Origin of the sequence: Actinoplanes sp. NPDC049316, assembly GCF_040677315.1 — a bacterium.
Taxonomy (GTDB): domain Bacteria; phylum Actinomycetota; class Actinomycetes; order Mycobacteriales; family Micromonosporaceae; genus Actinoplanes.
In genome coordinates this window covers 48,816-106,486 of sequence record NZ_JBFAQM010000015.1, presented here as the reverse complement: position 1 = coordinate 106,486, position 57,671 = coordinate 48,816, and the positions used below count along the sequence as shown (strand labels likewise).

Annotated in this window: 42 protein-coding genes and 1 pseudogene (1 of these 43 only partly in view); 22 read left to right on the top strand and 21 right to left on the bottom strand. The window is 72.6% G+C overall.

Features of this window, described 5'->3' with window-relative positions:
• Positions 1–1,989, top strand: partial view of an amino acid adenylation domain-containing protein gene (locus AB0K03_RS22935; RefSeq protein ID WP_364687977.1) — the 3' portion only. The gene continues 1,854 nt to the left of window position 1, outside the view; only the last 1,989 of its 3,843 coding nucleotides appear in the window; the start codon falls outside the window, past its left edge; its stop codon occupies positions 1,987–1,989.
• A gap of 70 nt (positions 1,990–2,059) precedes the next feature.
• On the opposite strand, the gene AB0K03_RS22930 is transcribed toward AB0K03_RS22935, so the two are convergent.
• From AB0K03_RS22930 to AB0K03_RS22920, 3 genes are all read right to left on the bottom strand, one after another.
• Complete coding sequence (locus tag AB0K03_RS22930) at positions 2,060–3,196, bottom strand: fatty acid desaturase (RefSeq protein ID WP_364687975.1); 1,137 nt, start codon at positions 3,194–3,196, stop codon at positions 2,060–2,062.
• 5 nt (positions 3,197–3,201) lie between these two features.
• Positions 3,202–3,891 carry an iron-containing redox enzyme family protein gene (locus tag AB0K03_RS22925; RefSeq protein WP_364687973.1) on the bottom strand — a complete coding sequence of 230 codons (690 nt, stop codon included), beginning with the start codon at positions 3,889–3,891 and terminating at the stop codon, positions 3,202–3,204.
• A gap of 69 nt (positions 3,892–3,960) precedes the next feature.
• Positions 3,961–4,800, bottom strand: a complete 840-nt coding sequence (locus AB0K03_RS22920) for an IucA/IucC family C-terminal-domain containing protein (protein WP_364687971.1) — start codon at positions 4,798–4,800, stop codon at positions 3,961–3,963.
• A gap of 215 nt (positions 4,801–5,015) precedes the next feature.
• Between AB0K03_RS22920 and AB0K03_RS22915 the strand changes: the two genes are divergently transcribed.
• From AB0K03_RS22915 to AB0K03_RS22905, 3 genes are read left to right on the top strand one after another with little or no spacing between them, the layout of a single operon-like run.
• A complete protein-coding gene (locus tag AB0K03_RS22915) occupies positions 5,016–7,982 on the top strand; it encodes an amino acid adenylation domain-containing protein (RefSeq protein WP_364687969.1) in 2,967 nt (988 codons plus the stop codon).
• Positions 7,979–9,250, top strand: coding sequence for a cytochrome P450 (locus AB0K03_RS22910; protein ID WP_364687967.1), 1,272 nt, complete (start codon positions 7,979–7,981; stop codon positions 9,248–9,250). Before AB0K03_RS22915 ends, AB0K03_RS22910 begins: the two co-directional genes overlap by 4 nt.
• 37 nt (positions 9,251–9,287) lie before the next feature.
• Positions 9,288–12,572, top strand: coding sequence for a condensation domain-containing protein (locus AB0K03_RS22905; protein ID WP_364687965.1), 3,285 nt, complete (start codon positions 9,288–9,290; stop codon positions 12,570–12,572).
• A gap of 3 nt (positions 12,573–12,575) precedes the next feature.
• On the opposite strand, the gene AB0K03_RS22900 is transcribed toward AB0K03_RS22905, so the two are convergent.
• Genes AB0K03_RS22900 through AB0K03_RS22885 form a run of 4 tightly spaced genes read right to left on the bottom strand, consistent with a single transcriptional unit; the run spans position 12,576 to position 21,020 of the window.
• Positions 12,576–13,706, bottom strand: a complete 1,131-nt coding sequence (locus tag AB0K03_RS22900) for an alpha/beta hydrolase (protein ID WP_364687963.1) — start codon at positions 13,704–13,706, stop codon at positions 12,576–12,578.
• A gap of 8 nt (positions 13,707–13,714) precedes the next feature.
• On the bottom strand, positions 13,715–13,951 hold the full coding sequence (locus AB0K03_RS22895) for an acyl carrier protein (protein ID WP_364687962.1): 237 nt from the start codon (positions 13,949–13,951) through the stop codon (positions 13,715–13,717).
• On the bottom strand, positions 13,948–19,092 hold the full coding sequence (locus AB0K03_RS22890; RefSeq protein WP_364687960.1) for an amino acid adenylation domain-containing protein: 5,145 nt from the start codon (positions 19,090–19,092) through the stop codon (positions 13,948–13,950). Before AB0K03_RS22890 ends, AB0K03_RS22895 begins: the two co-directional genes overlap by 4 nt.
• Positions 19,092–21,020 carry a non-ribosomal peptide synthetase gene (locus AB0K03_RS22885; protein WP_364687958.1) on the bottom strand — a complete coding sequence of 643 codons (1,929 nt, stop codon included), beginning with the start codon at positions 21,018–21,020 and terminating at the stop codon, positions 19,092–19,094. Before AB0K03_RS22885 ends, AB0K03_RS22890 begins: the two co-directional genes overlap by 1 nt.
• 141 nt (positions 21,021–21,161) lie before the next feature.
• On the opposite strand from AB0K03_RS22885, the gene AB0K03_RS22880 reads away from it, so the two are divergent.
• The 5 genes from AB0K03_RS22880 (at position 21,162) to AB0K03_RS22860 (ending at position 25,950) form a co-directional block, all read left to right on the top strand.
• Positions 21,162–22,661, top strand: coding sequence for an amino acid adenylation domain-containing protein (locus AB0K03_RS22880; protein ID WP_364687956.1), 1,500 nt, complete (start codon positions 21,162–21,164; stop codon positions 22,659–22,661).
• 18 nt (positions 22,662–22,679) lie between these two features.
• Positions 22,680–22,952: an acyl carrier protein gene (locus AB0K03_RS22875; RefSeq protein WP_364687954.1), complete on the top strand. Its 273-nt coding sequence runs from the start codon at positions 22,680–22,682 to the stop codon at positions 22,950–22,952.
• A gap of 1 nt (position 22,953) precedes the next feature.
• Positions 22,954–23,904 (top strand): chlorinating enzyme, encoded by a 951-nt coding sequence (locus AB0K03_RS22870; RefSeq protein WP_364687952.1) that lies wholly within the window; start codon positions 22,954–22,956, stop codon positions 23,902–23,904.
• A 71-nt stretch (positions 23,905–23,975) separates the two neighbouring features.
• The gene (locus tag AB0K03_RS22865; RefSeq protein WP_364687950.1) at positions 23,976–25,139 is read left to right on the top strand and encodes an alpha/beta hydrolase; all 1,164 of its coding nucleotides are present in this window, start codon (positions 23,976–23,978) and stop codon (positions 25,137–25,139) included.
• A 55-nt stretch (positions 25,140–25,194) separates the two neighbouring features.
• Positions 25,195–25,950 carry a thioesterase domain-containing protein gene (locus AB0K03_RS22860; RefSeq protein ID WP_364688121.1) on the top strand — a complete coding sequence of 252 codons (756 nt, stop codon included), beginning with the start codon at positions 25,195–25,197 and terminating at the stop codon, positions 25,948–25,950.
• 31 nt (positions 25,951–25,981) lie between these two features.
• Here AB0K03_RS22860 and AB0K03_RS22855 read toward each other — a convergent pair.
• The 5 genes and pseudogenes from AB0K03_RS22855 to AB0K03_RS22835 form a co-directional block, all read right to left on the bottom strand.
• Positions 25,982–26,182, bottom strand: a pseudogene (locus AB0K03_RS22855) (penicillin acylase family protein); the annotation flags it as partial.
• A gap of 353 nt (positions 26,183–26,535) precedes the next feature.
• Positions 26,536–27,771 (bottom strand): trypsin-like serine protease, encoded by a 1,236-nt coding sequence (locus AB0K03_RS22850; protein WP_364687948.1) that lies wholly within the window; start codon positions 27,769–27,771, stop codon positions 26,536–26,538.
• A 98-nt stretch (positions 27,772–27,869) separates the two neighbouring features.
• Positions 27,870–30,425: a tetratricopeptide repeat protein gene (locus tag AB0K03_RS22845; RefSeq protein ID WP_364687946.1), complete on the bottom strand. Its 2,556-nt coding sequence runs from the start codon at positions 30,423–30,425 to the stop codon at positions 27,870–27,872.
• Positions 30,426–30,664: 239 nt separating this feature from the next.
• Positions 30,665–31,303, bottom strand: a complete 639-nt coding sequence (locus AB0K03_RS22840) for a hypothetical protein (protein ID WP_364687944.1) — start codon at positions 31,301–31,303, stop codon at positions 30,665–30,667.
• 16 nt (positions 31,304–31,319) lie between these two features.
• Positions 31,320–32,531 (bottom strand): S1 family peptidase, encoded by a 1,212-nt coding sequence (locus AB0K03_RS22835; protein WP_364687942.1) that lies wholly within the window; start codon positions 32,529–32,531, stop codon positions 31,320–31,322.
• Positions 32,532–32,951: 420 nt separating this feature from the next.
• Between AB0K03_RS22835 and AB0K03_RS22830 the strand changes: the two genes are divergently transcribed.
• Positions 32,952–35,369, top strand: a complete 2,418-nt coding sequence (locus AB0K03_RS22830) for a tetratricopeptide repeat protein (protein WP_364687940.1) — start codon at positions 32,952–32,954, stop codon at positions 35,367–35,369.
• Between the two features lie 46 nt (positions 35,370–35,415).
• Here AB0K03_RS22830 and AB0K03_RS22825 read toward each other — a convergent pair whose 3' ends face one another.
• The 5 genes from AB0K03_RS22825 to AB0K03_RS22805 are packed head-to-tail and all read right to left on the bottom strand — an operon-like array spanning position 35,416 to position 39,451.
• Entirely contained in the window at positions 35,416–36,174 is a 759-nt protein-coding gene (locus AB0K03_RS22825) for an SDR family oxidoreductase (protein ID WP_364687938.1), read from the bottom strand.
• Positions 36,171–36,941 carry an aldolase/citrate lyase family protein gene (locus AB0K03_RS22820; protein WP_364687936.1) on the bottom strand — a complete coding sequence of 257 codons (771 nt, stop codon included), beginning with the start codon at positions 36,939–36,941 and terminating at the stop codon, positions 36,171–36,173. The genes AB0K03_RS22825 and AB0K03_RS22820 overlap by 4 nt, the downstream gene beginning before the upstream one ends.
• Before the next feature lie 3 nt (positions 36,942–36,944).
• Complete coding sequence (locus AB0K03_RS22815; RefSeq protein ID WP_364687934.1) at positions 36,945–37,838, bottom strand: ABC transporter permease; 894 nt, start codon at positions 37,836–37,838, stop codon at positions 36,945–36,947.
• Between the two features lie 8 nt (positions 37,839–37,846).
• A complete protein-coding gene (locus AB0K03_RS22810) occupies positions 37,847–38,635 on the bottom strand; it encodes an ABC transporter ATP-binding protein (protein ID WP_364687932.1) in 789 nt (262 codons plus the stop codon).
• 36 nt (positions 38,636–38,671) lie between these two features.
• The gene (locus AB0K03_RS22805) at positions 38,672–39,451 is read right to left on the bottom strand and encodes a helix-turn-helix domain-containing protein (protein WP_364687930.1); all 780 of its coding nucleotides are present in this window, start codon (positions 39,449–39,451) and stop codon (positions 38,672–38,674) included.
• A 199-nt stretch (positions 39,452–39,650) separates the two neighbouring features.
• Between AB0K03_RS22805 and AB0K03_RS22800 the strand changes: the two genes are divergently transcribed.
• From AB0K03_RS22800 to AB0K03_RS22760, 9 genes are all read left to right on the top strand, one after another.
• Positions 39,651–40,541, top strand: coding sequence for a DUF6282 family protein (locus tag AB0K03_RS22800; protein WP_364687928.1), 891 nt, complete (start codon positions 39,651–39,653; stop codon positions 40,539–40,541).
• Between the two features lie 35 nt (positions 40,542–40,576).
• A complete protein-coding gene (locus AB0K03_RS22795) occupies positions 40,577–41,443 on the top strand; it encodes a hypothetical protein (RefSeq protein ID WP_364687926.1) in 867 nt (288 codons plus the stop codon).
• A 15-nt stretch (positions 41,444–41,458) separates the two neighbouring features.
• Positions 41,459–42,550 (top strand): ABC transporter substrate-binding protein, encoded by a 1,092-nt coding sequence (locus tag AB0K03_RS22790; protein ID WP_364687924.1) that lies wholly within the window; start codon positions 41,459–41,461, stop codon positions 42,548–42,550.
• Positions 42,551–43,540, top strand: a complete 990-nt coding sequence (locus AB0K03_RS22785; protein ID WP_364687922.1) for an LLM class flavin-dependent oxidoreductase — start codon at positions 42,551–42,553, stop codon at positions 43,538–43,540.
• 154 nt (positions 43,541–43,694) lie between these two features.
• Positions 43,695–44,888 (top strand): thiolase family protein, encoded by a 1,194-nt coding sequence (locus AB0K03_RS22780; RefSeq protein ID WP_364687921.1) that lies wholly within the window; start codon positions 43,695–43,697, stop codon positions 44,886–44,888.
• Positions 44,885–45,547: a 3-oxoacid CoA-transferase subunit A gene (locus AB0K03_RS22775; protein ID WP_364687919.1), complete on the top strand. Its 663-nt coding sequence runs from the start codon at positions 44,885–44,887 to the stop codon at positions 45,545–45,547. Before AB0K03_RS22780 ends, AB0K03_RS22775 begins: the two co-directional genes overlap by 4 nt.
• Positions 45,544–46,227, top strand: coding sequence for a 3-oxoacid CoA-transferase subunit B (locus tag AB0K03_RS22770; protein ID WP_364687917.1), 684 nt, complete (start codon positions 45,544–45,546; stop codon positions 46,225–46,227). The genes AB0K03_RS22775 and AB0K03_RS22770 overlap by 4 nt, the downstream gene beginning before the upstream one ends.
• Positions 46,228–46,256: 29 nt before the next feature.
• The gene (locus tag AB0K03_RS22765) at positions 46,257–47,702 is read left to right on the top strand and encodes an aldehyde dehydrogenase family protein (RefSeq protein ID WP_364687915.1); all 1,446 of its coding nucleotides are present in this window, start codon (positions 46,257–46,259) and stop codon (positions 47,700–47,702) included.
• Positions 47,696–48,322, top strand: a complete 627-nt coding sequence (locus tag AB0K03_RS22760) for a nuclear transport factor 2 family protein (RefSeq protein ID WP_364687913.1) — start codon at positions 47,696–47,698, stop codon at positions 48,320–48,322. Before AB0K03_RS22765 ends, AB0K03_RS22760 begins: the two co-directional genes overlap by 7 nt.
• A gap of 265 nt (positions 48,323–48,587) precedes the next feature.
• Here the strand turns inward: AB0K03_RS22760 and AB0K03_RS22755 are convergent, their stop codons facing one another.
• Positions 48,588–48,806: a hypothetical protein gene (locus tag AB0K03_RS22755; RefSeq protein ID WP_364688119.1), complete on the bottom strand. Its 219-nt coding sequence runs from the start codon at positions 48,804–48,806 to the stop codon at positions 48,588–48,590.
• Positions 48,807–48,962: 156 nt separating this feature from the next.
• Positions 48,963–49,178 carry a hypothetical protein gene (locus AB0K03_RS22750; RefSeq protein WP_364687911.1) on the bottom strand — a complete coding sequence of 72 codons (216 nt, stop codon included), beginning with the start codon at positions 49,176–49,178 and terminating at the stop codon, positions 48,963–48,965.
• Between the two features lie 1,353 nt (positions 49,179–50,531).
• Between AB0K03_RS22750 and AB0K03_RS22745 the strand changes: the two genes are divergently transcribed.
• Positions 50,532–52,676, top strand: coding sequence for a hypothetical protein (locus tag AB0K03_RS22745; protein ID WP_364687909.1), 2,145 nt, complete (start codon positions 50,532–50,534; stop codon positions 52,674–52,676).
• A gap of 17 nt (positions 52,677–52,693) precedes the next feature.
• Here the strand turns inward: AB0K03_RS22745 and AB0K03_RS22740 are convergent, their stop codons facing one another.
• Both AB0K03_RS22740 and AB0K03_RS22735 read right to left on the bottom strand, forming a co-directional pair.
• Positions 52,694–53,122 carry a hypothetical protein gene (locus tag AB0K03_RS22740; RefSeq protein ID WP_364687907.1) on the bottom strand — a complete coding sequence of 143 codons (429 nt, stop codon included), beginning with the start codon at positions 53,120–53,122 and terminating at the stop codon, positions 52,694–52,696.
• 268 nt (positions 53,123–53,390) lie between these two features.
• Positions 53,391–53,594, bottom strand: a complete 204-nt coding sequence (locus AB0K03_RS22735; protein WP_364687906.1) for a hypothetical protein — start codon at positions 53,592–53,594, stop codon at positions 53,391–53,393.
• A gap of 187 nt (positions 53,595–53,781) precedes the next feature.
• Here AB0K03_RS22735 and AB0K03_RS22730 point away from each other — a divergent pair, with 187 nt between their 5' ends.
• Both AB0K03_RS22730 and AB0K03_RS22725 read left to right on the top strand, forming a co-directional pair.
• Entirely contained in the window at positions 53,782–57,372 is a 3,591-nt protein-coding gene (locus AB0K03_RS22730; RefSeq protein WP_364687904.1) for a hypothetical protein, read from the top strand.
• Positions 57,373–57,435: 63 nt separating this feature from the next.
• Positions 57,436–57,671, top strand: a 236-nt coding sequence (locus tag AB0K03_RS22725) for a hypothetical protein (RefSeq protein ID WP_364687902.1), incomplete at its 3' end; no start/stop codon positions are given.

The window sequence follows — 57,671 nt, the reverse complement described above, 5'->3', positions numbered from 1 at the left end:
GACCACGAGGCGCTGGAGGCGGCGCTGCTCGCGCTGGTGCGGCGGCACGAGGCCCTGCGGACCCGGTTCGTCGAGGTGGACGGCGGGCCCCGGCAGGTCGTCGACCCGGCACCGGAGACCCTGCGCGTGCCGGTCGGCGCGATCGCCCTCGGGGAGGTCGAGCGCTGGGCCGCAGGTCAGGTGAGCCGGCCGATGGACCTGGCCGCCGGGCCGCTGTTTCGCGCCGCCCTGGCCCGGGTCGCGCCCGGCGAGCACGTGCTGGTGCTGGTCGTGCACCACATCGTCGCCGACGGCTGGTCGGTCGGCATCCTCGCCGCCGAGCTGTCCCGGCTCTACGGTGCCACCGGGCCGGGCCCGGCGCCGCTGCCCCTGCAGCCCGCGGACCACGCGGCCTGGCAACGGGCGCGGCTCGCCGGCCCCGAGGGGGAACGGCAGCTGGCCTACTGGCGTGAGCACCTCGCCGGGCTGGCGACGGTCGACCTCCCCGCCGACCGACGCCGGCCCGCCGAGCCCACCGGGGCCGGGGCCGTGTTCGCCCGGCGGATGCCCGACGAACTGGTGGAGGCGGCGCGCAGCTTCGCGCGTACGCATCATGTCTCGTTCCTGGCGGTCTTCCAGGCCGCGCTGCTCACCGTGCTGCACCGCTACACCGGCCAGACCGACCTGCCGATCGGGTCGGTGTTCTCCGGGCGCACCCGCACCGAGCTGGAACCGCTGGTCGGCTTCTTCACCAACACGGTGGTCCTGCGCACCGACGCCGGCGGCGATCCCACCTTCGCGGAGCTGGTCCGCCGGTGCCACGAGACGGTCCTCGACGCGACCGTCCACCAGGATCTGCCGTTCGGCGTGATCGTGGACGCGCTGCAACCCGAGCGGGTCAGCGGGCGCAATCCGCTGTTCCAGATCAGCCTGACGCTGCAGCCGGGCCGCGGCGGGGGCGGAGCCGCCGGCCTCACCCTGGGCGGCCTGCGCGCCGACGAGGTCCGGTTCGGTACCCGCTTCGCGCGCTTCGACCTCGGCATCGAGCTGGCCGAGTCCCCCGACGGCCGGATCGGGCTGTCGATGGAGTACTCGACCGAACTGTTCGACGCCGACCGCATCGAGCGGCTCAGCGAGCATTTCCTGACCGTCCTCGGCGGCGGCCTCGCCACGCCGGACACCCCGGCCGCGGGGCTCGAGGTGATGCCGGCCGCCGAACGGTACGCGGTCCTGCACGGCTGGAACCCGCCGCCCGAGCCACGGGCCCGCGAGCTGCTGCACGAGGTCACCGCCGGGCACAGTCCGGACGCGGTCGCGATCGGCCACGGCGACGAGCGGCTCACCTACGCCGAGCTGGAGCAGCGGTCGAACCGGCTGGCGCACGCGCTCACCGGGGCGGGGATCGGCACCGGCGACGTCGTGGGCCTGCGCCTCGGACCCGGCCCCGGCCTTCTCGTGGCGCAGTTCGCGGTGCTGAAGGCGGGCGCCGCCTGGACACCGTCCGCCGACGCTGCGCCCGGCGGCGCGACGCCCGCACTGGTGCTGACCACGACGGCTCTCGCCCCGGCCGGCGTCCGGCACTGGTGCCTGGACGAGGGGGAGCTCACCGGTCCGGACACCGCGCCGGCGGTCCGCGTCGATCCGGCGGATCCGGCGTGTCTGCTCCCCGGCGGGTTGCTGACGCACGGGGCCGCGTACGCCCGCTGCGGGCGGGCCGTCGCCCGCTTCGGCCTCGGCCCGGCCGACCGGGTCGAGGTCGACGGGCCCGCCGCGGCGGACAGCGCGCTCGACTGCTTCGCGGCACTGCTGGCCGGCGCGACCGTCGTGGTACCGCCGCGGGGCGGCACCGGCACGGACGCACCGGCGGGCCGGGTCCTGCGCGGGCCGCTCGTCGACCCCGAGCCGGCGCCGCTCGTCGACCCCGAGCCGGCGCCGCTCGCCGAGCCCGAGCCGGCGCCGCTCGCCGAGCCCGAGCCGGCGCCGCTCGCCGACCCCGAGCCGGCGCGGTGAGCACGGCGGGGCCCGGCCGTGACGGCCGGGCCCCGCTGTCCGTTGCGTGGTCAGTGCTCGGGTCGCGTGGTCAGTGCTCGGCGAGCGCCTCCGACGGCTGCTGCCCCCGGTCCGTCTCCCAGCTGCGGAAGACCCGGTCGATCGCGGCGCCCATCCCCCACGTCTCCTGGTACGGCGGGCCCTCCGGCCCGGCGTCGATGTCGGCCTGGCGCGCGTACGCGGCCGTCGTCCACTCGGTCGTCGACGGGTAGCGGTGGTGGTAGTCGTGGTTGGGCAGGTCGCCGACCACGACGAGCAGCCGCGACGGCAGGTGGTAGCCGAGCGTCAGCGCCGTCCACCGGACCCAGGCCAGCGTCCGGCGGCCGGCGGGCACGGACCGCGCCGGCACGGGGGCCCCGCAGAAGCGCGCCGCCGTGTTCGCCGCGGTGTAGAACCGGTGGCCGTACGCCGGCACCCGCGGGGCCAGCCACTCGTGCTCGCCGAGCCGGTCGAGCAGGGCGCTGAGCTGCGCGAAGAGGATCACCGGCAGGACGAACGCGAGCACCAGCACCAGCGTGCCGTGCGGGAACCAGAACGGCAGCGACAGCCACCAGCCGAGCCAGACGGCGAAACCGATCCGCCGCCGGGCACCGACGCCGGGCTTGAGCGTGCTGCCGGCCCGGCCGAGGAAGCCGCGCCAGTAGAAGACCGGCGACAGGAACACCGTCCACGCCCGCCGCCACTGCCGCCGGCGCGGCACCCCGGGCCGGAAGCCGAGGTCGAGCAGGAACTGCACCGGCGGGTCGGCCTCCGTCGCGAAGATCTCCCGGCGGTGGTGGTTGTCGAAGTGCTCCTCCTTGAAGTCCCGGAACGTGTGGTAGACCGACAGCACGGTGACCACCTCGCCCCAGAACGCGTCGAGCGACGCCTTGCCCGAGAACCGGCGGTGCAGGGCCTGGTGGGCGATGACGAGCACCATCACCCGTTCCCCGGCCACGGTGAGCGTCCAGCCCAGCAGCAGCGCCACCCACCAGTAGGGGAACATCGCCGCCACGGCCACGGTGGACACCGCCAGGCCGGTCAGGAAGACGGTCAGCGTCACGGTGAGGTAGGACGCCCAGGTGTGCCGCAGCAGCGGCCGCTGCCCGGGCAGCGCCTTGCCGGTCTGCCAGGTCCAGAAGTGCTGCGTCCAGGCCGGGAACCTCAGGTAGGTCGCGCGTACGTCCATCGCACTCATGCCACCGCGGCGCTCGTCTTGATGTCGGCCTCCGCGGCGAGCCGGTCGAAGAACGCGGTCCACAGCCGCCACATCTCGTCCGCCGCGTGGTAGACCCGGTCCTCCTCCTCGGCGGTGAAGTCGGCCAGCAGCGCGTGGCCGGCCTCCTCGACGTGCTCGGGCTCCTGCTCGACGTGGATGGAGACCCACTCGTTGCCGGTGACGCCGGTGGTCCGCTCGATCGCCTTGCCGATGCTGGAGACCATGAGCAGGTCGGTGTTCTCGGTGGCGAAGATGAATCCCAGCGCCGACTCGCGCTGCTCGGACGCCCGGCGGTAGCCGTCGACCAGGGCGGCGGTCTCGGGGAACGGCGCGGTCCCGGTGACCCGCGCCCGGTCGAAGCCGCACCGGGCCATCGAGTCGGCGTAGATCACCTCGTGCGCCTTGCGGACGTCGCCGCCACCGGCCTCCTGGTTGAGGATGCTGGTGATGGCGCTCTTGGAGGCGATGTCGGGCAGGACGGCGACACAGCGGGCCAGGAAGGTCGGGAAGTAGTGCAGGGGGTGCCACCACTGCTCGATGAGGACGGCGGCCTGTTCCCGGGTCAGCTCGGCGCGGTCGACAGCCTCGAAGAAGGCATGGTTGCGGAAGGTGTCGAGGACGGGGCTGCCGGCGAGCCGGTCGCCGAACGACGACGTCGAGGTCATGGTCATCCACTCCTTGTGCGAATCGCTCGGGTCCTTGCGAGCGTAGGCAGGGCGGTACCGGGTGGGAGGTCACGTGAAAGGGCGACGGCCGCCCGGCGGCGGCCGCACCGACCGCAGGCAGCAGCTGGCGCAGACCTTCGCTTCCGGCAGGGTGAAGGCCAGGCAGCACGTGCGCCGGCGCACGGTCAGGCCGCCGTCCGGCGCGGGCACGAGATCGACGAGATCGCGTACGCCCAGCACGCCCAGCAACGCCTCGGCGTGGCCGGCGACCGGCTCGGGCAGCGCATCCGCGGCGTCCAGCAGCGCGTGGGCCACCGCGGAGGCGAGCGAGCCCAGCAGCGTCCGCGAGCCGATCCGGGTGGCGCTGCGGATGTGCCCGAGCACGGGCGTCAGGTGCGCGTCCAGCAGCGTACCGCGCAGGCGTGCGAGCAACGCCGCCTCGTCGGCCACCACGTCGGCCGGATCGGTGTGCCGCACCGCCGGATCGGAGCGCAGCACCGCCACCCGGACGGTGGGGCGCAGCGCGAGTCCCAGCACCGAGCGGGTGGTGTCGAGGCGTACGACCACGTCGGACGGGCGCAGCAGGGGGACGCGGCGCGCCGAGGCCCAGCCGAGCACGGCGGGCAGCGCCAGCGCGTACGTGTACGCCTTCCAGCCCAGCGCCGCGGCGGCGTGCGGGGTGGCCCGGCGGCGCAGCGCCACGGAGGCGAGCAGGTCCCCGACCCGGGTGCCGTCGGCCAGCGAGTCGGCGCGTAGCCAGCCGGGCCCGTCGGGGACCACGAGCACCGGGTCGAGGCTGCCGGGCGGGCGGTGCGCGAAGGCGGCGGCCAGGGTCGCGCGTACCGGCGCCAGCAGGTCGGGGCCGGTGAGCAGGGCCGGCGTGTCCACCCCGTCGATGCGGTGCAACACCCACCCGCCTTCCGCTCGCCGAGCTTCCTTCGCAGCCCGACGGTAGGTCCGGGCACCCGGCGCGGGCAGTCACGTGAAGCGGCGACGGGTCCGCCGCGGTGGGGCGCGTCAAGCCGGCATGTGTCCGCTGAACCCGGGACAGGCGGCCGTCTTGACGCTCCGAGAGCGGGTTCCGTTGACTGGGGTCCCGCCGGCGAAGCAGCGTAGGAGCGTCCGTGACCAGTGCCGTGACCCCCGTTCCGGAGCTGATCCGGGCCCAGGCGCAGCGCTCGCCGGGTGCGGTGGCCGTCGAGTCGGCCGGGCAGTGCCTGACCTACGCCCAGCTGCTCGCCGAGGCCGCCGCGGTGGCCGGGCGGCTGGGCCGGCTCGGCGTGGGTCCCGGCGACGTCGCCGCCGTGGCCGTGCCGCGCGGCGTCGACCTCGTGCCCGCGCTGCTCGGCGTCCAGCTGGCCGGGGCCGCGTACCTGCCGCTGGATCCCACCCATCCGGCGGAGCGGCTCAACGACCTGCTGCGCGACTCCGGTGCCCGGGCGCTGGTCACCGCGGACGCCGCCGGTGCCCGGGGGTTGCGCCTGGAGACCCGGGTGCACCTGGCGGAGCTGGCGCCGTACGCCGGGCCGCCGCCGGGTACGCCGGCCGGCCCGGGTGATCCCGCGTACGTGATCTACACGTCGGGCTCGACCGGGCGACCCAAGGGCGTGGTGATCACGCACGGGGCCTTCGCCGCCTTCATCGCGTCCATGCGGGAGCGGCCCGGCCTGCCCGCCGACGTGGTCCTGCCCGCCGTCACCACGGTCTCCTTCGACATCGCCGGGCTGGAACTGTTCCTGCCGCTGACCACCGGTGGCCGGGTCGTCGTGGCACGCCAGGACGAGGCGGCCGACCCGCGCCGGCTCGCCGCCCTGCTCGCCGCGACCGGCGCGCGGACGATGCAGGCCACCCCCGTCACCTGGCGGCTGCTGCTGGAGGCGGGTTGGTCACCGCCGCCGGGCTTCACCGTCCTCTGTGGAGGCGAACGGCTGCCGGCCGAGCTGGCCGACCGGCTCCTCGGCCCAGGTGTGGTGCTCTGGGACCTGTACGGGCCGACCGAGACCACCGTGTGGTCGTCGGTGACCCGCTACGAGCGGGACGTGCCGCCCCGGTTCCATCCGGTCCGGGGCACCGATCTGCTGGTGCTCGACGCGCGGCTGCGGCCCGTGCCCGACGGCGCCGAGGGCGAGCTCTACATCGGCGGGGCCGGGCTCGCCATGGGCTACCTGCGCCGCGCCGGCCTCACCGCGGCGCGGTTCGTGGCCGCGCCCGGCGGTACCCGGCTCTACCGCACCGGTGACGTCGCCCGCCGCCGGCCGGACGGGCGCCTCGACATCCTGGGCCGCAGCGACGACCAGCTCAAGATCCGCGGCTTCCGGATCGAGCCCGGCGAGATCGAGCACCTGCTGGCCCGGCTACCGGGAGTGGCCGAGGCGGCGGTCCGGGCGGCCGGGAACGGCGACGAGGTCCCTCGGCTCGTCGCGTACGTCCGGCCGGCCGACCCGCGGAACCCGCCGGATCCCGCGCGGCTGCGGCTCGACCTCGCCCGCACCGCGCCGGCGTACCTCGTCCCCGCGCAGATCGTGGTGCTGGACGAGTTCCCGCGGACGGCGAACGGCAAGCTGCACCGCGCCGCCCTGGCCGTACCACGGGTCACCGCCGGAGCGGAGGAGCCGGCGGCACCCGGCGCCGGCACCCTCGAACGGCAGATCGCCGGGATCGTCGCCGAGGTGCTGGAACGGCCGTCGGTCGGCGTGCACGAGGACTTCTTCACGCTCGGCGGCGACTCGCTGCGCGCCGTCCAGATCATCCTGCGGCTCAACGAGGAGCTCGGGTACGAGGTACCGATCAACGCCCTCTTCGAGGTCCGCACCGTATCCGGGCTGGCCGGCCTGCTCGACGCGGGCGGCACCCCCGAACCCCGGCCCGTACCGCTCGGCGACGGGCGCGGGCCCCGGCTGTCGGCCGCGCAGTGGCGGCTGTGGCTGCACCAGCGGTCGGAGCCGGGGAGCACCCTCGACAACGTGCCGGTCGTCGTCCGCCTGCCCGGCCCCCTGGACACCGCGGCCCTCGGCGCCGCCGTGACCGGCCTCCTCGACCGGAACGCGATCCTGCGCACCCGATACCCCACCGACGCCTCGGGCCTGCCCGTGGCCGTCGTGGAACCCCCCTGCACGGCAGGCCTGAGCGTGGAGGACGCCGACCCGCGCGCGGTGCTCGCCGCAGAGCTGTCCCGCCCCTTCGACCTCGCCACCGCCCCGCCGGTACGCCTGCGCCTGGTCCGCCGGCCCGGCAGCGGCGAGGCGGTCCTGCTGCTCGTCCTGCACCGCATCGCCGCCGACGACCGGTCCCGGGAGCTGATCGCGGGGCAGGTGCGGGCGGCGTACCGGGGGCGGGCCGTGGCGGCGCCGGCACTCGGCCACGGCGACTTCGCCGAGTGGCAGCGGGAACTGTCGGCGGGTCCCGCCGCCCGCCGGCACCTGGACTTCTGGCGTGCCGCGCTCGCCGGGCCGCCCGTCGCCGAGCTGCCGGCCGACCGGGCCCGACCGGCCGTCCGGGACGGTCGCGGCGGCACGGTCCGCTTCGAGGTGCCGGCGCGTGCGGGGCTCGGCGACGACGCGTTCGTGGTGCTGCTGACCGGGCTGATCGCCCTGCTGGCCCGGCGTACCGGAGGGCCGGACGTGGCCGTGGGCGTACCGGTCGCCGGGCGCGACCGGCCCGAGCTGGAGAACGTCGTGGGCATGCTCGAACAGACCGCGGTGATCCGGGTGCGCCTCGACGGCGAGACGGACCTCCCCGCCCTGCTCGCCCGGGTGCGCGACGCCGTCGCGGCCGCCACCGAGCACGCCGTGCTGCCCTTCGAGGACATCGTCGCCGCGGTCGCCGCCACGGCCGGGTCCGAGCCGGCACCCGGCCGGAACCCGCTGTTCGACGTGTTCTTCGCCGTCGATCCGCTCCCCGCCGACCCGCCGGGCTTCGACCTGCCGGAGGCGACCGGCACCCGCTACGACCTGAGCTGCCGCCTCGCCGAGCGCCCGGACGGCGGCTTCGACGGCCGGCTCGGGTACGCCACCCAGCTCTTCGACGCGGAGACGGCCGCCGAGCTGGCTCACGACTACGTCAAGCTGCTGACCGCGGAGGTGCCGGGATGACCGCCACGGAGACCGCATCCGGCGCGGCGGCCGGGCGTACGGATCCGATCCCGGACCTCGACCTGGCCGACCCGGACCCGGCCCGGACGCCCGGCATCGACGCGCTCCTCGCCGGTCTGCGCCGCGACCGTGCCGTCTTCTGGCACGGCCCGAAGAGCCGCCCCGGTTTCTGGGCGGTGCTCGGCTACGAGGCCACCCTGAAGGTCTACCGCGACTCGGCGACGTTCTCCGCGGCGCACGGCATGACGCTGGACACCCTGCGCGCCGAGCGGGACCCGGCCGGTGGGCTGATGCTGGAGGTCACCGACCCGCCCGAGCACCGGCGGCTGCGCCGCAGCGTCGCCGGCATCTTCGCCGACGGCATCGTCGCCACGCTGACCCCGCAGATCGACCGGTACGCCCGGGACCTGCTCGTGCGGATCCGGGACGGCGGCACCGAGATCGACTTCGCCGAGGCCGTCGCCGCGCGCATCCCCACCCACGCGGCCGGGCTGCTGCTCGGGTTGCCGCCGGAGGACCTCGACTGGATCACCGAACGCACCGCGCTGGTGTTCCTGTCCGGCGGGCCGGCCGACGCCGGCGTGGACCAGCGGGCCGCGGCGGAACAGGCCAACGGCGAGCTGCTCGGCTACTTCGCCCGGCTGCTACGCCGGGTCCGGCCGGGCTCCGGCGCCGAGACCTTCGTCCAGCGGCTCGCCGCCGGCACCGGCAAGCGGGACGCCCTCAGCACCGGCGAGGTCGTCCTCAACGCGCTCAACGTGGCCATCGGCGGCACCACGACGACGCGCAGCGCGCTGACCAACCTCATGGAGGCGCTGATCCGGTACCCCGCCGTGTTCGCGGCGCTGCGCGCCGGGCCGGAGGCGGTGCCGGCCGCCGTGGAGGAGGCCGTCCGGTGGGGGAACCCGGTGCGTCACCTCGCCCGGGTGGCGACCCGCGACGTGCAGCTGGCCGGCGCGCCGGTCCGGGCCGGCGATCCGGTCGTGGTGTGGCCGCGGTCGGCCAACCGGGACGAGGCCGTCTTCGCCCGGCCGGAGACGTTCGACCCGCACCGGCATCCGAACCCGCACCTCGGCTTCGCGGCCGGTACACACGGCTGCCCGGGCACCGCGCTGGGCCGGGCCCAGCTGCGCGCCGTACTGCGGCACACCGTCGACCTCTTCGGCGGTGCCGAGGCGGCCGGTCCGGCCGAGCTGATCCGATCCAACTTCCTGCACGGGTACGCGCACCTGCCGGTCCGGTTCACCACCGGACACCTCTTTACGTGACATCCGCCCGTACCGGGCACCGCCGTAGCGTTCGGTTATGCCGCGTCCCGAGGTGCCATCAGCCGCCGGTCCCGACGAGTACGGCGAGCGGTCGCTGCCGCCCCGCACCCCGTACGAGGACGCGATGGTGGGCATCCTCGGTGAGGTGCTGGGCCGCTCCGGCATCGACGTGCAGGACCGCCTGCTCGACCTCGGCGACGTGTCCCAGGCACCGCGGGTCGTCGCGCAGATCCGCCGCACGATCGGCGTCGACGTCCCGGTCGCCGACTACGCCGAGGCGCGTACGGTCGCCGGGCTCGCCGCCGTCGTGGCCGCGCGCTCGTTCGCGGCCCGGTCGATCACCCCGCCGCGGCGGCTGGGGCCGAGGCCGCCCGGCGCGGAGCCGGTGCTGTCGTTCGACCAGCGGCGGCTGTGGATGGAGAACCAGCTGCTGCCCGGCTCGATCTACAACGTGCACGGGCGCCGGCGGATCCTCGGCAAGCTGGACGTGGCCGTCGTGGAGGCCGGCATCCGCGCGATCGTGGCGCGGCACGAGACGCTGCGCACCCGGTTCCCGGCCACCGGCGCCGACCCGGTGCAGACGGTGGACGAGGTGGACGACGGCTGGGTGCTGCCGGTCCACGACCTGACCGGCCTGCGCGGGCAGGGACCGGACGACCTGGCCGGGCGGACCGCCCTGCGCCTGCTCGACGAGGAGCTCACCACCCCGTTCGACCTCGTCACCGGCCCGCTGCTGCGGTGCGCGCTGATCAAGCTGGGCGAGGAGGAGCACCTGCTCTCCGTCACCATGCACCACATCGTCTCCGACGCCTGGTCGATCGGCCTGTTCGTCCGCGAGCTGACCGCGTTGTACCGGGCCGGCGGCGACCCGGAACGGGCCGGGCTGGCCCCGCTGCCGGTGCAGTACCGCGACTACGCGGTGTGGCAGCGCGGCTGGCTCACCGGGGATGCGCTCGAGTACCAGGTCGGTCACTGGCGGCGGCACCTGCACGACGCGCCGCGGGCCCTGGCACTGCCTACGGTGGAGCGCCGGACCAACGCCATGCGCGCCGAGGCCGGCCAGGTGCTCGCCGAGCTGTCGCCGGCCGAGACCACAGACCTGCACCGGCTGTGCCGCTCGCACGGCGTCACCTCGTTCATGGTGCTCTACGCCGTCCTCGCCACCATCTTCGCGCGCTGGTCGGGGCAGGAGGACCTCGTCATCGGCGTACCGGTGGCCGGGCGTACCAACAGCGTGACCGACCGGCTCATCGGCTTCTTCGTCAACATGCTGCCGTTGCGGGCCGACCTGAGCGGCAACCCGCGCTTCTCGGAGCTGCTGGAACGCGTACGCCGGACCGCCCTCGACGGCTACGCCCACGCCGAGGCGCCGATGGACGAGCTGGTCCGCGAGCTGGAGATCGTCCGCGACCCGCGCCGTACCCCGCTGTTCGAGGTCGTGCTGAACGTGGTCGCCAGCCCCGAGGCGGAGCAGGTCAGCGGCCTCACCATCGCGCCGATGGACACGCCGTCGCTGTTCAGCCGCTACGACCTGACGTTCACGGCGCAGGAGTCCGGTGGCGTGCTGCGGTTCAAGCTCGACTTCCCCGCCGACCGCTGCGACCAGGCCACCGGCCTGGCCCTGCTGGACCAGGTGCGGACGCTGCTGCGAGCGGCGGTCCAGGACCCGTCCGTACGCCTGCTCGACGTGCCCGCCGCCGCGGACGAGCCGGCCGGGACGGCCCTGGAGCCCAGCGGCACGCCGTACGCGGCCCTGGCCCGCGCGGCCGCCGATCCGCAGGACCTCGTCGCCGTGGCCGACGGCGCGGGCCGCTGGAGCTACCGGCAGCTGCACGTCGCCGCCAGGCGGGTGGCCGCAGAGCTGACCCGTCGCGGCGTCACCGGCGGCGGCCAGGTGGGGCTGGTCCGCCGCCCGACCGCCGGCTTCGTCGCGGCGCTGACCGGCGCCGCCGCCGCGGGCGTACCGTGTGCCGTCCTCGAGACCGACGACCCGGCACTGACCGGACCGCTGGACCTCGCGGTCGTGCTGGACACCGATCCGGCCGGGGAGCCGGCAGCCGGGACCGTCGACCTGAGCGGGATCCTGCCCGCCGGTGACGTGCCGGCTCCCCCGGCCCCCGGGCCCGTCCCGGCCGACTGGGCCGCACGCCGGTACGGATTCTGCCGCGGCGACCGGTTCGTCGTGCTGTGCAGCCGTCCCGGGCACCTGATGTCGGCCCTGCACTCCGCGTTCGCCGCCGGCGCCACCCTGATGATCCCGTCCTGCTCGTTCGCCGGCGACGGCAGCGCCGTGATCGACTGGCTGCGGGAGAACGCCGTCACCGTCGCCTACGTCGACGCTCCGATCCTGCGCGCGATCACGGCCCGGCGGCCCGCCCTGCCGGACCTGACGACCATGATCGTCGACAATGACGGCGACCTGCTCCCGCACGACGTCGAGGCGATCCGCGAGGCGGCGCCCGGCTGCCGGTGCGTCGCCGTGCACCACGTCCTGCCCGACGGTCGCCCGGCCGCCGTCCACGACGTCCCGGCGGGTCTCGCCGCGCGGACGGCGCCGCTTCGGGTCCCGCTCGGCACACCGCTGCCCGGGGTCCCGCTGGAGCTGCGGCGAGCCGGCGGGCAGCCGGCGGCGACCGGTGAGCCCGGGGAGATCCTCATCGGCGGCGAAGGCACCGGGATCCGCGCCCGGCGGCGGCCGGACGGGGTGCTGGAACATGTCGGCACCGGGCTCACCGATCCGCTCCAGACGGTGTCGGCCCTGCGCGACATTCCCGGCGTGCGCGACGCGCTCGTCGTCGGGCATGCCGCCGGGGACGGCACCACGGTTCTGGCCGGATACGTGTCCGGGCCCGCCCCGGAGGCCGGCGCCACGGCCATCGGCCAGCAGCTCAAGGCCGGCCTGCCCGACTACCTGGTGCCCCGGCACCTGGTCGTGCTCGAAGCGCTGCCCCGCACCCCCTGGGGCGCGTACGACCTGCGCGCCCTCCCCCGGCCCGCGGAGGACGGCGACGACGGCGACGGCTACGCGGCGCCCCGCACGCCGATGGAGGAGCAGCTCACCGGGATCCTCGCCGAACTGCTGACGCTGGAGCGGGTCGGCATCTACGACAGCTTCTTCGAACTGGGCGGCTTCTCGATGCTGGCGACCCGGCTGATCGCCCGGGTCCGCGAGTCGTTCGGGGTGGACCTCGCGGTCCGGGACGTGTTCGAGTCGCCGACGGTCGACGAGCTGGCCCGGATCGTGCTGCGCGCGCAGGCCGAGCAGTCCGGCGCGGACGAGCTGGAGGCGCTGCTCGCCGAGGTGGAGCAGGCCGGCGCGTGAGCCTCAGCCGGCCAGGAAAGTGCGCAGCATCGCGACCTGGTCCGTGGTGGCGCGGAAGGCGTCCAGGTGGCCGCCGTGCGGGGCCACGGCGAGTCGGGCGCCCGGCATGAGGGCGGCCAGCCGCCGGGATCCGGCCGGGTGCGCGGTCTCGTCGTCGGCGCTCGTGACGATCAGGCACGGCCGGCCGGCCTGTTCCGCGGCCGGCCGGGAGTCCCAGTGCATCGTGGACCGGGTCAGCGCGGCGTAGCGGTAGAAGAGTTCCGGTGTCGCGTACGGACGGACCACCAGCGGGCCCACCCCCTCCGGCACCCCGGTCAGCGGGCCGGCGACGAGCTTGCCGCGCAGCCACGCCGCGGTGTCGCGCGACTCGGTGGCCAGGTCCAGCATCGCCCGCATGTTGATCTGGTGGTCGCTCTTCTCGGCCTCGCCGCCGAGCTCCAGGTCGGCGTGCCACAGGCTGACCGACCCGATCAGCTCCGGCCGCCGGGCGGCCGCCGCCAGCGCCACGGCCGCGCCGGCGCACAGCCCCATGACGTGCACCGGCCCGGCGCCCAGCGATCCGGCGACGGCGAGCAGATCGTCGGTCTGGTGCTCGACGCCGTACCCGCGCCGGTCGAACTCCGCGGGGTCACCGATCGGTCCGGCGGTCCCTCGGGCCTCGGCGACCACGCAGCGGTACGCCGGGCGCAGGGCGGCCAGCCAGGGCAGCGACAGCCGGTAGCCCATGCCGCACGGGGCGGAGAGCACCACGGCGGGTGCGTCCGGCGGGCCGGCCTCCACGACGGTCAGCACGGTGCCGTCCGGCCGGCGTACGCGACCCCGGCGGTAGCCCGCCTCCTCCGCCGCGTACCGGTGGCGGGCCTCGGCAGCCGCCTCGGCGGGAGCCAGGCCGGCCAGCTCCGGTGCGCGCTGCGCCCGCTTGAGCTCCGCCCCGAGCGCGACGGTGGCGTAGTCGCGTCCCCGCCCGCGCATCGGCCGGTCGAAGGTGAGAGGCACGTCCAGGGCCCGGCATACCGCCGCCACCACGTCCGGCGCGCGGTCCGTGGTGTCGTGGTACAGCGGAAACGGGCCCACCTGGGCAGTCAGGCCCTCGAGCTGCCGTACGGCGTCCACCAGGCCGGCGAGCGCATCCATGGTTCTCCTCAGCTGGGGGTGGCCACCGTCGCCCGGCGGGCCAGGACGCGCACCGTCAGCACGCCGTCGTGGGCGCCCGGGTCGAGGTCCAGGCCCAGGGACCGGTGCGCCTCGGCGACGATCCGGACGATCGACAGCGAGGTGGCGCCGTGCCCGGGGAGGTCGTCGTCGGCGGTGAGCGCGGGCCGGTCCAGGACGTGGCGGGCGATCGCGAGGATCCCGCGGGTCCGGTCGGGGGTGCTCACGCGGGGTGCTCCTCCGTGCGGGCCGGCGGCAGGCGGTCCACCGGCACGATGTGCTCCGGGATCCGGTGCCGCGGCAGGTGGGCGGTCAGGTGCCGGTGCAGGGCGGCCGGGTCGGGTCCGTCGCCGCGCCGGAGCACATACGCCGTCGCGCCGGTCACCACGGCGTCGCGTACGCCGGGCACGTCGCGCAGCGCCGCGACCACCTCGAGGGGGTCGCCGGGCGGGGCGGCGTACTCGACGATCCCGTCCGGGCCGCGCCGCGCGAGGCAACCGGTGCCCTCGCCGCCGGCCCGGATCTCGCCGGCCTCCCCGGTGGCGGTGGGCCGGCCGGCCGCGTTGCGCAGCGCCAGGCCGGCACCGATCGGCACGCGCAGCGGCGCCGTGGCCGCCGACCAGTCCCCCGGAATCTCGTACGCGGCGAGCGGCTCCCGTCCCGGCGCCGGCCGCCAGAGCGCGACGACCCGCGGGCCCGGCGCCAGCGACCGAGCGAGGGTCACGTCGTGCGCGGTGAGGTCGCCGCGGTTGTCGAGGAACACGTGACGCAGCAGGGGCAGCGTGCCGCCGGGTTCGAGTCCGCGCAGCGCCGGGCCGCTCAGGCACACCGCGGTCGCCGTCGCCAGGTCCTCCGGCGCCACGACCGCCGCCCCGGCCGACGACACGTACGCGCGCAGCCCCGCGTCGCCGCCGAGCACCGCGACCCGATCGCCGGCACCCACCCCGGGCGGCGGTGGCCTCTCGGGCTCGTCCGGCCCGGACGGCGCACCGAGGTCGTATTCGAGGATGCCGCGGGCCGGATCGTCCGCGGCCGCCGCCAGCAGGCCCGTGACCTGGCCGAGCAGGGCCCGCATCGCGGCGGGCGCGTACCGGCCGGCATGGTGGTGCAGCTCGAGCCGGTAGTGGCCGTCGCGGTGGTGCACGTCGAGGCCGAGGTCGACCTTGCCCGGCTGCGGTGGCAGCTCCGGCTGGTCCACGTCGACGCCGGGTAGCTGCCACTGGTCCCCGGCGTCCTCGATGACGCTCAGCAGGACCTGGAACAACGGTGTCCGCAGTGGATCGTGCGCCGGCCGCAGCTCGCCGACCAGCACGTCGAACGGCGTCGAGCCGTGGGTGGCCACCCCGTCGACGGCGGTACGCCGTACCCGCTCCAGCACGTCGCCGAACGCCGGATCACCGCTCAGGTCGACCCGCAGCGGCACCGTGTTGACGAAGAGCCCGACGAGCGCCTCGGTCCCGGCCGCCCTGCGCGTGTGCACCGGTACGCCGACGACCAGGTCGTCCTGGCCCGACCAGCGGCGCAGCACGGTCGCGAGGGCGGTGAGCACCGCCATGAACGGGGTGACCCCGTGGACGCGGCACAGCTTGTGCAGCGCGGCGACCTGATCGGCGCCGAGGTCCGCGCGGACCTTGCCCCCGGCCCCCGGTACCGGCAACCGCCGCCGCGCGGTGGGCAGGGCCAGCTCGGCCGGCGCACCGGCGAGGCGGTCGCGCCAGTAGCCGAGCGACGCGGCGAGGGTCTCGCCGGTCAACGTGGCGCGCTGCCATACCGCGTAGTCGCGGTACTGCACCGGCAGCGCGGGCAGCCCGGCCGCCCTGGGGTCGCCTCCGGCGCGGTACAGCGCGGACAGTTCGCGCACGATCAGGCCGACCGACAAACCGTCCGAGACGATGTGGTGCGCGGTGAGGCTCAGCAGATGCTCGGTGTCACTCACCCGCACCAGCAGGCAGCGGAAGAGCGGACCGGTACGCAGGTCGAACGGCCGGGCCGCGTCGGCGTCGGCGAGCCGCCGGGCCTGGTCCACCGTCCCGTCGGCCAGGGTCAGCCGCCATCGCGGATCGGGGGCGGTGACCTCCTGCATCGGCAGCCCGCGGACGACCGGGAAGACGGTCCGCAACGCCTCGTGCCGTCCGATGACCGTCCGCAGGCTGCGTTCGAGCGCCGGCACGTCCAGCACGCCCCGCAGCCGCTGCCGCCCGTGCACGTTGTACGCGGCTCCCGGCTTGAGCTGGCACTCCAGCCACGTCCGCTGCTGCTCGAAGGAGAGCACCGGCGCCGCCCCGGCCGGCCGTGGCGCGATGACGCCGGCGGTGGGTGAGCCCTGCGGTGCCGCCAGCGTGGCGGCGAGGTCCGCCAGCCGGGAGTTCTCGAAGACCGTCCGCAGCGGCAGGCTCCGGCCCGCCCGCTCCCGCAGCCGGTGCAGCACGTCCCCGGCGGTCAGCGAGTCGCCGCCGAGGTCGAAGAAGTCGTCGTCGCGGCCGACCGTCTCCAGCCCGAGCACGTCCTGCCACACCCGCGCCACCAGCTCCTCGTCGTCGCCGCGCGGCGGCTCGCCGCCGGCCGCGACCGGGGCGTCCGGCGCCGGCAGCGCCAGCCGGTCCACCTTTCCGTTCGGAGTGTGCGGCAGCGCGGGCAGCACGACCAGGACGGCGGGGATCATCACGATCGGCAGGGTCCGCCGCAGGTGCGCCCGGACGTCGTCCTGGTCGACGGCACCGCCGCCGGCGCCGGCCAGGTATCCGACGAGCCGGCCGTCGTGGAGCCGGACGGCGGCCTCGCCGACCTGCGGGTGGCGCAGCAGCACGGTCTCGATCTCGCCGAGCTCGATCCGCTGACCGCGCACCTTGACCTGGAAGTCGCGGCGGCCCAGGTAGAGCAGGGCGCCGTCGGACCGGTAGCGCACCAGGTCGCCGGTGCGGTACATCAGGGCGCCGGGGGTGCGCGCGTACGGGTCGGCGACGTAGCGCGAGGCGGTGAGGGCGCTGCGGTTCAGGTAGCCCAGGCTCAGCCCCTGGCCGGCGAGGTAGAGCTCGCCGACCGCGCCGACCGGCACCCGGCGCAGATCGCCGTCGAGGACGTGCCCGCGGCCGCCGGGCAGCAGCGCACCGATCGGCGGCGGCTGTTCGCCCTCGCGCAGCACCGCGGTCGTGGAGTACGTGGTGTCCTCGGTGGGCCCGTAGCAGTTGACGACCTGGTCGAGGTCGCCGGTCGCGTACAGGTCGTCGGGGAGGGTGCCGGTGACCGCCTCGCCGCCCAGGCACACGACCCGCGCGCCGGCGGGCAGGGCGTCCGCCTCCACCAGGGCGCGGGCGGCCGACGGCACCGAGGAGATCATCGTGACCGCCGGCGGCTCGGCCAGCAGCGCGAGGGCGTTGTCGACCACCACCACGGTCCCGCCGGTGCACAGCGTCGCGAAGAACTCGAAGACGGAGACGTCGAAGCAGATCGACGTGGACGCCAGGACGCGCGACATCTGCTCCCGGGTGAACGCGCGGGCGCTCCACCGCACCACCGGGACCGCGTTGCGGTGGGTGAGCAGCACGCCCTTGGGCCGGCCGGTCGAGCCGGAGGTGTAGAGCACGTACGCCGGCCGGTCCGGCGGCACCGGCACGGCACCGGGGTCGGTCACCGGCCGGTCCGCGGCCGCGTCGAGCACCGTACGCGTGACGACCGTCCGCGCCCCCGCATCGCGCAGCATGTAGTCGGTGCGGTCGGCCGGATACGCGGGATCCAGGGGCAGGTACGCCGCCCCGGCCTTCATGATGCCCAGCATGGCCACGGCCAGGTCCACGGTGCGGCCGAGCCGGATGCCGACGATGTCCCCGGCGCCGGTGCCGCGGGCGCGCAGCAGGTGGGCGAGCTGGTTGGCGCACTCGTCGAGCCGGCGGTACGTCAGGCGCCGCTGCGGGTCCTCGACGGCCACCGCGTCCGGGACCCGCCGTACCTGCTCCCCGAAGAGGTCCAGGAGGCTGACGTCCGGGCCGTCCACCTCGGGGCCATTGCCCCAGCGGTCCAGCAGCGCCCGCTCGTCACCGGTGAGCAGGTCCAGGCGGTCCAGCGGGGTGTCCGGGTCGGCCAGACCGCTCGCGAGCAACGCGGGCAGCCGGTTCGCCATCCGGGTTGCGGTCACCGCGTCGTACGCCTCGGCGCTGTAGTCCCACGTTCCCCACAGCGCGCCGTCCTCGCGCCACAGCTGCAGTTCCAGGTCGTAGCGCAGGCCGGGACGGGCCACCGCCACCTGCCGCAGCGGCGATCCGGCGAGGGTGGGAGCGCCCCAGTCGCCCTGGAACGCGATGCCGGCGCGGACCAGGGGTGAGTCGACGTTGCGGCCCGGTGCCAGCGCGGCTACCAGGTCCTCGAACGGCACCCCGCGATGCGTCAGCGCGTCCAGGCAGGTGGCGCGGGCCCGGCGGACGACCTCCCGGAAGGACGGCCGGCCGCTCAGGTCGGTACGCAGCACGAGCAGGTCGGAGAGCAGCCCGACCGCGCCGTGCCGGCCGGGCCGGGTCCGCCCGGCCTCGGGGCAGCCGACCGCGAAGCCGGTCTGGCCGCTGTGCCGGCCGAGCAGCACCTGGAAGGCGGCCAGCACGACGGTGAACAGCGTGGTGCCCTCGTCGCGGGCCAGCCGCTCGGCGGCGGCCGCCAGGCCGGCCGGCACGGCGAGCGGCACGGAACCGGCAGCGAACGTGGGCCGGGGCGGCCGGGGCCGATCGACCGGCAGGTCCAGTTCGGGCAGTCCGGCGAGGTGCTCGCGCCAGTGGCCGAGCGCCGCCGGGTCGGCGGGCGGCGGCACCGGTGACGGCGCGAGGCCCCGCAGCTCCCCCCGGTACGCCCGGTCCAGCTCGCCGAGCAGCACCCGCATCGAGCCGCCGTCGCAGACGAGGTGGTGCGCGACGAACAGCAGCAGCCGCTCATCGCCGGTGAGCCGGTAGCCGTGCACCCGCACGAGCGGGCCCTGAGCGAGGTCGAACGGCTCGGCCGCGGCCGCGGCGGCCAGGTCGCGCGCGGCGTCCCACCGCCGGTCGGCGCTCAGGTGGCGCAGGTCGGTCCACCGGACCGCGACGGCCACGTCGTCGAGGACCACCCGTGCCGGTCCGGCGTCACCGCCGGGGAACGCCGAGCGCAGCGCCGGGTGTCGGCGGACCAGCGCGGCCAGCGCCCGGTCCAGGCGGGCCTCGTCGAGCTCGCCGGTGTGCCGCGCGGCGAAGCGCAGGTGGAACACGGCGGTGCCGGGGCGCAGGCGCTCGAACACCAGGACGCCGCGCTGGGCCTTCGAGACCGGTGCCGGGCCGGGCGCGACGGGCGTCGCGGCCGGGGTTCCCGACCGCCACCGGTGGACCAGATCGCGGCCCGCGGACAGCTCCATCACCGGACCCCCGCTCCGCCGACGGCCAGCGCCATGCGCTCCCGGACGCCGGCCGGATCGTGACCGCCGGCCCGCCACCGTCTCAGCAGCGCGTCGGCCGCGGCCTGCGGTGTCGCCACGGTGAGCATGCTCTCCACCGGCACGGTGAGCCCGAGGGCGTGTTCGAGGACCGCGGCAGCCTCGGCGCCGCGCACCGAGTCGACGCCGAGCGACGTCAGGTCGTCGGTGGGCCGGCAGCTGCCCGCCTCGCACACCTCGGCGAGGATGCCGCAGATCAGGACGGCCAGGTCGGCGCTCGCCCCGGCCGCGGCACCGTCATCGTCGGTGGCGCCGTCGCCGGCCGGCGCGAGCAGTCCGGCAGAGTCGTGGCCCACGGCGCCGGCGTACTCGCCGCGGAGCAGCGCCTCGCGGGCGGCGGACCGGCGGATCTTCCCGCTGGAGGTGCGCGGCAGCGACCGCGGCGGCACCAGCGCCACCAGACCCAGCAGCAGACCGGTACGGTCGAGGACCGCGGCCCGCAGCTTCGCGGCCAGCTCCGGCGTACGGGCACCGGCCATCTCCTGCAGCAGCACCGGCACGGCACCGGCGGGGCCGTCAGCCGCGAACGCCGCACCCGTGCGCGCGGCCGGTCCGGCGGCCTGCCGGGCGGCCGCCTCCACGTCGGCCGCGTGATGGTTCACCCCCCGCACGACCAGGACGTCCTTGCTCCGGCCGCGCACCACCAGCTCGCCGTCGCGCCAGGACCCGAGATCCCCCGTACGCAGGAAGCGCACCCCGTCCAGCTCACTGAAGAGCTCGCCGGTGCCGCCACCCAGGTAGCCGGGGGTGACGTGCGGACCGGCGACCCAGATCTCGCCCTCGGTCCCGTCGTCCACGGGGCGCAGGCGGTGCTGGTCGACGACGGCCACCCGCTGGTCGCGGACGGGCGTACCGCAGCTCACCGGGGTGGCGGCGCCGCCGTCCCAGTGGCCCGCGGTGACGATCAGCGTCGCCTCGGCAAGCCCGTAGCAGGGCAGGAACGCCTCCGCGCGGAAGCCCGCCGGCGCGAACCGCCGCGCGAAGGCGGCGAGGGTGTCCCGCTTGACGGTCTCGCCGCCGCTGAACGCCACCCGCCAGCGGGACAGGTCGATCCCGGCGAGCGCCGCCTCGTCGCGGGCCCGCCGTACGCACAGGTCGTACCCGAAGTCGGGCCCGCCGGAGTGGGTCGCGCCGGACTCGCCGATCTGCCGCAGCCAGCCGAGCGGCGCCTTGAGGAAGTCGCCGGGCGCGAGGATCCGTACACAGATGCCGGCGGTCATCGGGGTCAGCAGGCCGCCGACGAGCCCCATGTCGTGGAACGGCGGCAGCCAGGTCAGGCCGCGCGAGTCCGGGTCCAGGCCGAAGCACTCCGCGATGGCGGCCGTATTGGCGGCCAGGCTGTCGTGCCGCACGAGGACGCCGCGGGGCCGGCCGGTGCTGCCTGAGGTGTACTGGACGACAGCCACGTCGTCACCGGCGGCGACGGGCCCGACCGGCGTACCGTCGGCCTCCGGTCCCGGGACGGTCTCCCGGCGCGGCACGGCGATCTCCGCGTAGTCGCCGTCCGCCACGACGACCGGCGGGCGGGCGTCGGCGACGATGCCGCCGAGCCGGTCCCGGTCGGCGCGCGAGGTGGGGCCGGGCGGGAACGCCGGGATCACCGGCCGCCCGGCGAGGAAACCGCCGAAGACCGCGACCACGTAGTCGAGCCCGGCGGGCAGGGCGAGCAGCACCGGGCCGTCCGGCGCCGCGGCCAGCCGCCGGGCCAGCGCCGCGGCCCGGCCGGCGAGCTGGGCGTACGTGAGGGTCTCGACCCCCGCGGCACCGGCGTACTCGTACGCCACGACGTCCGGGGTCCGCTCGGCGCGGGCCGGCAGCGTACGGGTCAGTAGTTCGGGCTCCGCCACCATGGCGACGACGCTATCCAGCGCGGCGGCACGGGGACTGTCCCGTGATACGAGGACGGCCCGGTCGCCGTTTCACGTGACTCCGCCGCTGTCCCGCCCCTGCCTAGCGTGGGATCGACCGACCTCGCGGCGAAAGGAATCCAGGTGCTTCCAGGCGACTGCCTGCACACGGTGTTCCGGGAACGCGTCCGCGAGAACCCGGGGCGGATCGCGCTGTCCACCCCGGACGGTCCGGTCTCGTACGCGGACCTCGACGCGCGCAGCGACCGCCTCGCGGCCCGGCTGGCGGCCCTCGGCGTGGGACCGGACGTCCTGGTCGCCCTCTGCACCGCCCGCAGCGCCGAGGCGGTCGTCGGCATGCTGGGCATCCTCAAGGCGGGCGGCGCCTATGTGCCGATCGATCCCGCGTACCCGGCCGGACGCGTCGACTACCTGCTCGCCGACTGCGGCGCGCCGATCGCGGTGGCCACCCCGGACGTGGCGGCGGCGGTCCGCGGACGGCATCCGCACGTGGTGTGGGTGGACCCCGCCGAGCCGGGCCCCGGTACGCCTCCCACCGAGGCCGCCGCGGACTCCCTCGCGTACGTCATCTACACGTCCGGATCGACCGGCAAGCCGAAGGGCGTCGCGGTCGAGCACCGCCACGTGACCCGGCTCTTCGCGGGGACCGAACCCTGGTTCGGCTTCGGCCCGGACGACACGTGGGCGCTGTTCCACTCGCTCAGCTTCGACTTCTCAGTGTGGGAGGTCTGGGGTGCGCTGCTGTACGGCGGCCGGCTGGTGCTGGTCCCGGAACGCGGCACCCGCTCCCCCGCGCTGCTCGCCTCGGTCCTGCGCGACGAGCGGGTCACCGTGCTCAACCAGACGCCGTCGGCCTTCCACCAGTTGCTGACCGTGCTCGGCGACGGCGTGATCGGGCCGGCGCTGCGGCTGGTGGTCCTCGGCGGTGAGCGCCTCGATCCGCAGCTGCTCGCGCCGTGGATCGAGCGGTACGGCGACGGCACCCCCGAGCTGGTCAACATGTACGGGATCACCGAGACGACGGTGCACTGCACGTACCGGCGGATCACCGCGGCCGATCTGGCGGAGCGGGGCGTCAGCCCCATCGGTGTCCCGCTGCCGGATCTGCGCGTACACCTGCGGGACGAGGCCGGGAAACCGGTGCCCGACGGCGTACCGGGCGAGATGTACGTCGCCGGCGCCGGCGTGGCCCGCGGCTACCTGCACCGGCCGGAGCTGACGGCCACGCGTTTCGTCACGGCCGGCGGCGAGCGCGCCTACCGCTCCGGGGACCGGGCCGTACGCCGGCCCGGCGGCGGTGAGCTCTGCTATCTCGGCCGGGTGGACGACCAGCTGAAGGTCCGGGGTTTCCGGATCGAACCCGGCGAGATCGAGCACTGCCTCGCCGGGGTGCCCGGGGTCGCCCGCGCCGTGGTCGCACCCCGGGTCTTCGGCGAGGGCGACGTGCGGCTGGTCGCGTACCTGCTGCCCGCCGGCGGGCCGGACCCCGACCTCCCGGCCGTCGCCGAGCGGCACGCCCGTGCGGCGCTGCCCCGGCACCTGCGGCCGTCGCTCTACAAGGTTGTCGGCGAATTTCCCATGACGCTGCAAGGAAAGGTGGATCGCGATGCATTGGGCAAGTGACGAACGGCGGGGCCGGCCATGACGTCCGCGCAGCAGACGGGGATCACCGCCGCCGAGGTCGCGCGGGCGGTCACCGACATCGTGCACACGGAACTGGCCCGCGAGGTCGACCCGGCGGTGGACATGTTCGACCAGGGCGCTACCTCCCTGGCCTTCCTGCGCATCGTGGCCCGGGTCAACGAGAGGTTCGACATCACGACGGACGTCGGCGAGCTGGAGGAGGCGAGCGTCGACGGCCTGTCGGCGCTCGTGGCGGCGCAGCTCGGGGCTCCCAACACGGCGAGGGACTGACATGACCAACACCCTGGAGAGCTTCACCCCCACCCCCGAAGAGGTCCAGCGCTTCCACGAGCGGGGCTTCATGGGCCCGTTCAAGGTGTACGAGGAAGACGAGATGCGCCGGCTGTGGAAGCGTGAGCGGCTGCGCCTCATGGACCGCAACGGTGCCGTCTACAGCGACGACAGCGCGCAGGCCGGTAACACCAACATCGCCAACTACGACCGGCACCTCGACTCCACGTTCCTGGCCGACCACATCTGCCACCCGCGGATCGTCGACCGGGTCGCCTCGATCCTCGGGCCGAACGTGCTCTGCTGGCGTTCCGAGTTCTTCCCGAAGTACCCGGGTGACGAGGGCACCGACTGGCACCAGGCGGACACGTTCTCGTTCGCGTCGGGCAAGCCGCAGATCGTGTGGCCGCCGGAGCACAAGGAATGGGGCGGCACCCTCACCGTGTGGACGGCGTTCACGCCGGCCACCGAGGAGACCGCGTGCCTGCAGTTCATCCCCGGGACCCACGGCCACTGGCGGATGAACTACGACGAGAGCAAGGGGATGGCGTACCAGCCCGACAAGATCAACGAGTCGGAGAAGGACGGCGTCAACCGAGGGTTCTACGGCTACGACTACCGCCAGCTCCAGAAGGACCCGGACTGGCGGCCGCCGGAGGAGAAGGCGGTCTCGATGGTCATGCGCCCCGGCGAGGCCATCATGTTCTGGTCGACGCTGATGCACGCGTCGAAGCCGCACTCGGCGCTCGACCAGGAGATGCGCCTCGGCTTCGCCGGCCGGTACGTGCCCACCTACGTCGACATCTATCCCGACACCGACGACATCGACGAGTACGGCGGCGTCATCAGCCTCCAGGACTGGGGTGCCGTCCTGGTCTCGGGCAAGGACGAGTACACGCACAACCGCAAGCGGGACCGGACGACCAAGGGCCACGTGTTCCCGGTCCGCTGAAACGCCCGGGCCGGCCGGTGTCACGCCGGCCGGCCCGATCCTGTCGTCCGACACCCCTGGGGGCCGCGCCGATGCTCACCTCCCGTGCCCGCGACGCGGTCACCCGGCTCACCGGTTCCCTGCTGGCGGTGCGGCCCCTCGCCGAGGCCCTGGCCGGCCCGGTACGCGTCGCCCCGCCGCCCGGCACGTGGCCGGCCGGGCTCGTCGAGCACATCGCCCGCCGCGCCGGTGTCCCCGGCCTGACCGCCCCGGCCGGCCTCGGCCCCGGCGACCTCCAGGTCTTCGAGCGGGTGATCAGCGACCGGCTGGCTACGCTCCCGCTGCCCGCCGGCACCGTCGCGGGGCCCGAGGTGGACGCCGTCGTGGACGAGGCCGTCGCGAACGGCTTCGACGCCGTCTTCCACCGCGAGCGGTTGCTGTCCCACGACGGGGTGCCGCTGTACGCGTACGCGTCGGCACCGGCCGCCGAGGCGGTGGTGTTCGTGCCCGCGTGCGGAATGCCGGCTGCGCTCACCGAGAACTGGCTGCGTCACCTGGCCCGCGACCGGCAGGTGCTGACCTGGGAGAGCCGAGGCCTGGACCCGTCCGGCCCCGCCGGCGACCACGCGGTCGACACCGCCGCCCAGGCCCGCGACCTGTTCACCGTCATGGACCGCCACGGCGTCGGCACCGCGCACGTCGTCGGGCTGTGCGGCGGCGCGGTCATCGCCCTGGCGGCGGCCGCCGGCCGTCCGGAACGGATCGCGTCGCTGAGCCTGTGGCACGGCGCGTACGAGTTCGCCGACGGCAGCGACCGGACGAAGTTCCAGAACGACCTCATCGAGCTGATGGTCATCGCCGCCCGCAGCCGCCCGGCCGCCCGCTCGGTGCAGGCCGCCTTCTGCCAGGTGGCGCTGACCAGCACGCCCGCCGAGATCGCCCACTTCGTGCTCTACCCGTACGCCAGCGCCGAGCTGTTCTACCGCTACTGCGCCCTCAACGGCGCCCTGGCGCTGACCGACGTGAGCGACTACCTGCCCCGGGTGCACCAGCCCACGCTGGTCGTGACCAGCGCCGACGACGCGACCGCCCACCCGGAGGGCTCGCGGCGGGTAGCCGGCGGCCTGCGCCACGGGCGGCTGCGCGTCGAGCCGCACGGCGACCACGCCTCGCTCTTCCAGGCGGACGACGCGCTGATCCGGGTGGCGACGGACTTCATGGCCGGCGTGTCCTCGAATCGCGGGACGCCGGCCTGAGCGTCCCGGCCGCTAGCGTTCAGACATCCACGGCAGCGAAGAGATCGGGGTGGCCATGTACGGGCAGGCGCTGGACGTCGACCGCCGGTGGTTCAAGCGGTTCGGCCGCACCGACGACACGGCCCGGTTCCGGCTGCTCTGCTTCCACCACGCCGGCGGCAGCGCCTCGATGTACCGCCACTGGCGCCGGCTGCTGCCCGAGCGGATCGATCTCGTGGCCGTGCAGCTGCCGGGGCGGTCGGACCGCTTCACCGAACGGCCACACGAGCGCATGACGGCCCTGGTCGACGACCTGGCCGAGGTCGCCGGGCCGCTGCTCGACCGGCCGTTCGCCTGCTTCGGCATCAGCATGGGCTCCCGGGTGGCCTGGACCTTCGCGCACGCCCTGCGGGACCGCTCGATGCCCCGGCCCGCGCGGCTCTACCTCGCCTGCGACGCGGCTCCCGCCACCGACGACGGCACCTGGCCGTGGCAGAACCGCGCCGACGGCCTCGAGGGCTACGTCCGGGAGATGGGCGGTACGCCACCCGAGGTGCTGAGCCAGCCGGAGCTGCTGCAGGCACTGCTGCCCGCCCTGCACGCCGACCTGACCGTCCTCGACACCCACGGCTTCCACCCGGAGGTCCCGCTGGCCGTCCCCGTCCACGCGTTCGCAGCCGCGGACGACCCGGTGGCCACGCCGGAGCGGGTGGGCGGCTGGCGTACGGAGACCACGGCGGACTTCCGGCTCCACGTCGTCCCGGGCGGCCACTTCCTCAGCGCGGAGGCCGAGTCGCAGGTCATCACGACCATCGCCGGCGACCTGGCCTGACTGAGAGGCCGTCCGCTGCGCTCCGGTCCGCTCAGGGGGTCAGCGTCTGGCGCGTCGCCGCCTCCTGTTCGATCGGCCCCCTCGTCCAGCGCATCGGCAGGGTCCGGCCCGTTCGCCAGAGCTCGAGCTGGTCGTCGTGGTGGTCGGTGAACGCGTGCCCGCTCACGCCGGTGAGGTTCACCCAGCGGGACCTGTCCAGGTCGGACAGGTCCACGATCATGCGCATCGACGGCGCCCAGTCGTATGCCGGATCCCAGCCGGGGCTCGGCCACTTGCCGTCCCCCTTGCCGCGCATCCTGGCCGACGTCGAGGCTGCGACCGAGGCGCCGGCGCCGGTTCCGCACTTTCCGTTCCTGGACGGCGACATCGCCGCGGTCGCGGCTAATCGGCGGGTGGCCGACCTCGTGCTGGCGCACGAGGTGTCGTCGAGCTGGCCGCGAAAGGCCTGGAGACGTTGCGCCGCGCCACCGAGACAGGCGACGACGCCGAGCGCGAGCTGCCAGACCACCACCGGGGGGCGGAAGCCGGCAAGAGGGCCGGGCCGCAGTGGCCCGGCCCTCCCGCACCCCCGGGAGCGTGGAACGGTCAGCCGGTTTCGATGGTCATGCCGCCGGTGAAGCCGGGCACCGGGGTGAACCACGACTCGGCCGGCGTGGCGTTGCAGCCGGCGGTGCTGCGGCTGTGGATGCCGTACGCGTTGCGCCGGTTGTCCGACGTCAGCTGGTACCAGCCGCCGCCGCTGTCGCCACCGCACGCGTCGTACCCCGTCGCCTTCACCATGCCGCGCACCTGCGGATCGCTGACCAGCTCGATGACGGCGCAGTTGTTGGCGCCGGTGGGCGTGGTGACGTTCGCGGACAGGCACACGACCTCACCGGCCATCATGGACGATGTGCGCGTCGGTGCGCCGTTGACCGGCACGAACCGGTTGGTCGCGCCGTGCATGTAGATACGCCCCACCGTGTCCGCGAGGTAGGTCGCGTTGGTGGTGCTGATCGAGGCGATGTCGAGGCTGTCCCGGTCGGTGGCGCCGGTCAGCGTCCCGATCGTGGTGCCCCCTGTCGACCAGGTCACGCCGACCCCCGTCGAGCAGTGGCCGGCCGTCATGACCCACCGCGTGTTGGGCGTGAACTTGTCCCGGAAGGTGAAGCCGAGCGAGCACTGCGGGCTCAGCTTCAGGCCGGCGCGCAGGCTGTCGGCGCAGTCGGTGCGGGCGGTGCAGGCGTCCGGCTCCACCGGGGTCGCCTTGCGCGCAGCCACCCGTACCCCGGCGGGCACCGCGTCGGCGGCCAGCGAGGCCATGCGCAGCGCTGGCACGGCGACGACGACCTGGTTGTCGACCAGGTCCAGGCCGACGTTGCCGGCCGCGGCCGCACTCAGCGCACCGGTGCCGCCGCGGATCGCCGCAGCCTGGCGCTCCAGGTCGGCGAAGGTGCGGGCGACGCGGTGCGTCTGCACCCGTATGCCGAGCTCGCGCCCGAGCGTCGCGGCGGTCGCCTCGGCCGCCGCGGTGGTCACCGCCACGTGCAGGACACCCGACGGCGCGTCGTACCACGACCCGCCGAACGTCTTCTGGTCCCCTTCGACCGTGTCGTGCAGCAGCCGCCGCTGCGCCTGCTGCGCGGCGGCGGTGCGCGCGTCGGCAATCGACATCGCCGGGTACGCGGCACGGTACGCGCCGGCGACGGCCTCCGCCGCGCCGCTGGCGGTACCCGGATCGATGGCGCGGACCGGCAGCGGCGCGCTCGCCTGTGCCGGCGTCGCCACGAGCATCGCCACGGCCACCACGGCCACGCCGGCGCTCACCCATTTCGATCTCATCGAGCCCTCCCTCGATTTCCTTCGCTGGCGGGACTCAGCGTGGAGCCGTGGGCGGCCGGACTGGAACCGTTCGCGGCTGTCAGGAGTGTCGCTGACAGTCAGCCGGGCAGCAGCGCCACGACGGTTCGGGCCCGCTCCTCGAGGTTGCGGAACCCGGTGCGTCCGGCCTCGGTGAGGGCGCGGTGGGCGTACTCGCGGGCCCGCCGCTCCTGGCTCAGGCCGTGGCAGGCGGCGGCGAGCCCGATGGACGCCTCGATCCTCGGGTACGGGTCGCCGCTCGCGCCGGTCAGGTCGAGCGCCAGCTCGTGCTGCTCGATCGCGTCACGGTTCTGGCCGAGGCGGTGGTGGACGGCGGCGAGCGTGTTGAGCGCGTCCGCCTCGATCCGGATGTCGCCGAGCAGGCGGGCCTGGGCGACCGCGGCACGCGCCAGGTCCAGCGCCTGCCGCGGCTCGCCGTGGTCGCGGTACACCTCCGCGAGGTCGCGCAGCGTGTACGCCTCCGCGCCGCGGTCGCCCACCTCGCGGCTCAGCGTGAGGGCGAGGCTCAGGTGGTGCAGCGCCTCGTCGAACCGTCCCGCCGCGTGGCAGATCTCGCCGAGCGTGTCCAGCGCGAACGCTTCACCCTGGCGTGACCCGGCCAGCCGCCGCAGCGTTACCGCCCGGGCGGCCGAGTCCAGCGCCTCCGGATACCGGGTGAGGTACCAGTACGTGCGGGCCAGGTGGTTGAGCGTGAGCGCCTCGCCGTCCGGCGAGCCCACCTGGCGGTACAGCGCCAGCGCCCGCCCGTACACCTCGGCGGCCTCCTCGAGGTTGCCGGCGTCGCGGTGGACGGTGGCGAGGATGCCGAGGGCCGCCGCCCGCCCCTTGTCCCAGCCGGTGCTCTCGGCGAGGGCGAGCGCCTGGGTGCAATGCCCGATCGCCTCGGCGTACCGGCGCTGCCGGTGGTCGATGTTGCTGAGGCTCAACAGTGTTATCGCCTGCGCGCGACGGTCGCCCTCCTCCTGCGCGGCGCGCAGCGCGTCCGCCGTGGCGCGGGCCAGGTCGACGGTGTGCATGCGCAGCCAGAAGTAGCTGCGCATGGTGTCCGCCAGCAGCCACGCGGTCGGCCGCGGTCCGCGCCGCGCGGCGTACGCGATGGCGGCGACGAGGTTCGCCCGCTCGGCGTCGAGCCAGGCGAGCGCGGCCGCCCCGTCGGGGAAGGCGGGCGCCGGGACCCGAGGCGCGGGCACCGGCAGGCGCATCCGGTCGGGGTAGACGAGCTTGGCCGCGGTGTCGGCCCCGGCCAGGTACCAGTCGAAGAGCCTTCCCAGCGCGGCCCGCCGCTCCTCGGCGGGCTCCTCGGCCTCGCACCGCTCGGCGGCGTACTGGCGCAACAGGTCGTGGCTGGTGTAGCGGCCGTCCGGCTGGCGGGCGAGCAGGTGCGCGGCCGCGAGCCGCTCCAGCAGCCGCCCGGACACCGCGCCCGTCGTCCCGGCCAGCGCGCCGGCGCCGTCGGGGGTGAGCTCCGGCCCGGGTACGAGCCCGGAGAGGCGGAACAACCGTCGCGCCTCGGCCTCCAGTGACCTGTACGAGAGGCCGAACGTTGCCCGTACCCCCGACTGCTCTTCGTCGGTCTCCAGGCTCGCGAGGGTGTCCTGGCGCAGCTCGGTGACGTCGTCGGCGATGCGGCGCCCGGGATGGTCGATCATGCGGGCGGCGGCGATGCGCAGCGCCAGCGGCAGGTACGAGCAGATCCGCGTCAGCTCGGCGGCGGCAACCGCCTCGACGGCCACCCGGTCGGCGCCGAGGATGTGGGCCAGCAGCAGGTGTGCCTCGTCCGCGCTGAGCACGTCCAGGGTCAGCCGTCGCGCGCCGTCGCGCGCCACCAGGCCGGAGAGCCGGTCCCGGCTGGTGACCAGCACCATGCTCGCCGCGCCGGCCGGCAGCAGCGGCCGGACCTGCGCCGCGTCGGCCGCGTTGTCGAGCAGCACCAGCGCCCGGCGGTCGGCCAGCAGCGAGCGGTACCGCGCGGCGGCGACGTCTTCCTCGGTCGGGATCTCGCCGGCCGGCACGCCGAGGCCGCGCAGCAGCAGCACCAGCGCGTCGATCGGCCGCACCGGGTGGCCCTGTGCCCAGCCACGCAGGTTGACGTAGAGCTGGCCGTCGGGGAAGAGGTCGGCGACCTGGTGGGCCCAGTGCACGGCGAGCGCGGTCTTGCCCACCCCGGCCATGCCGGCGATCGCCGTGATCACCACCGCCGTTCGGTCGCCGGCGAGCAGCTCGTCGAGCGCCTTGAGCTGCTCCTGGCGGCCGGTGAAGCCCCACACGTCCGGAGGCAGCTGCCGCGGCACCGAGGCGGCGACGGGGGTGCCGCCGGCCGCCACGGCCGCGAGGTCGGCGTCGCGGGCCTGCACCTCGCGGGCCTGCCGCCACAGCCGCCCGAACTCCTCGGCGTCACCCCCGAGCCGGGTGACGATCTCCTCCACCACCTCCCATCGGGCGAGGCGGGGCAGGCTGAACGCGTCGTGGATGGTAGTCGGGTTGATCCCCCGCGGGCGCCGCTCGCCGCGGGTGGCACGCTGCAGCTCGCGCATGCTCGGCCAGCCCGCCGACGCGTGGAGGTGGTGCAGCCGCTCGTAGAACCGCCGGATCGGCCCGTCCGGCACCGCAGGCATCCTCAGCCTTCCTATCGGCGCCACCTCCCGCAATCAGGTCGCAACGAAGGCCATCGATAGCAGTATCGCAAAGACGGAAACGTGCTCTTCGGGTGTACAGCGGCGTGCAACTGTGTTTCACCGATGACGGGTCGGGTCACTGCAGTGAGTGTCCTAACCATTGATCGCAGGCACGACGACGGAGCCGGGACGACCGTCCCGGCTCCGCCTACCTTGTCGCCGGCTGGTGATCCGGCCGGTCAGGTCACAGGCTTGAAATCCTGCGGGTACGGAGGCAGCACCGAGCAGGTGGCGCCCCAGGCCAGAAGCACGTTGCCGGTGAGTTGGGCGCCGGCCGTGCCGAGCAGCCCGCCCCGGACGTAGCTGATGTCGTACGTGGAGCTGAAGACGGCGCCGACGTCGGCGATGGTGCCGGTCTCAGGGAGCCCCGCGCCCTGCGGTGTGTAGGCCCACGGGACGTAGAAGTTGCGCCAGGCGATGGGGCCGAGGGTCGATGTGGCGCCGAAGTTGATCCGGCCGATCCTGTCGCCGGGGACGTCGTCGACGACGAAGAGCCAGGCCTTGCCGCACGGGCCCTCCGTGACGGTGTTCGCCGACGGGCCATCGGGGCAGATGTCGTGCTCGGTGGCGTAGGTGCGGGCCTTGCCGACCAGCTTGCCGCAGTCCAACCCCAGCCCCACCTCAATCATCTTTCCCGAACCGGCCGCGGGCGCGCCCGCGCCGGGTACCCACGGCTCCGCCGGCGCCTGGGTGACCGCCGCCGCGATCTGATCCGTGGATGCCGCCGGGGCCTCGGCCGCCTCGGCGGCGCCGGGCGCCGACAGCAGCGCGGCCACCGTGGCGAACAGGGTGAGTAGTGCCTTCCTTCGTGCTAGCACACGATCCTCCTATGGGTCAGTTGGTGCAGTACCCCTTGGTGGTCACGTTGTAGACGCGCCAAGAGCCGTCGGGAGCGGTCCATACATGCGAGGACGTCGATGAGTCGTAGGGGTTGCAGTTGATGCCGGCGGTACGGAGCGCGACTCTGTTGGCCGCGATGCCGTTGCTGATCGCGGCCTCGCGAGTGCTGCCCTGGCCCTGCGACGTCACGGACCGGATGACGGTGTACGGAGCCGCGTTGGCGACGGTCAGCGTCAGGCCGTAGGCGGCCAGGATGGGCAGCAGCGGCTGGAAGTAGGTGGTGCCGCCGTTGGTGCAGTTGCCGGAACCGCCGGAGGTGACACCCTGGGCCTGCAGCCCGGACAGCCAGGATCCGCCGGAGTCACCGCCTTCGGCGCAGGCGTTCGTGCGGGTTAGGCCCTGCACCGTTCCTTCGGCGTAGTTGACGGTGGCGTTCTTGGCCTGGATGGTGCCGCAGCGCGTGCCGGTGGTGGACCCGGACCGGCACACCGAGGCGCCGACGACCGCCTCCTGCGAACCCTCGACGGGCGTGCTACCCGAGGCGTTGACCTGCGGGGTGGGGGTCCAGTCAGCGTTGACCGCCACCCAGCCGTAGTCGACGCCGGGGAAGGTGGAACCGGCCACGGTGCCCTGTGCAACCCCGTTGACGCCGGCGGTGGTGGTGCCCACGACGCCGCAGTGTCCGGCGGTGACGAACCCGCCGGTGACGGAGAACCCGATCGAGCAGCGGCTGTTGCCGGGGTAATAGGCGTCGCCGCCGCGCAGGTCGTAGAGCGGTCGCGGCTGTTCGGTGGAGGCCTGGATGCGGACCGCCCCGGGGTCGGCGCCGCTGCCGGCCACGAAGCCGGCGGCGGCGGCCATGGCCGAGGCAACCGCCAGCACGACAACGGTGTTGGTGGTGACATCGACGTACCAGCCGGCGATGCCGTCCGGCGCCCTGCTCAGGTCCAGCCGGGCCTTTGCGGTGTCCAACTGCCGCTCACTGCGCGCCACCACCCGGGGCTGGGCGCCCAGTGCGCGGACCCGGTCGGCGGCGCCGGCGTCGGTGATGGCCACGACCAACTGCTGGTCGTAGGCGGTCAGCCAGGCGCCACCGAAGCGGGCGCCGAGTTCGACGCGCACCGTCTGCTCGACGCGGGCGGCGGCGTCCTCCCTGGCCAGCCGGACCTCAACCTCATCAGCGGCGAGGCCGAGGTCGCGTTGCATTGCGGACATCATGTCGGCCGAGGAGACGGCGACCGCCGGAGCCGCCGACGGCCCCACGAGCGTCCCGGCCGTGGCCGGCGCTGGTGTACCGACAAGGACGGCGCATGCAACCGCCGCGATGCATCTTCGCGTGATCCTGTTCACGTGGCTCCTCGAGGGGTCGACGGTGTCGGGGTAGTGGGTGCCCGTGCATCACGACGCCGTAGTACCGACCGTGAGGTGTCAGGGGCCGCAGGCGCCGCTTGGGCCGAGAGGGCATCACGGGTGATCCCTCCGGCTTCTTGAGGGCATTGTTGTCGCTCGATACCTTTGTCGGCGCTGGGCGCGGACAGGTGTGGACAGCCGCGACCAAGGCGGCAGGTGGCGACGTGCGGCGCTGTCCGGTGCGCTGGACAGCGCTGGACAACGAAGGGACCGCGCGTGTCTGCTGACGATGGCCGGCTGCTGTTGCGGCAGCTGTGCGAGGACCTACGGTTGCTGCGATTCCGGGCCGGGGGGCCGAGCCTGCGCAGCCTGGCGGCGCGGTTGCGGTTGGGCAAGAGCCAGATCGGTTCGATTCTCAACGGCAAGATCGGACAACTGCCCGACTGGGACGTGGTTCGCGGGATCGTCGATGCCTGCCGGCAGTACGCGCAGGACCAGGGCCGGCTGGACCAACTGTCGCTGGCCACCGGAATCGAGCAGGTCTGGCGGCCCCGATACGCCATGGTGGAGTACGCGCTGCAACAGGCATCGCGGCAGCGGTCGGCGGCGCCGGCGTCGGCGGATCCGTTCCGCACCGTGCGCCGCGATGCGGCGCAGGCGGCGGTACCGCGGCAGCTGCCCGCCGCGACGCGGCACTTCGCCGGTCGGATCGCCGAGCTCGCCGAGCTGGACGGGCTTCTCGACGACGCCTCAACCACGAACGCCGTGATCATCTGGGCGATCGGAGGGACCGCGGGCGTAGGCAAGACCGCCCTGGCGGTGTACTGGGCGCATCGGGTCGCCGACCGGTTCCCCGACGGTCAGCTCTACATCAACCTGCGCGGCTTCGACCCGGGCCGGCGAGCGATAGCCCCGACCGCGGCGGTGTACGGGTTGCTGGTCGCACTCGGTGTGCCACGGGACCGTATCCCACCGAGCCTCGACGCTCGCACCGCCCTGTACCGCAGCATGCTGGCCGGCAAGCGGACTCTCGTGCTCCTGGACAACGCCCGCGACGCCGACCAGGTCCGTCCGCTGCTGCCGGGTACTCCCTCGGCCCTCGCCGTGGTGACCAGCCGCAACCGGCTGACCTCCCTCGTCGCGGCCGACGGCGCCCACCCGCTGTGCCTCGACGTGATGTCGCTCGCGGACGCCCGTGACCTTCTCGGCAAACGGCTCGGGGCGAACCGCGTCTCGGCCGAGCCGGGGGCGGTGGAGCAGATTGTCACGGCCTCCGCCCGGCTGCCACTGGCGCTGAACATCGCCGCGGCCCGGGCCCAGCAGACCGGCTTCCGCCTGGCCGAGCTCGCCGCCGAGCTCCGCCAGGCCGGCCGGCGGCTGACGGTGCTCGACGCCGGCGACCCGACCGGCCGGCTGCGTTCGGTGTTCGCGCTGTCGTACGAAGCGCTCAGCGCGCCCTCGGCCCGCCTGTTCCGGCTGGTCGGCCTGCACCCTCGGCCGGAGTTCTCGGCGGCGGTGGCGGCGAGCCTCGCCGGTGACTCACTGGCCCGGGTCCGCGAAACGCTGATCGAGCTCGACCTGTCCAGTCTGCTCATCGAACACACGCCGGGGCGGTTCGCGTTGCACGACCTGCTGCACGCCTACGCCGGAGAGCTCGTTCGCGACCAGGCGGCCGGAAGAGAGCGGCGAGCGGCTCTGCGCCGGATGCTCGACTACTACCTGCACAGTGCCTACGCGGCCGACCGGCTGCTGTACCCGAACCGCGACCCGATCACCCTCATCCCCCGCATCGAGACGGTCGTGGTCGAGGAGTTCGCCGGCGAAAGCCAGGCGATGAGCTGGTTCGAGATCGAGTACCCGGTGTTGGTCGCCGGCGCCGACCTCGCGGCCGACGCGGGGCTCGACCGTCACGCCTGGCAGCTGGCCTGGGTCCTGGCGACGTTCCTGCAGCGGCGCAGGCAGTGGTCGGAGCTCGCCGCGATCGCGCGGGTCGCGCTGGCGGCCGCCGACCGGTTGGCGGACTCGACCGGTCAGTTCCACGCGCTGCGCCTTCTCGGCATCGTGCTGACCAGGTTACGCCGGTACGACGAGGCGGAAAGCTATGTGCGGCGGGGCATCGACCTGTCCGCCCGGTGGAACGACCCGGTCAGCCAGGCCGTGGGTCATCGGGTCCTGAGCGACCTGTTCGTCGCCCAGGAGCGGCATCAGGAGGCGATCACCCACGCCGAGCGGGCGTTCGACCTGTACCTGGCCGTGGATCACCTGGCCGGCCAGGCCCTGGCCCTCAACGCGATCGGGTGGGGACACACCCAAGCCGGCGACCATCGTCGCTGCATCATCTATTGCGAACGAGCACTCGCCCTGCACCAGCGGCTCGGCAACCGCCTGGGAGAGTTGGCCACCTGGCACAGCCTGGGCTACGCACACCACCAGCTCGGTCTCGGCCGCGAGGCCATCGCCTGCTACGAGCGGGCGGCGCGCCTGGCCCGGGAGATCAGTGACTGGGACGGTGAGGTGAACGTGCTGAACGACCTCGGCGACGCCCTGCACGCGACCGGCGAAACCGACGCGGCCCGCCAGGCCTGGCAGCGCGCGCTGGACGTACTGGGCGAGGTGGACCCCCGGGGCGCCGACCAACTCCGGAGCAAGATTGCGAAGGTGGGCGGCGGGTCACGTCTTTCCGGATCGGCCTGAGATTGTTCGTTGAATTGAAGCTCCTAACCTCCGCTGCCGGCCCGGATCACGCGTCGTCGTTGCGCGGCGCGTCGACGTGGGTGACGAGGTTGATGCCGCCGTCGACGTGGATCACCTCACCGGTGACGAAGGGGGCCTTGACAAGCGCCAGGACCATCGCTGCGACGTCGGATGGTTGCCCGAGCCGGCCCAGTGGTGTCATCGCCCGGGTGCGCGCCGCCCGCGTGGCGAGGCTGTCCGAGGTCAGTCGGGTCTCGACCGGCCCCGGGGCGATCGCGTTCACCCGGACGTCTGGACCCACGGCCTTGGCCAGCAGCCTCGTCAGGTGGTCGAGCGCGGCCTTGCTGACGGAGTAGGGGATCGAGCTGCCGAGGGGGCGCGAGCCGCCCACCGAGGTGATGTTGATGATCTGGCCGCCGGGCTCCATGACCTTCACGGCGGCGACGGATACTTGCCACGTTCCGACGACGTTGACGCCGAGGATCCGGTGCCAGTCGTCAGCGGTGATCGCATCCAGGTCGGTATGGGGGACGGTTCGCGACACCCCGGCGTTGTTCACCAGCAGGTCGAGCCGGCCGTGCCGCTTTACGGCCGTCTCCACCAGGCGCACGGCGTCGGAGGGATCGGCGATGTCGGCCTGGACGTAGCTGGCGCCCGGGAGCTCGGCCGCGAGTCGCTCACCGGCGTCCACCGAGGTGGCCGAGGTCACCACGACGGTGAAGCCGTCGGCCGCCAGCGCGCGGGCGATCCCTTCTCCGATCCCGGAGCTCGAGCCCGTCACGATGGCGACACGTGTCGCGTTCACCGGTCGGCTCCCTCGGCGACGGGCGCTTTGAGCGCGTTCACGATCGCCCGGCCTCCGCTGGCCAGGATCGAGGTGTCGTTGCTGACCACCACGTAGTCGTAGCCCCGGGCCAGCGCGGCCCGGGCCTGGTCGCTTGTGGCGGACGCGGTGCCGATGGGAACACCTGCCGCGGCGGCAGCCGCCAGTGCGGACGCGGCGAGCCGGTCCACCTCGTCGCTTCCCGCCGCGACGCCCATCGACATCGAGAGGTCGGCCGTCCCGACGAACGCGGCACCGATGCCGTCGAGGGCCAGGATCTCCCTCGCGTTCTTGATCGCCACCTCGCTCTCGAGCTGGACGACGCACAGGGCCTGCTCGTTGCCGTACTCGAGGTAGTCCGCCCTTGGCAGCAGTCCCCAGCGACCCGCTCGGCTGGTGCCGCCGGACCCGCGGTCGCCGCGCGGCGGGAAGCAGGTGGCCCGCACGACCGCCCGGGCCTGCTCGACCGTGTCGACGTGCGGCACGACCACGCCGGCCGCGCCGGCGTCCAGGACCCGCTGGATCACGCTGAGGCCGTGGTCAGGCACCCTGACGACCGGGTCCACCCCGAGGGCGCGGGCCATCGCGATGTGGGTCGAGGCGGCGCCCAGGTCCAGTGTCGTGTGCTCGAGGTCGATGACCACGAAGTCGAAGCCCGCGTAGGCCATGATCTCGACACTTTCGGGGCTGGAGAGCTTGATCCAGGTCCCGAGCGTGCCGCCGTTGATCCCGTCGCGCACCTGTGCCATGGCTCAGATCTCGCTGGTGGTGTCGGTGGGAGTGGCGGTCCAGAAGACCAGCCACTTGCCGAGCCGCACGACGACCGCGTGCAGTGCGATGCCGATGGCCGACAGCACGACGATCACCGCGAAGGTCCTGGCCACGTCCAGGGTGAAGTTGCTCGCCTGGATCAGGTAGCCCAGGCCTTCGGAGCTGCCCACGAACTCCGCGACCACGGCGCCGGTCACGGACAGGATGACGGCGACCTCCAGCCCCGCGAAGATGTGCGGAAGCGCCGAAGGGATCTGCAGGTGCCGCATGACCTGCATGCGGGACGCGCCGAAGGACCGGAGCATCTCGACCTGCTCGTAGGCGGCGGACCGGAATCCCAAGATGGCGTTGATCAGCAGGGGGAAGAACGCGATCAGGGCCACGGTCAGCACCTTCGAGCTGATCCCGATGCCGAACCAGACGATCAGCAGCGGCGCCATGGCGACCTTCGGGATGGTCTGGGTCAGGATGAGCAGCGGGAAGAGCACGCGCTCCACCGACCGGAACTGGGTGATGAGCACCGCGGAGACCAGTGCCGAGCCGACCGCGATGCCGAACCCGATCAGGATCTCCTTCAGGGTGACGATCGAGTGGGTCATCAGGCTGCCGTCCTGGAAGCCGTCGACCAGGGAGCCGGCGACGGCCGTGGGCGCGGGGACGAGGATGTTGGAGACGTCGAACATCTTCACGACGACCTGCCAGACCACCAACAGCCCGATGAACACCAGCACGCTGTAGGTGATCTCCGGTACTCGGCGGCGGCGGCGTCGAACCGGGGTGTCCGAGCTCGTGGAGGCCTGCACCGGCACGGCCTGGCCGTCCGGGACGGCGAGTGCCTCTCGGCCGGCTGCGTGGCGCTCGGTGTTGGTGGACATCAGGTCTCCTAGTGGGCGCTGTGCTCGGAGTCGAGCAGCTTGCGGATCTTCAGGACGATCTCCCCGAACTCGGGCGTGTTGATGTTCTCGAGCCGCCGCGGTCGAGGGAGCGCGACCTCGACGACGTCCGCCAGCCGGCCGGGTCGCGGTGTCATGACCACGACGCGGTCGGCGAGGAGCACCGCCTCAGGGATGCTGTGCGTCACGAACAGCACGGTCTTGCGGTCCTGGTCCCAGATCTTCAGCAGGTCCAGTCCCATCTGGTCGCGGGTCATCGCGTCGAGGGCGCCGAACGGCTCGTCCATGAGCAGGATGCGCGGGTCGTGCATCAGGGCGCGGCCGATCCCGACCCGCTGCTGCATCCCGCCGGACAGCTCGTGGGGGTACCGGTCGCCGAACTCCTCCAGGCCGAGCATCACCAGCAACTCGTCGGCCTTCGCGTGGGTCGCGGCGTCGCGGGCGCGGCGGAGGTCCGGCGACATCAGCAGGTTCTTCCGTACGGTGCGCCAGGGCAACAGCAGCGGCTGCTGGAAGACCATCCCGAGCTGGTTGCGGTGGGTGTCCTCCGACGGCCCGAAGGTGACTTGTCCGGAGGTCTGGCGGGAGAGGCCCATGATGATCCGCAGCAGCGTGCTCTTGCCGCAGCCGCTGGGGCCGACGATGGAGATGAACTCACCGGCCCGGACGCTCAGGGAGACGTCGTCGAGAGCCTGGACGGACCCGCCGGACTTCGTCGGGTAGAGCATGGACAGCGAGTCCAAGCGGATCACGCAGTCGGTGTCGGTGCTGGTCGGCATGTCGGTCCTTCCTCGCCTGGTGGCAACTGGTGGCAATCAGTGGGTCGCCTCGGGCCACGTGCCGCCCATCTCCTTGGTCAGTCGCTTGCAGGCGGCCTTCAACGCCGTGGCCTCCCGGGAGTCCAGCGCCGCCGGCAGCATCCGCTCGGTGCCGACGGCCGCGATCGTGGCGCAGATCCCGGTCGCCGCGAACACCGGCGCCGCGAGGACGCAGATGCCGCGGTGGTTGACGTCGCTGCTCATGCCGGCCTGCCGGATCGCCTCGATACGACGGCGAGTCTCGGTGCGCTGGGGCTCGGGGAGGCTGCCGGTGAGGCGCTCGGCCTGGAACTGGTCGGGGAGGAAGGCCAGGAAGACCTTGGCCTGCGAGGAGTTCAGGGCGAGCTGCGAGCCCACCCGTACCGTCACCAGGGTGGCATGGTCGGCCTCCTCCACCAGCGAGACCACCGGGCCGGACGCACCCCACAGCGACAGCACGGTGCTGACCTTGATCTCGAGCGCGAGCTCGCGCATGTAGGCCGGCGCCATCTGCATGATGCGCTGCTGTCCCAGCGTGAAGCTGCCGAGCTGCAGGATCGACCGTCCGGGACGGACGAGTGCGGAGTCGTCCACCCGCTCGAGCAGGCCTGAGCTGATCATCGAGCTGAAGTAGCGGTGCACTGTGGTCCGCTTCAGCCCGAGCCGGCGGGTGGCTTCCGCGACGGAGAGCTCGGGAGTCTCCGGACCGAACAGTTCCAGAATCTGAGCGGTCCGGCTCACCGCCTGGATGTCCTGCTCGCGAGCAGTCACCGGCTTGTCGACCTGGCCCTCGGACATTGTCTGTCACCCGTCTCGTTGAGTGTCCGCAAAGAGTGCTCGTGGTTCGTACTACGGACGGAGACTAGGCGTGACCTACGCCTCACGGCAAGGTTTCCCTGGGGTTTCGCGGAAACCCCGGGGAAACATTCGCGTCTTGACAGACCGGATAGCGAACTCCCAGTCTGTGATGCGAACACCCCCGACGCCTGGAGACGTCATGACTGACACACCCGCGATCATCAAGCTGCTGAATGGCTGCGTGGACCTGCACTGCCATTCCGGCCCGAACCCGTTCCCTCGACGCATCGACCATGCCGAGGCCGGCAAGGACGGCGAGCGGCTCGGCATGCGGGGCGTGCTGGTGAAGTCCCACCACCACAACACCGTCATGGACCTGCTCGCGATGCGCGACCGGCTGGCGAAGATCAGCACCCCGGTCTTCGGCGGCATCACCCTGAACAGCATGGTCGGCGGCATCAACCCGCAGGCGGTGGCCATGTCGCTGCGCATGGGAGGCAGGGCCGTGTGGTTTCCGACGTTCTCGGCCGGCCGGCACATCGACTGCCATCCCGAGGGCGTCGGCTTCCCCACGGCGAGCGTCGAGGTGCCGTCGTCCCGGGTCGACATCCACCAGCAGGACGGTGAGCTGATCCCTCAGGTCCACGAGGTGCTCGACCTGGTGAAGGAGAGCGGCGCGATGGTGACCGGCGGTCACATGGAGACCGAGTCGATCACCCAGCTGTTCGCCGCGGCCAAGGACAAAGGTGTCACCCGGATGCTGCTCAACCATCCCGACTACGTCATCGGTGCGGACGAGGCGAAGTGCCGTGAGCTCGTCGGCTACGGAGCGTTCATCGAGCACGAGACCGGCTTCTACGACCCCGAGGGGACCAAGAAGTGGGACCCGAAGATCCTCCTGGACTGGATCGAGAGGATCGGCCCGGAGCACACCGTCATCGCCTCCGACCTCGGTCAGAAGGATCGGCCGCTGCCGGTGGACTCCTACATCCGCGTCGCGACCGCGCTGTTGGACCTCGGCCTGGACGAGAGGTCGCTGCGGCAGATCTTCTGCGACAACCCGGCCTTCCTGCTCGGCCTGGACGACTGAACCGGCATCTTGCTGCTGACCCGAAAGGACAGACGATGACCACCCTGGCCACCCCGCCCGACGTGGAGTTCTCCGACCTCGGTACGGGCGATCCCGACGAGACGACCCCGGGCGGATCGTCGACGTGGTACTTCCGCGGACACAACTTCGTGCTCGCCCACACGACGCTGGTCGCCGGCGACGTGCTGGAGCGGGGTGATCAGCCGGACGAGTACGTCGTGATCCTCCCGTACGAGCAGTCCAGCGTCGAGGTCCGTGCGTCGCAGGAGGTCGCGTCGGTCTCGGGCAAGGCGGTGGTGATGGTCCCGCCGGGCAGCAGCACGATCGTCGGCGTCGACGACTGCACCGTCGTGCGGCTGTTCAGCTCTCGGTCCACCGACCTGCTGGACAAGGCGCGCAACCGGGATTCGTACGCAGAGCCGCACCCGAACGTCAGGCCGTTCGAGCCGTGGCCGGACCCGCCGGAGGGTTATCGCATCCGGCCCTACCGACTGGCCGACCTGAAGGTGACGCAGGACGCCGTCCGCCCGGGCCAGATCGTGCGGTGCAGCACCTTCATGGTCAACTTTCTGGCGCCCAGGATCGGTCCGCGTGATCCTGACAGCCTTTCGCCGCACGACCACGACGACTTCGAGCAGTGCTCGCTCGCCGTGGAGGGCGAGTACGTCCACCACCTGCGGACGCCGTGGTCGAAGCGTCGCAGCGAGTGGCGCGAGGACCGGCACCTGCGGTGCGGCAGTCCTTCGGTGGCCGTGATCCCTCCGCCCATGATCCACACCAGCGAGGCCGTGGGCCCGGGGACCAACCAGCTGATCGACATCTTCTGTCCGCCGCGTCTGGACTTCTCCCGGACGCCCGGCCGAGTGCTCAACGAAGACACCTACCCGCTTCCCAACCAGTAAGAGGAAGGTTCCGATGTGAAGACCAGACGAGCGATGAAGGTCGTGAGCGGGACGGTGGCCGTCCTGTTCGCGGCCGCAACGCTGAGCGCGTGCGGATCCGACAGCGAATCCGGCGACTCGGCCCAGTCCGGCAAGCTGACGCCGGTGACATTCGCGATGGCGTCCCCGAGCTGGAACGCCGGCTACGCGGTCATGGCCGTCGTGGAGGCCGAGGGCTTCTACGAGCAGGAGGGTCTGAAGGTCACGACCAACCTGTTCCCGTCGGCCACCCAGGCAGCGCAGCAGGTCGCCGGCGGCGGGGCCGACCTCGGCCTCATGACGGTCGAGCCCGTGGCCATCGGCCACGACAAGGACCTGAACCTGGCCTACTTCAGCTCCTACTGGGCGAAGTGGATCTACAGCCTGGAGGTGCCGGCCGGCTCGGACGTGACGAGCATCGCCGACCTGAAGGGCAAGAAGATCGGCGTCTCCGCGGTCGCGAGCTCCGGCGCGACGTTCGCCCGGACCGCGATGAAGGCCAACGGGATCGGCGAGGACGCTGCCAGCCTGGTGCCGATCGGTGCCGGCGCCCAGCAGATCAACGCCATCAAGAGCGGCCAGGTCGACGCGCTGGCACTCTGGGACATCCAGTACCAGATGGTCAGGAACGCCGGCGTCACCCTGACGCCGCTCCCGGTCAAGGAGACGGCGGACGCGTGGGGCGGCGGCTTCGCGACGACCCGGAAGAACCTCGAGGCCAAGAAGGACATCCTCGAACGGTTCGGTCGTGCGGTGGCGAAGGCGTTCGTCTTCTGCAAGGCCAACCCCGAGGCCGCGATCCGCGACCTGTGGAAGCTGCACCCGGAGACCCGCGGGAACGACCCGGAGGAGAAGGCGCTGGCCGACGGGATCAAGGTCCTCCAGGTCCGCCTGGCCGGACAGGGCTTCGACGACAAGACCCTGGGCCGGATCGACGACGCCGCCTTCACCCGCTCGCTCGACTTCATGGCCTCGGCCGGACTGATCAAGAAGTTCCCGGCGAAGGACATCTACACCGACACGATGTTCACCGCGTTCAACAACTTCTCCCACGACGACGTCATCCAGCAAGCGAAGAGCGCCGGCTAGATGAGGCTGGGGGTCGCGCTCGACCTGAGCTCCCAGGAGCCGGTCCGCCCGCAGGTGGATCGCACGGTCACTCTGCTCGCTCGCGCGGAACAGCACGGTTTCGACTCCGCCTGGGTCGGCGAGAGCTACCACGCGACCTCTCAACCGTTCCACCTCCCGTCCGCCCTCATGGTCCTGGGGCATCTGGCCGGCCGGACGTCCCTGGCGCTGGGATCCGCGGTGCTGCTTCTGCGCGCGTACAGTCCGCAGAAGCTGGCCTACGAGGCCGCGCTGCTCGACCAGCTGTGCGGCGGGAAGCTCACCCTCGGCCTCGGGCTCGGCAGCCCGGAGGTCGCCCAACGGGTCGGGCCGCCCGCGTCAGGTTCGGCCGGCGCTGCCTTCGACGCCACGCTGAAGCTGCTGCGCACCGCCTGGTCCGCCGACGTGGGTACCGATTCGCTGGTGGCGATCCCACCCCCGGTGCAGCGCGGCGGACCGCAGATCCTCGTGGGCGGCAAGGTGGCTGCCTCGGCCCGTCGTGCCGCGACGCTCGCCGACGGATTCTACGGCGCGACGAACTACTGCGACGACCTGTTGATCAAGCAGTCGGCCGCCTACTGGTCGTGTCGCGGCGGACGGCCGGGCGGGACGGGAGGAGCGGTCGCCGCCACCAGGTTCTGCGTCGTCCACGAGGATGCCGCCACTGCCCGCGAGCTCGCCGCGCGCCACCTGAAGGCCGCGACCGACTACTACACCGAGCGGGGCTCATGGATGGGTGCGGACGGCCCTGCCGAGCTCGAGCTCCCCATGGTGGGCACGCCCGACGAGATCGACGGGACGATCGCCCGGTACGTCCGGGCCGGGGTCACGTCCGTCCAGCTGCGGGTCGCCCCGTTCGGCACGCCGCCGGACGTCGCCCGCCACACGCTCGACCTCGTCGGGCGGCACGTCCTCCCGCACTGGCACGACACGACGACTTCCGACGCGATCACGAGCTCTGCAGAGGAGTGACCGGCGATGAGGAGACGTCGTGGGCAAGGCCTTCCCGGCCACGGAGATCTACACGACCGACCTTCTCGAGCCCGTCAACGACTTCTCCTACGACGACATCCGCAAGCACGCGAAGGACGCCTCCTGAGATGGGGCAGGAACTGGAGACGACCCGATGAGCAGTTCATTCGTGTACGCGTCGGTCCGGACCCCGTTCGGCCGGTTCAACGGAGCCCTGGCCGACACGAGGACCGACGATCTGGCCGCGACCGCACTGAAAGGGCTTCTCGACCGCTCGCCGGGCCTGGATCCCGGCCTGGTCGACGACGTGTTCTGGGGCAACGCCAACGGCGCCGGCGAGGACAATCGCAACGTCGGCCGGATGGCCGTGCTGCTGGCGGGCATGCCCGTCTCGGTGACCGCCACCACGGTGAACCGGCTCTGCGGCTCGTCGCTGGACGCCGCCATGATGGCCGCACGCATGATCGAGGTCGACGACGCGGAGATCGCGATCGCCGGAGGCGTGGAGTCGATGACGCGGGCGCCGTGGGTCCTGCCGAAGCCGTCGCGTCGGTTCCCCGCAGGCGACGTCACCGCCGTCTCCACGACGCTGGGCTGGCGTCTGGTGAACGAACGGATGCCCGCCGAGTGGACGGCCTCGCTGGGCGAGTGCAACGAGCAGCTGCAGGAGAAGTTCTCGATCTCGCGCGAGCGGCAGGACGAGTTCGGCGCTCGCTCGCACCGCCTCGCGGCGCAGGCGTGGGAGAAGGGCTTCTACGACGACCTCGTGGTGCCCGTCCCCGGCACCGACCTGGTCCAGGACGAGAGCATCCGTGCCGACACCTCGCTCGAAGCGCTGGCAGGGCTGAAGCCGGCGTTCCGGCCCGACGGTACGATCACCGCCGGCAACTGCTCACCGTTGAACGACGGCGCGAGCGCGGTCCTGCTGGGCTCGGCGAGCGCGGCCGCGACCATCGGTCGTGACCCGGTCGCGCGGATCGCCGGTCGCGGCTGGGCGGCGCTGGAGCCGCAGCAGTTCGGCTACGCCCCGGTCAAGGCCGCCAACGACGCGCTCGAGCGGGCGGGCATCACCTGGGACGACATCGGCGCCGTCGAGCTGAACGAGGCGTTCGCCGTCCAGTCGATCGCCTGCATCGACGCCTGGATCGAGCTCGGGCTGCGGGACGCCGAGGTCGTCAACGCCAAGGGCGGGGCGATCGCCATCGGGCACCCACTGGGTGCCTCGGGCGGGCGCGTTCTCGGGACCCTCGCCGCGCGGCTCGTGGAGTCCGGCGACCGATGGGGCGTGGCAGCCATCTGCATCGGCGTGGGTCAAGGCTTGGCGGTAGTGCTGGAGAACGTCGCATGACGTTGCTCTGCACCTCTGTCGACGAGGCGGTCAGCGGCATCGCCGACGGCTCGACGGTGCTGGTCGGCGGCTTCGGCACAGCCGGAATGCCGTTCGAGCTGATCGACGCGTTGATCCGGCAGGGAGCACGAGACCTCACCGTCGTGTCGAACAACGCGGGCAACGCGGACACCGGGCTCGCGGCGCTGCTCGCGGCCGGGCAGGTGAGCAAGATCGTGTGCTCGTTCCCCCGGCAGGCGGACTCCTGGGTCTTCGACGAGCTGTACCGCAGCGGGAAGATCCAGCTCGAGGTCGTGCCACAGGGGACCCTGGCCGAGCGCATGCGCGCCGCCGGAGCCGGGATCGGCGGGTTCTACACCCGCACCGGGGCCGGGACCCTCCTCGCTGAGGGGAAGGAGACCCGCGAGATCGACGGCCGGACGTACGTCCTCGAGCTGCCCATCGCCGCCGACGTCGCGCTCATCAGCGCCCACACCGCAGACACCCTCGGCAACCTCGTCTACCGCAAAACGGCACGCAACTTCGCTCCCGTCATGGCGACGGCCGCGACGACCACCGTCGTGCAGGTGCAGCACGTCGTCGAGCCGGGAGTGCTGGATCCCGAGGCCGTGGTCACCCCAGGCATCTACGTCGACCGGATCGTGCAGGTGCCGTCATGAGCCCGGTGTCTCCGAGCATCGTCGAGCACACCGACCGTGGCCCGCTCGGACGGGACGAGGTGGCCCGGCTGCTCGCCGGCGACATTCCCCGCGGGGCATACGTCAACCTCGGCATAGGTCAGCCCACGACCGTCGGCGACCACCTCACCCCGGAATCGGGAGTCATCCTCCACACCGAGAACGGCATGCTCGGCATGGGGCCGGCGGCGACCGGCGACGCGATCGATCCCGACCTGATCAATGCCGGCAAGTTCCCGGTGACCGAGCTGCCCGGCGCCTCGTACTTCCACCATGCCGACTCATTCGCCATGATGCGAGGCGGCCACCTCGACCTGTGCGTCCTCGGCGCCTACCAGGTCTCGGCATCGGGGGATCTCGCCAACTGGCACACCGGCGAGCCCGACGCGATCCCGGCGGTCGGCGGGGCGATGGACCTCGCCGTGGGCGCCAAGCGGATCTTCGTGCTGATGTCGCTGTTCACCAGGACCGGCGAGCCGAAGCTCGTGAGGGAATGCACGTATCCGCTCACCGCGCTGCGGTGCGTGGACCGGGTCTACACCGACGTCGCCACGTTCGAGATCACCAAGGGGAACCAGGTCCTCGTCCGGGAGACGTGGGGGGTCTCGTTCCACGAGCTCCGCTCGCGTCTCGACGTCCCGTTCACCGTGGCGACGCCGTGACCACGTTCGCCAGGAGGTTGGAGAGCGACATGTCCACCAGGCAGCAGTTCTACATCGGGGGTGCGTGGGTCGATCCGGCGGCGCCGCGGACCTTGGGCGTCCTGGACCCCGCGACCGAGGAGACGTTCGCGACGATCAGCCTCGGGACGGCCGAGGACGTCGACCGCGCGGTGGTGGCGGCGCGCCGGGCCTTCGCCACGTACGCGCACGTCAGCGTGGAGCAACGGCTGGAGCACCTCGAGCGGATCATCTCCGGCTTCCGGGCTCGGCTGCCCGAGATCGCCCGGACGATGACGCGGGAGATGGGCGCGCCGATCACGTTCTCGACGGAACGCCAGGCCACGGTGGCGCTGTTCCACTTCGAGGAGGCGGCCCGCGTGCTTGCGGACTACTGCTTCGAGGAGAAGATGGGAGCCGGGATCGTGCGGCGCGAGCCGATCGGGGTCTGCGGTCTCATCACGCCGTGGAACTGGCCGCTGAACCAGGTCGCGTCGAAGGTGGCCCCGGCCCTCGCCACGGGATGCACCGTGGTGCTCAAGCCGAGCGAGCTCGCGCCGCTCAGCGCCATGGTGCTCGCCGAGGTCATCCACGACGCCGGGCTGCCGCCCGGCGTGTTCAACCTCGTCAACGGTGACGGTCCCACGGTCGGTGAGGCCATCGCGGCGCACCCCGGCATCGACATGGTCTCGTTCACCGGCTCGACCGGTGCCGGCATCAGGGTCTCCAAGCTCGCGGCCGACACGGTGAAGCGCGTCGCGCTCGAGCTCGGTGGCAAGTCGGCCAACATCATCCTGTCCGACGCGGACCTGGAGTCCGCGGTCGTCACCGGGGTGCACTCGTGCTTCACCAACGCCGGCCAGAACTGTCAGTCGCCCACGCGGATGCTCGTGCACCGCTCGCAGCGCGACGAGGCGTACGCCGCTGCGCGACGGGCGGTCGAGGAGGTCCGTCTCGGGGACCCGCTGGATCCGTCGACCACGATGGGGCCGGTGGTGAGCCGTGCTCAGCTGGAGAAGATCACCGCGCTCGTGCAATCGGGGATCGACGAGGGTGCGACGCTCGTGGTCGGCGGCCCGGGGCGCCCCGACGGGCTCGACGAGGGATTCTACGTCCGCCCGACCGTGTTCGGCGACGTCACACCGCAGATGCGGATCGCGCGCGAGGAGATCTTCGGCCCCGTGCTGTCGATCCTGCTCTACGAGACCGAGGACGAGGCCGTCGAGATCGCGAACGACACGCCGTTCGGGCTGGCGGGCTTCGTGCAGTCGAAGGACCCCGACCGCGCCCGCAGGGTCGCCAACCGCATCCGTGCGGGCCGCGTCTACCTCAACGGCGCTCCGTTCGACCGCAGCCTGCCGTTCGGCGGCTACAAGCAGTCGGGGAACGGACGAGAGTTCGGGCGGTTCGGCTTCGAGGAGTACCTCGAGGTGAAGGCCGTGCTCGGCTATCCGCTGAACGAGAGCACGACATGGTGACCCCTGACCACGGCGAGCGGCTGGCAGCCCTCCTGGACCGCGAGGAGCTCTTCGACCTGGTGAGGCGGGAACGCTTCGCCCGCGACCAGCGACTCTTCGACGTGATGCGTGACTGCTTCCACGACGACGCCTACGTCCGGACCACGTGGTACGACGGACGCGGCGGCGAGGCGTACGTCCAGGCGACGAAGACGTGGATGAGGCGGACCGGAAACAGCAAGCACTGGGTCTTCCCCGCCTACGCGCGGGTTCAGGGCGACCGGGCGACCGTCGAGAGCCCGGCGAAGATCTTCAACCGGACCAAGGTGGAGGGAGTGGAGGTCGACTTCCACGCCTACTGCCGGTTCTTCTCACGTGCCGTTCGGGACGAAGGACGGTGGAAGCTGATGAGCTTCGAGGTCCTGCTGGAGCGCGACGAGCTGCGGCCCGTCCACGCGGGTGAGGTGCTCCCGGTGGACGTGGCCCGGCTCGCTGAGCTCAGGCCGTCGTACCGGTTCCTCACCTGGATCCAGTCGACCCGCGGCGTGACGGTGAGTCAGGACTTGCTCGGCGACGACCGGCCGGCCGAGCTCGACGCGTTCCACCAGGGTGAGACCGCCTGGCTCGCCGGCACGGGATAGCGGTCAGCGCCGCGGGCCCTGGCTGAGCCGCGAAGTCCGGCGCGATCCTGCCGGCTGCGGGTCCAATGCGGTAGGGGCCGGTGGTGTCACGGCGAAGTCCCCGGCTCGCTGGTGACGTCGGTGTCGCGGGCATTCGGTGCGAGCATGCGTCAGAGCTCGACGGCGCAGGCTTCGAAGCCGCTCCGCGACTCCCGGACGGACCCCCTGATCCGCGCCACGCCTACGCCGCGAATCTATAGGGAATTCATCTCCTCGCGCAATTCGGCTACACGCTCATCCTTGCACGGCAAAACCACCCTGAATAACACGGAAACGCCACGCCGACGAGCCATAGGGCTATTCCGATCACGTACGACCCGCTGCAGAATTGAGAAAACGTCCTCCGATCATTCGCTTCCCGCACCAAGATCTCCTCAGCCTTGCCAATGATGACGATGAAGCGCTCGGCCGGGATCCACGACAGGTCCCTGAGACAGTCGGACAGGGCATCCCAGTCTCAGCGGTGCCGTCGACGAACGTCCGCTGAACCAGGTCATCGGCGTCACGGGCGGCGGGGTCCTCGTCGCCGAGGGTTCCGCTCAGATCGAGCCCTGGACCCCCAAGCTCCAGAGCGGCGATCAAAGGCGGCAGGCCGCGGTGTTCACGGGGCCGGGCTCGGTGTCTTCCGCTTGCGCCGCCGGGCGCGTACGACCCGGACCGGGGTGGAAGAGTGCAGGTAGAGGCTGCGGCGTCTCTCGCCGGGGACCAGATGCACCTGAACGACGTCACGTACGGGCGCGTCCACGCCGGCGACCCGGTAGCGTTCCCCGCCGGAGATGATCAAATCGCCGGGACGCACGTGCGACGGGGACTGCACGATGCTCTCACGGCCGACGACAGCCCCGCTGCCGACCCGGGGAAGGGTGGCGATCCACGTCGCAAAGGCGTCTGCATTCGGGCGACCGGTTCGAATACCCCGCATGGCCGGCCCCCACGGTGTCGACGCTGCCCTTCTCCGGTCGTGAGTATCGGCGGGCGGCGGCCTCGGTTGAGCCAAATGGCGGGCCTACTCGGCGAGGTGGATCTCGGGCTGCCGGTACGGTCTCGCCGGAGTTCATCCCGCGCAGGAATCCGGTCGGCGCCCTGACGAGCCCGCCCCCAGTCACCCGAAGTTCATGGAGACGATCTGGGCGAGCTCGGCCAGCAGGTCGGCGGCGAAGCGACGCCCGCCACGGCCATTGTCACGCCGACGATCAGCGCGAGCACCGACGCGAGGCCCGCGGCGTTGGCGGCGACCCAGGCGAGACGGTCTAGCAGCAGCGTCCGTACGACCCAGGGCCGCGTCCGCGGCACCGGCGACGACAGTCTCAGCGATCAGCAGGCCGCCTTTGCGTCTGCAGACATCGGCGATTTAGTAGGCAAGGCTCGTCAGCAGTCTCCTACCCCAGACCCCGTCGTCGGCGATGTCCGCTGCGGCGGCGCCGTGAGGTAGGCCCGTCGGGGTTCCGGTTGTGGCCGGTTGTCAGAGGCGATCCACGAAACGCGGACACCAAGCGACAGTAGCCAGCTGCTACTGCTGATCCTGCGACTTGACGTATTCAAGGAGGTCGCGCGCCGCCGCTCGCAACCGCATCTCGTCAACGGCATTCAGCATGACTTCCAGCCGGTGCGTGGCGGTGAGGCGGGCAGTGGAACGCCGTCGGCCCCGGCGGCACCACACCGACGGTGTCCCCAGGATCGATGCGGCGCTCGGCCACGGTGCGCACAGGTGCGTCCAGTCGTCCCCGAAGTCGAACAGTTAGACGAACAGGCGTTCCTGCCCTGCTGGAAACGCCTGGAAGCGAGGGTGGCTCAGAAGTCTGGCACCGGTGTCCCGGCCACCTGGGCCAGCCCGGCCACCACCGCAGTGGCTCGGGCCCGAGCCACTGCGGCGATGTTGCCGAAGAAGTACGCGAACGCCCCCGGCCGGCGGCCGTCCGCTCGTACCGGATCGGCGCCGCCGCCGTATCGGGGCCGAGCCAGCGCCAGCCCGTCCGCCCAGTCACCCCAAGCCCGTCGCGGCCACCCCGATCAGGGCCGGTGCTGTACTCTCCACTCGGATTACGGGGGATACATGCACATACATCGTTACACCAGGCTTGTCGGGCCGGCCGTTGTTGCACTCGTCGCCGGACTGGCAACCGCTGGTGCCGGACCGGCATCCGCTGCCGCGTCGGCCACCTCGGTCGTAGTGGACGCCGGCACCGACCTCGGTGCCCTCAACAATCCGGCGTGGTACCAGAATGCGTCGAAGCTGGGCGGCGGGGATCTGGCGCGCCTCGAAGACGCTCCACCCCGGACGACGCGGGCCTGGGGCAACACCATGTGGTACTACGACGACCGCACGGGCGAGTACCACTTCAACCACGAGACATTCGACCAGGTCGACGCCTACACCGATCGGATGCTGGTCAATTTCGATCAGTGCGACCAGGTTCTGATGACGCTCGCCGCCCCGCAGAAGTGCCGGGAGGTGCTGAAGACGGGCATCCGGCACCACAAGATGCGCTATCCCGGCCTGCAGTACATCGAATTCTTCAACGAGTCGGACAAGCGGTGGCCGCTGGCGCCAGGCGAGGAGCCCGGCCTGCCCGTGCGCGACTACTACGAGTGGTACAAGATTGGCTATTCGGTCGTCAACGAGATCAACAACGAGCTGCATCCCGCCGTACCGTTGCGGATCGGCGGCCCGGCCGCCTTTGAATTCGACGTGCCGTATCTGACCGCCTTTCTCGACCTCTACGCGGCCGACACCGATACGGGCAAGCGTCTCGACTTCCTGTCCTTCCACGAGTACGCGCACGGCGCCGACCCCGCCTGGGTGCAGCGCGAGAAGTCCACCGTCCAGAGCTGGCTCGACGCCCGGGGCCTGGGGACCATCCCCGTGTTCATCACCGAGTACGGCGTGTTCCCCGGGACACAGTCCGGTAAGGACGCCGGCGGCAACCCCACCACGCTCGCGGCGGACCAGCTGACCCATGCGGCCGCGATGGCCACTCTCGGCACGTACTTCGTCCAGGGCGGCGTCGACATGCCGATGCACTGGGTCCACGAGCACTCGAACGTCCGTAAGTCCATGTTCGTCGCGGACGACGACGGCGCGGTCTACCCCTACTTCAACGTCGTGAAGATGCAGAACATGCTCAAGGCTCGGCGGATCAGCGCGACGTCCGGCGCGCTCACCGCGGGTGGGATCGGCGTGAGCGCGATGGCCACGAAGGACGACACCGGTGTGGCCGTGCTCAGTACCAACTACCAGTGGACCAAGGGCACCGCCACCCATGACGTGACGCTGACCGTGAACAATCTGCCGGCGTCGCTCGCCGGTCGCCAGGTGCTGGTCGAGCGGTACCTCGTCGACGCCACCACGAGCAACTACGCGGCGGACCCGGCGAAGTCGGACCTCACCCGGGTCGAACGGTACGTCCTGCCGGTCGGTCACTCGGCGGTGGCCAGGCCGTACACGCTGACCCCGAACGCGGTGTCACTGGTGGTCCTGACCCCGGTCGGCTTCGCGGAGGCGGAGGCGCTCACTCCGGCCACCTCCGCCGGAGACCGGGCTGACGACGTAGCCGATCCGGTGGCGAGTGGAGGAGCACTCAGCGTGTTCCAGCCGAACGCGGTAGGCGACTTCGAGACGTTCACTTTGCAGGCACCGGCGGACGGGCCGTACCACGTCGGGCTGCGCGTGAAGCACGCGCCGACCCGTGGCCGAGCGAGAGCGTCGGTCAACGGGGTGGCGCTCGGCGAGCCGATCGACCTGTATTCCACCGGCTACGAATTCGAGGACCTTGATCTGGGCGTACGCACGCTGCGGGCGGGTTCGAACACCGTGACCCTGACGGTGACGGCACCTGGCACCGGCGGTGGATACAGCATCGGGGTGGACACGTTGACCCTGCAGCCCGCCGACGCGGGCTGGGCCGAGGCGGAGAGCCACGTTCCCGTGAGCCCCAGCGGGGATCAGGTCCTGGTGCTGACCGAGGCAGCCGCCAGCGCCACCGGGTACGTCGTGGCCACCACTGACACGGTCGGCGACTCGGTCCGTTACCGAGTCCGGGGACCTGGGCCCGGCGCGTACAGGCTGATCGTGGGTGTGAAGAAGTTCCCCTCTCGAGGCATCTGCCAGTACGCCGTCGACGGCGTCGACGTCGGCACACCGCAGGACCAGTACGCGACGACAGCCACGTACGCACCCCAGGAGGTGGGCGTGGTGACCCTGCGCGGGACCGCCCCCATGACGATCACCTGCACCATCACCGGCAGGAACCCGGCAAGTACGGGTTACGGTCAGGGTCTCGACTACGTCCGGTTCGAGCCCGCCGACGTGAGCTGAAGCGTGATCTACCCCGTTCAGTCAGCGTGCTGCACGAGACGTGGCGGGAGCAGCACCCACCGGGCACGGCGTGGGGCGACGCCGCCGCGGGCAGCCGCCACAAGCCCACGGGCGCAGCCGGAATGGCGTTGATCGGCGGCACGATCTGCAACCAGCGGCTGAGGCCGCACGCCGGCGCCGGCGCTCGCCCCCGTCACCGAGAAATCGGCAGCCTCCTGCGTGATCACCGACAAGCCTGCGCCGTACGGGCGGGCCAACTCGGCCGGCCGGAACAGGAGTCGCGTCCAGATAGGCCGAGGAGGCGGTGACACCACACCGGCCTGATGGTCCGCGGTGCGACGGATCGCCTCGACCGGCGGCCGTTCGGCGCCGCAACCGGCAAGGGTCGTGACACCGGCGGCCAGGACGGCCGCCAGCAGGGAACGTCGCCGCGACATCGGATGCACCGGACAGACGGTAGGCGCTGGGCCCGTGACCGACTCGACCCCAGCTGACATCGTCCTGGCATCGCAGTCGATGATCGTCTGACGGAGTCGCCCTGTCTCGTCATTCGCGCGGTGGGCGACCAGCTCGCCGTTCGTTCCACGGACCTTGCGGAGCAAGGAGCGCGCCGCGACGGTCAACGCCCTGGTCAGCGACCACAACGTCGTGCCGGGGACCGGCGGGACCCCGGGCCCGCCATAGGCGTACCCGGGGTCCCGAAGGGTGCCGGTCTTAGGGTGCCTTGCGCTCGGACAGGAACGCCAGGATGAGCAGGCCGAGCGTGGCCGCCGCGGCGAAGGCGCCGCCGGCCGTCAAGACGGCGTTGGCCACACGCGCCCCACCCAGGAAGCTCAGTACGCCACCAGACACCCCGACCCCTGCGCTGACCAGCATCATGTACGCGAACCAGATGGCTCGCACCGCCGTGCCGTTCATATCGGACCCTTCCCGCCGGGCGGCCGTCGCCCGCGCTGAGGCCAGACCACGCGCGCAGCCGCGCAACCACCAGCGAGTTGAGCATCCTGCGCAGATTGCGCGCTCGCCCGCCACGGCACACGGTGAAAGCTTGATCACGCAGAGCCGCTACCCTGCCGTACGGTAATCGGCTGGACAAGGGGTGACGGTGCCGCTGATTGAAGGGTCCGACGCCCGCTCGCGACCACTGCCGGCCGCAGCCGGAATCACCGGCTGGGATGAACTCGACCAGTGGATCAAGGACATGTACGACCGATCGGTCGAGCGGTCGTACCGCGGTGTGGCCCAGCGCAGCCGAAAGTCCGGACATCCCGTCGCGCCCAATACCGTCGCGGCCCTCGTCCGCGGCGAGCGCCGGCCGCAGCGCAGTTCCCTCGAAGGGTTCCTGCACGGCTGCGGCCTCAACGCTCAGGAGGTCGCCGACGGTCTCGCGGCATGGGACCGGCTGACCGGCATCGCAGCAGCCACGGCCCCGGCGCCGGCCGACGCGACCGGGTGGCAGACAGCTGCGGGCATCGACGGAGACGGGCGTGACCACTTCCGGCAGAAGGCGCTGGGCCAGCGCAACACAGGCCAGGGCGGAGACCTGTTCCGTGGCCGAGACACCGCGTTGTCCGCCGTACGGTCATGGCTGAACAGCGACGACGAGCCCGGCCTGCCCCTGGTGGTCACGGGGCAGCCCGGCGCCGGCAAAAGCTCGGTGGTGGCCCGCGCCGGCCGTGAGGTCAACGTGGGCACGGGCCGGCTCGGCCTCATGTTCTTCGCCCGGGATGCGACGCACGAAGCCTTCCTGCGCGCGCTCGGCGACAGCCTCGGGCAACGGGGTCTGCACGGCACGATCGACGTGGTGGAGGCCGTGCGGCGAGCCGCCCGGCACGGCCGTTTCCTGCTCGTCGTGGACGCGCTGGACGAGTCCGGCAGCCCGGCAGACCGCGACGAGATCGTGACGACGATGATGGCGCTCGCCGCGCTGCGCGGCGTGCGGATCGTGGTCGCGACAAGACGGTTGAGCGCGCAGAACCCGTTCACGACGATGGGCCTGCTCGCGTCGCTCGGGGTACGGTCCGCAGCTGCGCACAGCCTGGTCGACCTTGACGACGACCACTACTTCGACCCGGATGGGCTCCGAGCGGTCGCCGCGGCCCTGCTGCGCAAGGACGGCGCGGACAACCCGGCCCCACCCGGGGCCGCGTGGGAGCAGTACCGCGCCGATCCAAGCTTGACCGACCGGCTCGCCGCGATCATCGGCCGCCGCGCCGGGCGCAACTACCTGGTCGCCGCGCTGGCCGCACATCCGCTCTCGATGGAGGCCGCGCCGCTGGATCCGCTGGCCGCCGACTTCGACGAGTCGCGACTGCCGACCAGTGTGCGCGAGGCGCTGTCGAAGTACCTTGATCACCTGATCGTCAGCGAACGAGTCCGGGTCCGCGGTCTGCTCACCGTCCTGGCGTACGCCCGCGGCACCGGGCTTGACGACAGGCTGTGGCTGCGTTTCGCCGAGGCGCTCGACGTGCCGGTGAGCACCGCGGACCTCGAGCAGCTACGCGACTCCCCCGCGGCTGACTACCTGCTACAGAGCAACCGTGACCGGGACGGCACACCAGTGACGCGCCTGTTCCACCAAGCGCTCGCCGACGAGCTGAAAGAGCAGCGCAACCGACGATCGGATGACGAACGGCGACTCTTCGAGTCCCTACGGCCCGCCGAGCCGCAGGACTGGTCGGACGCGGCGTACGCCTGTCGCCACGCCGCCGACCACGCGGCCGCCGCCGGCCGGCTCGCCGAGCTCCTCGACGACCCGGGCTTCCTCGCCCATGGCGACTTGTTCCGCCTACTGCCGCTGATCCCAGTCCTACCCGATCCAGCGCTGGCCGGCACGGCCGCCGTCCTGCGGCGTTCGGCCGGCCGGGCCGACGGCCTTCCTCCGGGGCCGCGCACCCAGCTACTCATGCTGACCGCCACGCACCTGCAGGAAGACCCGCTGCGGCGCCGCCTGCAGACGGTGGCCGAATCACCCCACCTGCCACTGTGGGCGCACGGCCTGGGCCGCTCTCACCAGCAGATCGCCCTGGCCGAACAGGTCACCGCGCTGGCCGTGGGCCGCTTCGGAGGGACCGACGTACTGGTGACCGCCTCGAGGTCCTCGCAGCTCTTGCAGGTCCTCGACGCCAACGGGCAACTCCTGACGAAGATCGTGACCCCATTCCTGCGTGGGGTCGCCGCCCTGTCGATCGGTACCCTCGCCGGCGCGCAGGTTGTCGTCGCGCTCGGACACGACGGCGGCCTGCGTGCCTGGGACGAGTCCCTGCACGTGATCGACCTGCCCGTGCCCCGGCAACCGGCGCCGGTGACGGCCGTTGCGGTCGGCCCCCTCGGCGGGATCGACCTGATCGTCACCGCGACGGACCGCACCATGCAGCTGTGGACCCTCGACGGCGCGCCGTTCGGCAACCGCTTCCCGGCCGCGGACCTTTCGGTGCAGGCATTGGCCATCGGGACTTGGGGCGGCCGTCAGATGCTGGCGTCAGTGGGCCTCGACGGCATGGTCCGCTTCTGGCACCCGCGACGGGGCCAGATGCAGGGACGTGTAGTGGCCGGTCACCGGCAACCGGCACGGGCGATCGCCCTCGGCTGCACCCGCGAGGACGACATTGTCGCCGTCGCCTACGACAACCGGATCGTGCAGGTATGGAAGGGGAAAGAGTTCGGTCCGGCAGATCCGTTCACCGACCACACCGACATGGTCAACACTGTCGCCATCGGGCAGCTCGGCGAGCGTCGGATCATCGCCACCGGATCACGCGACGGCATGATCCGAGTCTGGGACGGCCCCACCGGGGCAGTGGATCCCTCAGCGTCGACCGACCACACCCGTCCGATCAACTCCTTGGCGATCGGCCCGCTGGGTGACGAGACGGTGCTGGTGTCCACCGGCGAGGACAACTCGGTGCGGATCTGGAACCTGGACGGCCAGCCACTCGGTCCGCCGCTTGTCAGTGCCGCGACATCGGTGTACGCCGCACTGGGAGTCGTGGACGGCACCACCCTGGTGGGGGTGGTGGGCCGCGGTGGATCCGTGCGGTTGTGGGATCACCGCCGGCGACCCGTGCAGCTCCCGCTCACCCGCAGACCGCACGCCGTGGTCGCGCTGCAGATGTGTGAGGTCGGTGGACGCGACGCCTTCGTCACCGTCCACCACGGTGGGCTGGTGGGTATCTGGGACAGCTCAGGCCGACGCACCGGGGTGACCTTCGGTCATTGGTGGGCCAGTGAAGTGACTGCGCTCGCCAACGGCCGGCTGCGGGGCATCAACGTCGTCGCCCTCGGGTACTCCGACGGCACGGTCGCGATCTACGACCCGGCGGACGGCGCCTTGATCCGGCGGACGGCCCCGACCGGGTCCGAGGTGACGGCGCTTGCCATCGGGCACAACATGCTCGCCGCCGGCCACGTCAACGGCGCCGTACGCCTACTCGACGGCTCGCCGCGCTCCAGCTTCCGCAACGCCCGCCACGGACACCACGGCAGGGTCTCCGCTGCGACCATCGGGGCGGCGTGCGGCCAACCCATCGTCGCCACCGTGGGCGCGGATCGCACTGCCCGGATCTGGCACAAGGACAGCTCAGAGCCAGAGGTGTTCGAGCTGTTGGAGGCGCCCCGTGGCGTCGCTCTCACCCCCCACGATCAGCTTGTGATCGCCACCGGGCCGGCCTTGTGCGGCTGGCAGCTCTGCTTCTGACCGTCAGCACGAATCCGGGTGGCGTCGGCGGCCCAAAGCCGGTTCGGGTCATCCGGAGTGAAGGTGCGCAAATTCACCTACGGCGCCTACCTCGACGACTACGACCTCGGCAGCGCCGACTCGTACGAGGACTTCGACGCGGAGGAGTTCCTGCACCGACCATCACGGGCGGAGATCGGCTCCTTCTCCGTCGTCAGACCGGCCGTCGTCAGACCGGCCGTCGTCAGACCGGCCGTCGTCAGACCGGCCGTCGTCAGACCGGCCGTCGTCAGACCGGCCGTCGTCAGACCGGCCGTCGA

Excerpts from the sequence above, each read along its gene's own strand:
- AB0K03_RS22845 (WP_364687946.1), bottom strand. The coding sequence starts at position 30,425 with ATGCCTGCGGTGCCGGACGGGCCGATCCGGCGGTTCTACGAGCGGCTG.
- AB0K03_RS22885 (WP_364687958.1), bottom strand. The coding sequence starts at position 21,020 with ATGGTGGCGGAGCCCGAACTACTGACCCGTACGCTGCCGGCCCGCGCC.
- AB0K03_RS22875 (WP_364687954.1), top strand. The coding sequence starts at position 22,680 with ATGACGTCCGCGCAGCAGACGGGGATCACCGCCGCCGAGGTCGCGCGG.
- AB0K03_RS22835 (WP_364687942.1), bottom strand. The coding sequence starts at position 32,531 with ATGCAACGCGACCTCGGCCTCGCCGCTGATGAGGTTGAGGTCCGGCTG.
- AB0K03_RS22900 (WP_364687963.1), bottom strand. The coding sequence starts at position 13,706 with ATGGATGCGCTCGCCGGCCTGGTGGACGCCGTACGGCAGCTCGAGGGC.
- AB0K03_RS22820 (WP_364687936.1), bottom strand. The coding sequence starts at position 36,941 with ATGGCACAGGTGCGCGACGGGATCAACGGCGGCACGCTCGGGACCTGG.
- AB0K03_RS22785 (WP_364687922.1), top strand. The coding sequence starts at position 42,551 with ATGAGGCTGGGGGTCGCGCTCGACCTGAGCTCCCAGGAGCCGGTCCGC.
- AB0K03_RS22800 (WP_364687928.1), top strand. The coding sequence starts at position 39,651 with ATGACTGACACACCCGCGATCATCAAGCTGCTGAATGGCTGCGTGGAC.
- AB0K03_RS22765 (WP_364687915.1), top strand. The coding sequence starts at position 46,257 with ATGTCCACCAGGCAGCAGTTCTACATCGGGGGTGCGTGGGTCGATCCG.
- AB0K03_RS22890 (WP_364687960.1), bottom strand. The coding sequence starts at position 19,092 with ATGGAGCTGTCCGCGGGCCGCGATCTGGTCCACCGGTGGCGGTCGGGA.
- AB0K03_RS22760 (WP_364687913.1), top strand. The coding sequence starts at position 47,696 with ATGGTGACCCCTGACCACGGCGAGCGGCTGGCAGCCCTCCTGGACCGC.
- AB0K03_RS22930 (WP_364687975.1), bottom strand. The coding sequence starts at position 3,196 with ATGGACGTACGCGCGACCTACCTGAGGTTCCCGGCCTGGACGCAGCAC.
- AB0K03_RS22805 (WP_364687930.1), bottom strand. The coding sequence starts at position 39,451 with ATGTCCGAGGGCCAGGTCGACAAGCCGGTGACTGCTCGCGAGCAGGAC.
- AB0K03_RS22860 (WP_364688121.1), top strand. The coding sequence starts at position 25,195 with ATGTACGGGCAGGCGCTGGACGTCGACCGCCGGTGGTTCAAGCGGTTC.
- AB0K03_RS22910 (WP_364687967.1), top strand. The coding sequence starts at position 7,979 with ATGACCGCCACGGAGACCGCATCCGGCGCGGCGGCCGGGCGTACGGAT.
- AB0K03_RS22815 (WP_364687934.1), bottom strand. The coding sequence starts at position 37,838 with ATGTCCACCAACACCGAGCGCCACGCAGCCGGCCGAGAGGCACTCGCC.
- AB0K03_RS22925 (WP_364687973.1), bottom strand. The coding sequence starts at position 3,891 with ATGACCTCGACGTCGTCGTTCGGCGACCGGCTCGCCGGCAGCCCCGTC.
- AB0K03_RS22850 (WP_364687948.1), bottom strand. The coding sequence starts at position 27,771 with ATGAGATCGAAATGGGTGAGCGCCGGCGTGGCCGTGGTGGCCGTGGCG.
- AB0K03_RS22870 (WP_364687952.1), top strand. The coding sequence starts at position 22,954 with ATGACCAACACCCTGGAGAGCTTCACCCCCACCCCCGAAGAGGTCCAG.
- AB0K03_RS22865 (WP_364687950.1), top strand. The coding sequence starts at position 23,976 with ATGCTCACCTCCCGTGCCCGCGACGCGGTCACCCGGCTCACCGGTTCC.
- AB0K03_RS22795 (WP_364687926.1), top strand. The coding sequence starts at position 40,577 with ATGACCACCCTGGCCACCCCGCCCGACGTGGAGTTCTCCGACCTCGGT.
- AB0K03_RS22905 (WP_364687965.1), top strand. The coding sequence starts at position 9,288 with ATGCCGCGTCCCGAGGTGCCATCAGCCGCCGGTCCCGACGAGTACGGC.
- AB0K03_RS22780 (WP_364687921.1), top strand. The coding sequence starts at position 43,695 with ATGAGCAGTTCATTCGTGTACGCGTCGGTCCGGACCCCGTTCGGCCGG.
- AB0K03_RS22810 (WP_364687932.1), bottom strand. The coding sequence starts at position 38,635 with ATGCCGACCAGCACCGACACCGACTGCGTGATCCGCTTGGACTCGCTG.
- AB0K03_RS22775 (WP_364687919.1), top strand. The coding sequence starts at position 44,885 with ATGACGTTGCTCTGCACCTCTGTCGACGAGGCGGTCAGCGGCATCGCC.
- AB0K03_RS22770 (WP_364687917.1), top strand. The coding sequence starts at position 45,544 with ATGAGCCCGGTGTCTCCGAGCATCGTCGAGCACACCGACCGTGGCCCG.
- AB0K03_RS22735 (WP_364687906.1), bottom strand. The coding sequence starts at position 53,594 with ATGAACGGCACGGCGGTGCGAGCCATCTGGTTCGCGTACATGATGCTG.